Here is a 57671-nt window from a genome sequence, read left to right on the forward strand (position 1 = left end):
TACTAACGGATTACTCGTGCACGTTTTTGGAAAAATAGCCGCCGCTTTTATATACCTTATTTTTTAACCCTTGATTCGCATTAATATTTATCCTTCAATTAATGATACCACAAAGGTGGGCACATGCCCTTTGCGCTTTGTAGCCTAACTGAGGACATTTGTAGTCAAAATGAGAAACGGCTATAGATATAAGCAAACGTGATTTTAAATCAGGTTTGCTTATAATGTATACAACAGAATAGGAGGTATTTTTAAAAAAATTGACGACATAGTAGCTGTACCTTACTGCAAGAATATCCTTCAGGGTTATTTGGCCGGCTTTCCGTATCCTAACAGCAAGCCTTTGTAAAGCTGAAGTTGTCGCAATAAGGCATCTTGCTGATCCTTGGGTAAAATCATTTGTCTGCTATATTTTTTGCCGTTAAATTTGATGACTACTTTTTTTGCCTTAACTATTCTTAACAACATCGAAATCTTATCATCATAAATTACTTCGTCGCTGTATTGTCTTGTTTGATTTTTGAGCGTTTCTGTTGTAAAGCTTGGTGAATAATGTAACCGTTTACCGTCAACAAGAAATGTTACATTTTTTATCTCCAATGGCACATCTGTTGTATATTGAGTTGCAAAATAAAAAGTGTAAACGATATCGTCGTATTGCATATGGATATATAAACCGTTTGCAGTTTTTTTCTCTGGTGAATCTTTGCTATTTAAATAAGTTTCATGGATAGCAAGGTCTGTTGTTGGTGCACTTTCCCGATAAAGTTTTTTGAAAAGTTCACGATCTATGCTAATCACAGATAGTTTTTTCAGGCTGAGTTCTGCTGTTTCCGACAGTTGTTCAGGCTGCCGTTGCATTGATATCGAAGCGGCAGATGTATCTATTACTGTGCTATCTGCGCCGTCGGTGGTTCCTTCGCCTCTATTTGTCTTAATAACACCGAAAAATATTATTAGAAGTAAAATTGCTATCACTACAAAAATAACACAGCCAGTGTTATCGCTTTGTCCATTAGCTTGAACAGGGTCTGGCGATGGCGTGTTATTGGCAGAAACGTTGTCTAAACCTTGCCACCTTTCGTTTTCATTTGTTACGGTTGCTTCATTGCCCGGTTGATCTATATGGTAAACACTGCTACAATAGGCGCATTTAATTACATTACCTACCGCGGCCTCCAATTCGGCGCCACAATTTTTACACTTTTCTAAGCGTTTGTTTTCCAAGGCAATTAGTGATCAAGATTAAACGCTATGTTTTTTCGGCCCGATGCTACAAGATCCTGGTTACGCTGACGAAAATTTTGTAATTTGGAGTAATACCTGTTTATTGCCCCCGGGTAAAAAACGGTAGCCATCAGCGTAGGAAAGATTACTAAAAATACCATACCTCTTAAATACCAGTATAAACTTAGGGGATTACTAAATGCAATGTTGTTCATAGGGTGAGTAGCGTATATATCAAATTTACTGCCGGCTATGGCCGTCAAAGCAGCACGCAATACCAACATACCAAACCAAATTCCCAAACCAACCAGCGCATTTTTTTTGAAGGTGGCGCCGCGTGTTGGCGGGCAAAGCCCCATATCCACAGGCCGGTCTGCCATTAGTTCGCCTGATACATCATCCATATAAATATTATAACTTTTGCCCATATAAATATAGGTTGTGCGCCAAACGGGATAATAAAACATACTGGTATTTTTGGCGTGATATTTTAAATAATGGTTATGCTGATGCCCGGCGTCGGCTTCGTTAAGTGTACGATAAACCTTTGCCGCGGCCTGTAACTTGCCAAAATTTTCCCAGGCTGCGGCTTCAGGCGCGTTATCGGTAAGGTACACATCGTCGGTACCTGTTGAGGTAATTGGGGCAATTAACTTTTTATTGGCAGCAATGGCAAAATCCATTACGTTTTTTCCTTCTGCTTCGTCGTATCCTCCGTAGGCGGTTACAGCGTATTCGCCATTAAGAGGCGTGTTTTGAGCTATTACTTTTCCATGCTTATCCAGCGAATTATAATAACCATCATAAATTCCGGTAAACTGGTAAAACGGTATATAAAGCTGTTCAACCTGTAAAAAACTGGCTTCAAACAATAAGTTGACCGGCGTTTGTTTGCCGCTTGTTAAAAAAAGAATTACGGCGCCTTTAAATCCATCAAAATTGTTTTTAAACCGTATACACCCGGCATCAGGTGCCTGTGAATCTGCATTAGCTGCAGGCTGCTGGTTGATTTTAAAAACACTGCCACAGTACAGGCACTTATTAGCATTTACGGTAAAATCATACTCCAGCGTGCCACCGCAATTACTGCAGGCATTAGTTGCACCTGCAAATTGTGCAGTATTAGATTCCATGTTAGTTTAAGTTAAATTGTTCAAAGGTTTCAATGGCTTTTTGGGCCAAATCAAGGTAGCTTATTTTTTGGTTCATGCCGGTAAGTACATAAGCGTCATCATAATGCTTAAGCGCAGCCAATTCTGTCCTGGCCTGGTTTACCTGGTTTAAACCCAGGTAACAGTTAATGATAGAATAATGTGCTTTGGCGGCTGTGCGGCCAAACTCGTTCGTCCCTTCATCATGGTAAATGGTCGCTTCGGGATATTGCTCTATTATCTCTCTGAAAATGCGTATGGCGGTTTCAAAGGAGTTCATATGAAAGTGGCACAAGCCCGCATTGAACAAGGCATCATCGGCCAGTTCATCATCGGGATAAGTTTGTTTTATATACAAAAATTGCTGAGCGGCATCAAAAAGTAACTGCTCATGAACAAGCCGACTTGCTGCTACAAACAGGTCGTGAGGGTGGCTGTTAATCATGGATATTGATTAGATAAGGCTTAGTAATTGTGTTTTTTTCTGGTCAAATTCTGCCTGCGTAATTATCCCCATATCCAATAAACCTTTCAGATCTTTAAGCTTTTCTACCGGCGATTTCTGATCGGCCGCGGGAGCAACCGCTTGCACAGCCGGTGCCATAGTTTGCTGAATCATTTGCGGCATCATGAAGCCCATGCCCAACCCCACGCCACTGCCAACGGTTTGACTGGCTAATCCGTTCGGGTTGTTAGCAGCATCCTGTATAGACATGGCCATCTTATACTTCATAAACTCGTCCATATTACCCAGCGCCGACATACCCGAACGCTGATCTATCATTTGCTGAACTTCTTCGGGAACAGATATTGAAGCAATGTAAAGATCATGCAGCGAAAGACCAAGATTTTCAAAATCAGACTGCAACGCTATTTTGGTGTTGGCGCTCATGGTATCATAAACAGCAGGCAATTCCGTTACCGATTGTGCCTGCCGCCCAATTACTCCCGTTAACCTGGATACGATAATATTTTTAAGATAATCGGCTATATCGGTGTCCTGGTACAAGCCCATGGTGCCAACTATCTGGTTAATAAACGTCCTGGAGTCTGCTATCTGGATAGTATAATTACCAAAAGCCCGCAATCGCACCATTTTCAGGTCCTTATCTGCAAACAGGATAGGCTCCTGTGTACCCCACTTTAGGTTGGTAAATAGCTTTTTATTGGTAAAGTAAACTTCGGCGCGAAACGGCGAATTTGGCCCATAAGCAAAACTGGTTACCCACTTGGTTATTAGCGGAAAGTTTCGTGTTTCCAGCATATACCGACCGGCCGAAAAAACATCGACAACCTGCCCATCCCTGAAAAATATAGCTTCCTGACTATCCCGAACAGTAAGTTGCGATCCCCATTTAATTTCGGTTGGTCCCATTTCAGGAACCCTTTTTACCATTATACTACCTGTGTTATCTAAAAACTCAAGTACCTGGGTTAATTCTGGCATATTTATAATAATGTGATAATGTTTATTGTTGACGACTAATATAACAACTAATCTGAAAATATAAATTGTTAAAAACAATACTTCTCTGCCAATATCACCGATGATTATTAGGCGATTGAGAGTTGCTTTAACTTTTTTGCAACGGGCAAACAAAATCTGTTTAGTCATTTTTACCCGCCAAGTGCTCGCTTACAGCAGAAAACATTCTGCCTCTTTTGTCATCCCGCCATCATGTTATATAATTCCGGAACGATTGATCCGAAAAGTTTTCCACTTTCGGAACGTTCATTCCGATTAAAACTTGAACGACCTTTTGAAATGAAAAAATTAGAAAATAAAGTAGCAGTAGTAACCGGTGCATCTAAAGGAATTGGCGCAGGTATTGCTAAAAGTTTAGCGGCCGAAGGTGCAGCCGTAATTGTTAATTATGCATCGGCCAAAGCAGGTGCCGACAAAGTTGTTACCGATATTGTTGCCGCCGGTGGTAAAGCTGTAGCTGTACAAGGCGATGTATCAAAATTAGCAGATGTTGAACGCCTGTTTGTCGAAACAGAGGCTGCATTTGGTGCCGTAGATATTTTGGTTAACAATGCCGGCGTTTATGAGTTTGGTGCCATTGAAGCAATTACAGAAGAGCATTATCACCGCCAGTTTAACACCAATGTGTTGGGCTTATTACTGGTAACCCAGGGCGCGGTAAAAAGCATTGGCGACCGTGGCGGCAGCATCATCAACATTAGCTCGACAGTAACGCGTATTACGCCTCCGGGCAGCGCGGTATATACTGCAACTAAAGGTGCCGTTGATGCTATAACACAAGTGTTATCAAAAGAATTAGGCCCTAAAAACATACGTGTTAATGCTATTAACCCCGGCATGGTAGAAACTGAAGGTGCTATTACCGCGGGTTTTATTGGCAGCGATTTTCAAAAACAACTGGAAACACAGGTGCCGTTGGGACGTATCGGGCAACCGGATGATATTTCGCCTATAGCGGTGTTCCTGGCTTCTGCAGATTCGGGCTGGTTAACCGGCGAAATATTGATTGCCAGCGGCGGTCACCGTTAAGCATCAGCAAAAATGATTAAATTTGCCCCGTTAATTACGGGGCTTTTTCTGTTTATGGCAAGAAGTAAAGATTTTGATGAAAATGAAGTGCTGAAAAAGGCAGTCTGTCTTTTTTGGGATAAGGGCTATAACGGAACCTCGATGCAGGATCTGGTTGATGGCCTGGGAATTAGCCGATCAAGCCTTTATGATACCTTTGGCGATAAACATCAATTATATATCAGGGCGCTTGAAACCTACCAGCAAAGTTATGGCAGCCTCCTGTACACCCTCACCAACCAGGCAACATCAACAAAAGATGCCATTCGTAAATTATTAGAGCTGGTGGTTAAAGACCTCCTAAACGATGAACAACGTAAAGGATGTTTCATGGTTAATGCAGGTATTGAGCTTGGGAGTCATGACCAGCAAGTTAACCAGCTTATTTGCGACACCGAAAATCAATTGGAGCAGGCTTTTTTAAAGCTGATACAGCAAGGGCAACAAAAAGGAGAAATTAAAGGCGACAAAGATCCCAAAGCGCTCGCCCGTTTCTTGAACAACACCGTTAAAGGCATGCAGGTATCGGTCAAATCCACCACCGACCGGAGCTTTTTTGAAGATATTATTGCTACGGCTTTAATTGTATTATCAGCCTGAAGGCCGATGAAAGTTATAGTTTTAGGAAGCTCTTATAAAAAGCTTCCCATTTCCGTGAGAGGATTCTGGCCTAAGTAACGGTGCGGAGCTAACCCCTTTTTTTAAAATTTGACTGAATTTGGCGTGTTTCCAAATTCGTGTTCAGTTTTGAATCAGGTCGTTAATTCCATATATTTATTTAAATAATAGAACATGAACATCAGAGAACTCATACCAAAGCACAAAGACGACCAGGAAGTAATTGACGGACTCAAAAAACTTTCATTTGAAGAGTTGAAACCCATTATACCCGAATTGTTAGTGTGGATGCAAGATATGAATTGGCCTATTGGCCGGCCTATTGCCGATATTTTAAAGCCATTTGTGAGTAGAATGACTTCTGAAATAATTAAGATTTTAAGAACAAACGATTCGACGTGGGAATATTGGGTATTGACAAATTTGGTGAGAGATACAACCGATCCTCTTTTGTTAATCGAGATTGAACGAATTGCAAAATTCCCATCAAAAGTTGAAATTGAGGACGAGGTGAATCTGGAAGCGATTGCTATTTTAAATGGGGATTATAAATAATTTATAATATAAAGCAAAAGCTTCACATTTTCACGAGAAACTTTTGGGTAAATAATGCGCCAACACCTCACCTAAGCTACTCTTATGGAAATTTCTTATAGATATCTTTTCTATGCAATACGGTAATAAACCTTAGTGTTAAGGCATCTTCCAATTCAACGCCAATGCGATAATCGCCAATTCTTATCCGATAATAAGTTTTAAACCCTGCATTTTTTTAACATTTGCTATTGCTGCAAGCGATTCGGCAGCTTCAATATCAATGAAGACCTGGGCAATCTTTTCTTTGATGGTATTGTCATTTAGCTTGTCAATACTTTTACTAAACGATTTATCAAATACAAGCTCCATTAGCTAAGAAGCTTCTTCATGATGGCGTCGCGACTAACAGACTTCCCGGTTTTAACCTTATCTATTATTTTCCCTAAGGCAATATCTTCCGACTGCTCATCCGTAAGTGTACTAACTTTATCGCCCAATTTCTTTGCAAGCTTAGCTATCAGGTCAAGATTATCAGAACTGTCGCTTTGAATGATGATAGTTGCCATGAGTTTATCTTTATAATGCAATATAAACAAAAAAGCCTCTCATTTTCATGAAAGGCTTTCGGGTAAATGATGGGGCTCGAACCCACGACCCTCGGTACCACAAACCGATGCTCTAACCAACTGAGCTACATCTACCGTTTGGAGAGTGCAAAAGTAGAAAACTCCCGGTTATTTGCAAACTATTTTTAAAATTACATTCGGCTTACCTCATTTATTTAGAACGATTATCAGTAATCGCTAAATTTGTAACTATGGCCGAGCAATTAATTGAACTGAACGTGACCGGGATGCATTGTAACAATTGCGCCATGTCTGTCCATAAACTCCTCGAAAAAAAGGGTTTAAAAAATATACTCGTTGACTTTGCCGGCGAAGAGGTAAAATTCTCTGCCGCCGATGACAGCAAACTGCCCGAAGTAATTAAAGGCATAGAAAATTTAGGTTTTAAAGTAATTGACGATATCGCGACGCATAATCCTCCGTTTTACGATAAGGTTGAAAACAAATTTATCTTCTGTGCCGCCTTTACCGCCCCGCTTTTACTCCATATGCTGCTGCCCTGGCATTTTTTGCATCAACCCATGGTGCAATTATTTCTGTGCCTGCCGGTATTTATAGTGGGCTGCTTCCATTTTGGCAAAAGCGCCTGGAGCTCGGTTAAAGGCGGTGTGCCCAATATGGATGTGCTGATCTTTATCGGCTCAACATCGGCATTTATATATAGCCTGGTGGGTACCATTCAAAATTTAGGGGAGCAATACCAGTTTTATGAAACCTGTGCCACTATAATAACACTGGTGTTGTTAGGTAATGTTTTTGAAAAACGTTCCGTTACGCAAACTACATCGGCAGTAAAAGACCTTATCAAAATTCAACATGTTAATGCCAACCGGGTTATTAATGGCAGTGTGGAAGTGATCAGTGCAAAAGAGGTACGTCCGGGTGATACTTTGCTGGTTAACCAAGGCGATAAGGTGCCGGTTGATGGCGAGATCCTTTCTGGCAGCGCCTCGGTTGATGAATCGATGCTTACCGGCGAGAGTTTACCTGTTGAAAAGGAAAAATACGATAAAGTAATTGGCGGCACCATATTGGTAAACGGCAATATCCATATGCTGGCCACCAAGGTAGGTTCAAACACCGTCTTGTCGCAAATTATCGACCTCATGAAAAAAGCGCAGGCGGCCAAACCTCCTGTTCAAAAATTGGGTGATAAGGTAGCCTCTATATTTGTGCCCGCGGTATTACTGATAGCGCTCATTACTTTTATACTTACTTATTTTGTTGGTGGCGCGGGCATGCAGCGTTCATTGATGAACGCTATAGCGGTTATGGTAATTTCGTGCCCTTGTGCCATGGGTTTAGCTACACCCACAGCCATTATGGTTGGTTTGGGCAGGGCTGCAAAAAACGGTATCCTGATTAAAGGCGGCGATACCATTGAGGCCGTTGCCAACACCAAATATGTGGTATTTGACAAAACCGGCACTTTAACCACAGGCAAATTCGCCATTAATGAAATTAAAGCCGAAGCGGGTGCGGATATTGAACAGGTCAGGGGAATTATTACCGCTATTGAGGAACGCTCAAATCACCCTATTGCTAAATCGTTGGTTGAGGGTTTAAGCAAACTCGCCAAACAAAAGGTGATTCTTAAAACGGTTAAGGAAGAAAAAGGCCTGGGCATGCGTGCCGAAGATGTAGAAGGCAACCACTACTTTTTGGGGACCGCAAAGCAAAACACCAACAATAATTTTAACATTTCCCTTTATAAAAATCAGGCATTACTGGCCCAAATAGCTATTGACGACCAGGTTAAGCCCGAAACCGCTTCGCTGATCAGTCAGCTTAAAAAAATGGGGATTGTACCCATACTTTTAAGTGGCGACAAAAAAGACCGCTGTTTAAAGGTAGCCAGCATGATAGGCATTACCGAAGTACACTCAGAAAAACTGCCCGACGAAAAGCTTGCCGTAATTGACATTTACAAACAAAAAGGCAAAACCATTATGATAGGCGATGGCATAAACGATGCCCCTGCCCTTACTAAGGCCGATGTTGGCGTATCCATGAACGATGCCAGCCAGGTAGCCATCCAATCGGCCAGTGTGGTGTTGTTAAATACCGATATGCAGTCGGTAATTAAGTTTTTACAGATCAGCAAGCATACGCTCATCACCATAAAACAAAACCTCTTTTGGGCCTTTGCCTATAATATTATAGCCATCCCAATCGCGGCGTTCGGCTTTTTAAACCCCATGGTAGGGGCATTCGCTATGGCTTTTTCTGATGTGGTGGTAATTGGTAATTCGTTGAGGCTGAAGATTAAGAAAGTTCATGGTTAATCGTTCATGGTTCATGGCAGCTTCGCAAGGGCATTATAACCGTAAAGTTTATTATTTTTGGCCTTCATAACGGTTCATGCCATGATCTATGAACCATCAACTATGAACTAATTACATGATCGAAATTTTTACAGACGGTGCATCAAGTGGTAACCCGGGACCGGGCGGTTATGGGGTAATATTGCGTTCGGGCCAACACTATAAAGAGCTTGCCGAAGGCTTTCGCAAAACCACCAATAACCGCATGGAGCTGTTAGCTGTTATCAAAGGACTGGAAGCTTTAAAAACGCCCAATCAGCAGGTAATGGTTTTTTCCGACTCTAAATATGTGATCGATTCTATCGAAAAAAGATGGTTGAACGGCTGGGTACAAAAAGGTTTCGCCGGTAAAAAAAACAAAGATCTGTGGATGCGCTATATTGAGGTAAGTAAACTGCACCAGGTTAGGTTTACCTGGGTACGCGGCCACAACGGTCACCCCGAAAACGAACGCTGCGACCAACTGGCCGTAGCCGCCGGCAAAAAAGCTCCACTCCTGATAGATTCCGTTTTTGAAGTAGAACACGCGAAGGGAATTTAGTCATTATTGGCTACGCCGTCATTAGTCGTTTGGTCATTGCGCTGCGCTGTCATTGGTAAATTACTGTTTTAAGTCTTTTGTCCTAAGGTCCTTGTTCCTTTGTCCAATAGTCTTACAGTCCAAAAGTCTTTGCTCCTTTGTCCTAAAGTCCTTGCTCTTTTGTCCAAAAATCTTTGCTCCAAAAGTCCTACAGTCCAAAAGTCCTATAGTCCAAATGTAAAACCATTGTTATTAAATTGACCGCAGGCAAATAAAGTCAACAAAGGGCTGTCTCCTTTAAACAAAAATTGTAGATTTACCGCAAATTCTTCAAAAAGCATGAATATTCACGAATATCAGGGCAAAGCGATATTAAAAAGCTTTGGCGTAAGAGTACAGGAAGGCATAGTTGCTGATACACCCGAAGAGGCTGTTGCAGCTGCCCAAAAATTGAAAGAAGACCTGGGATCGAGCTGGGTAGTGATCAAAGCGCAGATCCACGCTGGTGGTCGCGGCAAAGGCGGTGGCGTAAAGCTTGCCAAAAACCACGATCAGGTTAAAGAAATTGCAGGCAACATCATCGGCATGCAATTGGTTACTCCACAAACCGGGCCAGAAGGTAAAAAGGTAAAGAAAGTTTTAGTAGCTCAGGATGTTTACTACCCTGGTGAAAGCGAAACCAAAGAATTTTATATGAGCGTTTTGCTTGACAGGGCAAAAGGCCGCAACATTATCATGTACAGCACCGAAGGTGGTATGGACATTGAAGAAGTTGCACACTCAACCCCCGAGTTGATATTTAAAGAAGAAATTGACCCTAAAGTTGGTTTACAAGGTTTCCAAACCCGTAAAATAGCTTTTAACTTAGGCTTATCCGGCGAAGCGTTTAAAGATATGACCAAGTTCATCGCTGCTTTATACAAAGCTTATGATGCAACCGATTCTTCTCAATTTGAAATTAACCCGGTATTAAAAACATCTGATAACAAAATTTTAGCTGTTGACGCTAAAGTTAACATAGATGATAACGCGTTATACCGTCACCCGGATTACGCTGCTATGCGCGATACCGATGAGGAAGACCCAACAGAGGTTGAAGCAAGTAAATCAAACCTTAACTATGTAAAGCTTGACGGTAACGTAGGTTGTATGGTTAACGGTGCCGGTTTAGCTATGGCAACTATGGATATTATTAAAATTGCCGGTGGCGAGCCTGCCAACTTCCTTGACGTTGGTGGTACTGCCAATGCCGAAACTGTTAAAGCTGGTTTTAACATCATCCTGAGCGATCCAAACGTAAAAGCTATCCTAATCAACATTTTTGGTGGTATTGTTCGTTGCGACCGTGTTGCGCAAGGTGTAATTGACGCTTACCAGGAAATTGGCAACATCCCTGTACCAATCATTGTACGTTTACAAGGCACCAACGCTGCCGAAGCAAAAGCACTGATTGATAATTCGGGCCTAAAAGTATTCTCGGCCATCTTGCTTAAAGAAGCTGCAGAAAGAGTAAAAGAAGTATTGGCTTTGTAATTAAAGCTGATTGGCATATTGAAAGGCGATGGGTGTAAAGCTCATCGTCTTTTTTTGTGCTATAGCCTTTGGTTAATCCTATCCCTCATATTATCATTTAAAAAGCCTTGCTCAACTCTTCAAGGTAATCCTCCCGGTTTGATTTTTTAAATACAATATCCAGGCATTTATTAAACTGAACGTAGGCTTTGAGAGTTATTATCAATTTTGCTGTCATCGCTTCATTAAGTTCCACGTCCTCAAAATGCAGGTTATGAACAATCAGCACTTTTTGTTTCCTATCGGCTTTGGCATCCATGCGGGCTATAAAGGTATCGCCCACCAGTACCGGTAAGGAGAAATAGCCATACTTGCGTTTCGGCGCGGGCACAAAACATTCTATCTGGTAATCAAAATCAAAAAAATCTTTTAAACGGTGCCTGAAAGCGTTAACTACATCAAAGGGCGACAGGATAAAGGCATCGCCGGCTAACTCAATATCCACAGGCTGATTGGGCAGCATATAAAGCGGTGCGCTTTTTAATCCCTCTACCTGTACGGTTCGCACTTCGCCGGCAGCTACCATTTTCTCCAGCTCTTTTTTTACCAGGTTGCCTTTTACATAGCGGGCGCGCCAGGCCAAATCTTTAACATAAGCGATGCCCAGAGCACCCAGGGTGCGCCTGATTACAAAGCGGGCGTATTCTTCGGGCGTGGGTGCGGTTAAGTCGGTTTCGGGCGGCACGGAGTTCATGGGCACATCGTACACCTTGTGGAAAGCCGGAGTACGGGTAATGGTTAGTTTGCCATCCAGGTATAAGCGTTCAAGGGCTACTTTGGCCGGTCGCCAGTCCCACCAGCCGGAGCTTGCTTCTACGCGGTCGTTTTCAAAATCGCCAACCATCAGGGGGCCTTCCCGCTCCACACGGTCGAGCACCTGTTTCATCAACCGGGTTTCTGCCGGGGTAACGCCCTTGCGGTTAGCCGCAAAGGCTTCTTTAACAGGCAAAGAAAACCGAAAATCCTTCATCGGGATATAACCGCCATCAGACGTAAAATACTCAAAAATGCGCCCATCCTCAACCAGCTCCCGTAGCCATGGCAATTCATAATCGGGCACACGGGCGACTAAAGCGTGGTGATGCGCCCTCTCTACCACGTAATTGGTATCAAGCTGCACAAAACCAAGGTGATCTATCAGCCGGTACACCGCCTCTATACCGGTGCCAAACTGCGCGTGCCGGGCCAAGCCAGCAGCATTTAGTATAATTTTGCGAGCCTGGTGTTTGGTGAGGGTTAGTGGTTCCATAACTCAAAATAAGGAAATATTTTGAAAATAGGACAGCTTTGCGCAAATTGTTGCAGGGGAAAATATGCCAAAATTGGGTTAACATAACTTAACATATTTCAATTAGTTAACATATTAAGTATTTAGCAATCAAATAGTTAATATAAACACACCCTTAACATCTTTTGGTAAAGAACATTGAGGTATCCGGTCATCTCGCATCAGCGCAAACTCTGTCATCCTGAACGCTTGAAGGATCTATTCTACGCCGTTTGCGTTTCGCTCTGAAAGTCCACGAATAGATGCTTCGTTCCTCAGCATGACAGGGTAGAAAGGGGAGTAATGCAACGTCATTCGCGCCTTCAAAGTCCGCCGGATTTTAAAACTACCCATGACGTGTTGTAAAAAGTTGTCATCCTGAACGCAGTGAAGGATCTTCTTCAATAGAAAAGTAGGTGATTTACAGGGCGAAGAAGATCCTTCGTTCCTCAGGATGACAGGGTGGAAAAGATGGTTTTACGCCATCCCCACATTCAAAGTCCGCCGGATTTTATAACTCGTAATGACGTTGGGGATATAGCAATTTTAGATTTTAACTTTGTGCCATTTGCTGCTGAAAGGTGATCACTATAAATTCTGCCGGGTGTACTACGGCAACTTTGACGGCCACATTCATAAATCCGTTTAACAGATCGTCCCCTGTCATGGTGCTACCCAATCCACAATCTACCGAAAACGCGTCGGCCGCGCTTGCGCCCTGCAAGCCGCCTTCTTTCCAAACCGAAGTTAAAAAACTACCAATCATGGCTTTTACCGCCTCCCAGGTATTTTTATCGTTTGGTTGAAAAACATAGGCCTGGGCGGCCAGTTTACATGATTGCTCCAAAAAGGTCATGGTTCTGCGTACCGATAAATATCTCCAGTCGTTGCTATTACCATCCAGCGTGCGTGCACCCCAAACCAAAATCCCTATCCCGTTAAAAAACCGGATGGCGTTGATGGACTTACCTGTTACGGCATCTACATTTAAATTCCCCTGCTGGCTGTCTGATAGCTTGATAGGCAGCGATATTACCCCCACAATGGCCGTATTGGCCGGGGCTTCCCAAACCCCTACCTGGCTGTCAATTGTCGTCATCACACCCGCCATGCCTCCGCTTGCGGGCAACAGGTTTATCATACCTAAAACCGCCTTACAAATAATGGGGTAATCCCTGCTGGCAATGCGCAAAGCGTTGTCGTTTTGGCTGGGTGTAAAAAGTCCGCTTTTTATCTGGCTAAAAATAGCGCTCAAAATTGGGTCGGCAGCGGCGTTTAGCAGGCCTGCTAACGCGTCAACGTCGCCGCCAAACAGGTTGCGGTAATCCATATCCTGTTGTTGCATCATGGTGGTGCCAACAAAAGGATAATAAGCCGTACCGTAGTTAAGCCCCTGCACGCCGGTGTTATCGCGGAAGGTTGCAATATCATTGGTGTACAAAATAGGGTCGGGCGCATCGCCGCCAATAATATCAAATATGCTGATAGCCGTTTGCATCTCTGTGCATTGTAACAGCATCGCCTGCATCAAGGTGCCATTATCTGCTACGGAAAGTAAAGTTGCTTCGGGGCATATGTACATGGTAGGTTCCTGCTCGTTTCGTAACAGTGCCAATCCGTCAAGCAAATCGTTCAAAATTACATTGGGGTTAATCATCTGCGCTCCCGGAATACCCGGCACGCCAGATGGACTTCCATACGTGCCCACCGAAACGATATAAGCATCCCCGCCCCCATTCTGGTAAAACAAACGGATACTGTTGTACAGGTAATAAATGGTATTACAATCGGGCACAATACTGTAATACGTGCTGTTTATCTCTATATACGCCCCCTTAACCGGATGACTCTTTTGCGGCACCAAATAATATTGCGGACTATACTGCTTAGCTGCTTCGGCCGGCGCGGGCGGATCAGGGTATCCATAAATAGCCATAAAATCGGCAAACGAAGTGATCTTCTGCACCACGTTTGTGTACGATTTTCCCTCATACATAGCCTGCGGTGTATACCCTATAAAAGCAGGCACCGCAGTAGCCACCGGCACTACCGAATTGGGGAACGCGTTAATTTCATTGATATACACCCCGGGCGTTTTGATATTGGAAAGGTTCATGGTTTGGAGGTATAAATTGGATAGGTCGAAGGTAGGCAATAATTTTGAGGAAGGGGTTGTGCGGGCGAATTTTGAAGTTTGCAATTCCATCTTGCTACTTGATATTAACCCGCTGTCCGGATGTCTCCGACTTCGGACCATTATATTGTAGTTTTCAAACTACCCGAAGCAGATAGGAATACTTTCTAATTATACTTTATTACTGTAGTTATAAACTACTGGCATAGTAGTCCGAAGTCGGAGACATTCGGACAGCGGTAGACTATGAACAGCGGGGCTCGCCCCCAAATTATCGAGATTTTCTATTGATAACCTACCTTGGTAAACCTTCACTTAAATCTAGTGCCTCGATGGTCGCCTTAACATAATCGCGTTCTGATTTATCATAAGGAAGCAAATGGCTTACTACCTGCTCAAAAGGCTGATAGGAATTTATATGGTCATTTAAGTCTCTTGTTTTTTCAGCGCGTTTCTGCTTGGCAATTATAAACTTATGATAATGGTCCATTAAAGAAATCAGGCTAAGTTGTTTCCCATCAAATAAGTCAAAAGAACTTATCAAGAATGTTATGTTAATGAGTGTCAGTGGATGAACTGATTTAAATTCCTTATCAAGATTCAACTCTTTTATTTTTCTTCCAAATGAATTCTCAAGATAATGATTAATCCCTGGCATGTTAAAAAACAAATCAGCATAAACAATAACAGGATATATTTGCAAATTTCTAACATGTTTATAACCCTGCGGCTTCTCAATAGATTGATCGATTAAAGAGCCCAGTTGCTTGAGAATTTGACCAGTACCCTTTCCATCATTATTCATCTTCAAATCTATGGCCTCGGTAATCTTATCATACGAAAATGAATTTATTGCAGAAGCAGGGAAGTAAGCATCTTTTATTTCGAACAAGATAACTTTATTACCTTTTCTATAATAGCAATCTGGCAATCCCTGCCTGCTTTTATCATCAAAGAAAATAGTCTGGTATTTGCTTCGAAAAGAAGAGCGTAATAACTTTCGTGATAAATATTCTTCTGTGATTTTTTCGCCGACAAAATTTTTAAAATCAATAAACTGTTTAAACTTCTTTTCTATTTTGATTCCAGATATATTATAAAAGTCAAATAACAGCCCTTCATACATCTTATTTATAAGGAACGGCCAGCTAAGGATCAACCAATTATTATTATCATAGGCATAAAGTGGTTTGGATTTTATACCAGAATAATTACTCTTTCCATTTTTAAATACTTGTTGATATTCCCTCTCTGTGAGGTTAAATTGTTCGAATAAAGTGTCAAAGCCATCAGTTCGAGATATTTTGAATGATGCCCATCCGCTCTCTTGATTTTCCTTCGTTTTGTTATAACCGGAAATTAAAATATTATATATATCTAACAAATAATTGAGCGCTGTTACCTTTTTATGCTTATCAAGATATTCTTTAACATACATGGAGTATTGAGAATGGCATTGTATGTAATTAAAAAACACCGAACCCCGAATCATAATTGTATATGGTTCTAGTTTATAATTTAATTCAAATTGGTCAATTAACGTCGGCCAAGTCATTTTTCCAAAATATTCAGCGTCATACTCTGGTGTCTTCTTTAATGTTGAACGGTAGACTTTATTTACTTCCTCGACGACAAGAAAATAAGCTTTAAATAGCCTTAAATCTTGCTCTGGAGTAATTTCATTCATCGGCAACTCTCGAAAATTAACTAATTCATAATGCAAAAAATTCATATTATAAAGAGTCGAAAAAAAATGAGTTTGCTCATTTGGGTTTCTTCGTACTTTTTCTTGTGCATTATTTATAATCTTATCTTTTATTGAAGCTGGCTGCCTTCCAAGCAACAGATTGAAGATTTTAGTTTGAGTAAATTGCCCTTTATCATTTGCATACAATTCTGCATTAATCATTGAAATTAGCTTCAATATCAATAATGATGGGATATCGATTAGAAGCTGTTCTAAATTATCTTCCTCGCCAGGAAATAGATCATGATATTCAGGAGTAAGGATAATTTCCATCGCAAAAGAATTAATAGAATTTAGTAGATTTATATCGTTGCCTTTAAAGTTTAAGCATATTAGTCCTATCGAAATTTTGTTGAACTACATGAATAAATCTACACTAAGGACAAGCTCCGTTAAATTTTCCTCATAACCGAAACTCTATTTTGAATAAAATTATCAGTGAAATCTTCAATTGAGCTATCGATTAACTCAGCTAACTCTTCTATACTATAATCAAGATCTTGCAAATAAGCATCAATAATCTGTTTCAAAACCGACGGTTGTTCATGTGAAAAAAAGGCAGGTTCTTTAGTTCTATATCCCTCTGATCCCATCTGCATCCAAAGATACTTTGATTGATTATCAGTAAGTAAACCTAATGTTTTCGCCCTTCTTATGAGAGACTGCATAGATGTCTTCCAGTATTTTTTTAGATTAGCCAAGGAAACAAGATTTAAACGAACTAACTGAGGCTTAATATCCGCTTCTGGCATCAATAATTCTGCGGCAAATTCAAAAGCCTCCGCCTCTTTATCTCGATTAGAATCAACAGTGCAAGATAAATGCATAATAACATGTCCTAATTCATGTGCAATTGTCAGTCTTGTTCTATCAGGAGGGATATCTTTATTAATAAAAATTAAAGGAATACCATTAATAGTATACATACTAAAACCATCCATATCATTTAATGACAACGGAATAATAATGGCTCCTTTATTTTCGACTATGGTGACGAGATTTTCAACTCTCCCTCTCGGCATTTTCCAATTCTTTCTAATTTCCTGAGCACATATCGTGGGGCTGCCCTGAAAATCAACATCCCAGGTTGGTATTTCATTTGCACTTATCTCGATACCATCAAGCAATTTTAATAACTGCTTTTCTGCAATAATTATCTTTGCATTATTCTGATTTAATTGCTTAACTGTCGTCGACAATTTCCTTCTGAATTCTCCTTGGATAGGAATAATCATGTCTTGATTTTCAAAAAAAGAAACGGGAATATTTAATGTTAGCGATGCCAACTTAGCCAAGTCATCGTCGAAACCGGAGCCAAATTTTTCAACTTTACTAATGGTGCCTTGCGTAACACCCATAATTCCAGAAAGTTGAATCTGCGTATATCCCCTAAGCTCTCTTGCAAGCTTCAACATTTGAGGATTATATTTCATAAGCTGTATCAGTTATTAGTACCAGTATTTGTGTTCTTTCTTTTTACGTTTTTCTTAACAGTTACGCGTCTAATTACTTGTTCGATTTCCTGTTGTTTTTTCTTTTCATCCACTTCATCAAAGCCGAAAGTAATTTGTTCCATGGAGTCTCCGCCATACTCATCAATCCACATAAGTCGATCACCATCCCAGCATGCGGTGTAAATACCTTGTACTTGAGAACCTGTTTTATCAAGCGAATAACCTGCGTAAAGAATGGTCGGTCTTGCAGGTAGACCCGGAATGCTACTATCTTGATAACGATATTTTATGCTTTGAAATGTATCTGCGCCGCTTATTTTAAAACTTCTCGGGTCCATTTTTTTAAATCTGATAAAGAAAATATCCTTATATAAAAAACCAAAAACACCATTTATCTCTACCGCTTTAACATCTGGATTTTCGTAAAATTCGTTAAAAATGCGGTGTGAAATATGATCATGAACCATGCCGGCCTTAGTACGAGGCTTATATGTAACCGATCCAATACCAAGAGTATTAGAATAATCCTGTATCATATTCCAGTCAATAACAGACAGGTTAATTATCGAAGCGATTTGATCATGAACGCTGCCAATGCTCTCCTTATAATCTGATAGGATTAATAGGTTTCTTTTCATATTCTTTTTTTAACAAAGATAAAAATTCCTCCAAAAATCAAAAAAATATTCCACTTTTTTATTGAAAAATATTCCAATCATTTAAGTGAAGAGTAGAATGGCATGTATTAATGAATTTTCGCAACTTAGGTAGACGATAAAGCAGGAAGAATTTTCGATCGTTTTGATATGAGAGCCGGCGTTTAACATCAGCTCCTTTGGGCGCAGTTTTGTATAACGGGGAGAGCAAGGATTACTTGTGTTTGTTTTGATCGAACCTTACCTCACAGCAACCTTCTTAATCTCCCCCACCGTTTTTTTAGGCCGAAAGATTTCCTGCTTTATCCTGAAGAAGGCGTAAAGCAGCAGGCTTAAACCTAAAATCCAAAACAAGGCGTAAAAATTTCTTAGTTTTTCCATGTAAAACAAATATCGGCTAATAAATTAATACTAACAGCCTGCCGGTGGGTAGATGTTAGTTGGCTACTACTAAATAATTTTATTTCCCTAAACAGATTGGAGCATAGTAGGGAGATTGCTTCGTTCCTACCCATGACAAGTTATGTTTTAAAGTAAGGCGGCCTGTCACCCTGAGCCTGTCGAAGGGTCGCGCGCAGAGGCCTTCGCCCGCGTGCTTCGACAGGCTCAGCATGACCCCATTTTTTTGATGTTGTCATTTCACTTTCAGAGTCCCTGGATTTACAAACTCGCGACGACGGAAGGAAAATTCCGGTCTTGGCTCTTGATTCTTGACTCTTGCTTCTATTCCCCTTTCCCGTCGGCAGTGAAGCTTCGGGCGAAAGCGGGCAGAACGATGGTGGGCGGTGCGGTGGCAGGGCATAGGAAGTTTTTGCGGAGAGGGGCAGCGAGGCTGAGGGCAAAATAATTCCAGCCCAGGTTCTGTCCGATTTGCGGGGCAAAGGCCCGTGCGGCAAAGAAGCATTTCTGCCGACTTGAATTTTTTGGTCCTTTTTGTTTCAAGACAAAAAGGACTTGGCCCACCCGCGGCCAAGAGCGGGCCGATGTTTTCGATTACAACGAAGTAAGGTCGTTACCGTAATAGTTCGCTCAGTAGGGCTACGAGATTGCCGCGCTGCGCTCGCAATGACATAGTTATAAAACCGGTCGCTTTTTAAGTCCCCTCTTGAGAGGGGGCGCGCTGGAATGAGCGATGGCAGGGGTGTGTTTAGCCAGCGTTCTGCCGCATGCACAACACCCCCCTCCGCCCCTCTCAAGAGGGGATTCGCACACACCCTCGCCTTTTCGTTCGCTATAACGCGAAATGTCTTGATACTTGATACTAACTACTTGATACTCCCACTAACTACTTGCTACTGAATACGAACTCACATTACTATAATCCACATTAGTAACCACCGTATAATCCGGTATAAAAGTATTCTCGCTGCTTAGGGCCATATCTAACTCAAACGTTGCCGGGTATGGCGTTTTAAGCAGACTGCCTTTAGGGATGTAGGGGAACAGTTCGCCGTAGGTTTGGATCTGGCTGTGGTTTATGCGGCGGTAAATAAACATGCGGTGCAGATCGCAGGGTTTGGTGAGGCCGGCGGCACCAATCATTTGGATGGCGCTGCCTACCGTTGCTTTATGAAAGTTAGCTACACGTACCTTTTTATCGTCGACCACCAGGCCGCGCATCAGGTCTTTATCCTGCGTGGCTACACCGGTTGGGCAGGTATTGGTATTGCACTCTAAAGCCTGTATACAGCCCAGGGCGAACATCATACCACGGGCGCTGTTGCACATATCGGCACCGAGGGCGAAGTTCTTCACCAGGTCGAACCCCGTGGCTACCTTACCCGAGGCAATGAGCTTGATGTGTTTTTTAATATCAAAACCGGTTAGCGCATCGTACACAAAAGCCAATGCTTCGCGCAGCGGCATGCCCACCGAGTTGGAGAACTCCAGCGGAGCCGCGCCTGTGCCGCCTTCTCCCCCATCAACAGTAATAAAATCAGGATAAATGCCCGTTTTAACCATGGCCTTGCAAATGGCTAAGAACTCGCTCTTATGGCCCACACATAGTTTAAAACCGATAGGTTTACCGCCCGATAGTTCGCGTAGTTTTTTGATGAAAGTGGTTAACCCTATAGGATCACTAAAAGCGGTATGGTATGGCGGCGAAACAACATCCTGCCCCATCTCTACCAAACGGATGCGGGCAATCTCGGGCGTTACCTTGGCGGCTGGTAAAATACCACCATGACCAGGCTTGGCTCCCTGCGAAAGCTTGATCTCGATCATTTTTACCTGCGGCTTTACGGCACGCTCGGCAAAGGCATCATAGTCAATAGTACCATCTTTATGGCGGCAGCTAAAATAGCCGGTACCTATTTGCCAAATGATATCACCGCCGGGTTGCAGGTGATGATCGCTCAAGCCACCTTCGCCGGTATTGTGGGCAAAGTTATCCAGTTTGGCACCGCCATTTAAGGCCAATATGGCGTTCTCGCTTAACGAGCCAAAGCTCATGGCCGAAATATTAAAAACGCTGGCCATATATGGCTGCGTACAATCCGGACCGCCAACTTTTACCCTCGGGTTCATATCCAATTTATGGTGATCGATGGCCGATATGCTGTGATTAAGCCATTCGTAACCATTATCGTAAACATCCAGTTCGGTACCAAAGGGGCGGGTATCATCAACCATTTTGGCGCGCTGGTAAACCACGCTGCGGTTTTGGCGGTTAAAGGGTGTGCCGTTGGTATCGCTCTCTACAAAATACTGGTAAATTTTAGGGCGAAGATCTTCCATTAAAAAACGCAGGTGACCAAACACCGGGAAGTTGCGCACAATACTATGCTTTTTTTGCACCAGGTCATAAAAGCCAAGCGCGTATATAGGTACCATAATAAAAAAGGCCCAGATAGCCGGTGGCCATATAACAACCCATGCTGTAAGTGCCGCGAAGATGATGAAGAAGGAAATAATGAAGAGTTTTCTCATGGCATTGTTAAATTGGTTTAAACCGCCTGTTATATTTTATAAAAGTAACGTATTGGCTAAACATTTGCGCAAGTGTATAGTTAAACTTGTAACTCAATGTCTGCGGATTGTAATTAAAATAAAATAGATGTTTAAACATCTATTTTTGTATTACCTTTGTATCAACAAAAAAAATAAAAAAATCATGTCAACAGAAACAGCAACAAAATGGGTTATTGACCCAATGCACTCAGAAGTACAATTTAAAGTAAAACACCTGGTTATTTCAACCGTGAGCGGCTTTTTCAAAAGCTTTGCCGGTGAGTTGGTAACTGATAACGATGATTTTGAAAATGCAGAGATCGACTTCACTTTAGATATCGATAGCATTGACACCAATCAGTCACAACGCGACGAGCACTTAAAATCTGCAGAGTTTTTTGACGCTGCACAATACCCACAAATCAGCTTTAAATCAAGCTCATTCACCAAAACCGGCGACGAAGAGTATGCATTAAAAGGCGATTTAACTATAAAAGACGTAACTAAACCGGTAACGCTTGACGTTGAGTTTGGTGGTTCGGCTGCCGATTTTTATGGTCAAACTAAAGCAGGTTTCGAAATCAGCGGTAAAATTAACCGTAAAGAGTTTGGTTTAACCTGGGATGGTGTTACCGAAGCAGGTTCTATCGTAGTAGGCGAAGACATTAAACTGTTAATCAACGTTCAGTTTACTAAACAAGCTTAATTGTTTGAATGCTGTTGCTGTGTTTTAATAATTAAAATGCCGCTGTTGTTAAGTATACGTAACAGCACGGCATTATTGAAAACAGCAAAGCGAAAAACACAAAAAAGCCATCCCTTGGGATGGCTTTTTTGTGTTTAGTAAAATTCCCCTCTTGAGAGGGGGCGGGTTGGATTTGAGCGGTAGCAGGGGTGTGTTCTGCAGCGTTCAATTGCCTGGCGATGAACACACCCCTCCGCCCCTCTCAAGAGGGGATTCGCACAAGGCCAAGCTTTTTGTCCTTGCTCCTTTGTCCAAAAATCCTTTGTCCAAAAGTCTCAAAGTCCAATAATCCCACAGTCCACAAAACTACTTCTTTGCCGTAGTATCCCTTTCTACCAACTCCATACCGCATTTTGAGCAGGTGCCGGGCTTGTCGAAACTCAGGTCGGGGTGCATGGTGCACATGTATTTACTTTTCTTTTTTACAACTTCGGTTTTGGTAGTGTTGCTATTGCAGGCAGTAACGGCACTTAAACTTAAAACGGCTAAAACCAATATCACCAGGGATCTTTTCATGTTTATTTATTTTTTATAAAGGATGCAAATCCAAACAAAGATACAACCAGCACGCCTAATGCGGCCAACATACTTACCAAATCGCGGATATCTTTCCCGGCCCAGCTCATGCCGAAGTATTTGTGCAGAAAAATAAAGGATAAACCCTCGGCCCTATCAATATTGGCAATTTTGGCCGATAATTTTGATGTAGCGGTTTCAATGTACCAGTTCTCGCCGTTGGGATAACTCACCCTATCTACCGGCAAACGCTTGTTGTTAAACCCATAATCGTTATCAAACTGGCGGATCTGATCTACCTTAACCCTACCATAAAACTTGCCGGCCTCTAATTTAGGGTGATAATAAGTAGCTAAAAAACGGGCGTAGTCCTCATCGGCGTTGGTTTGCTCCTTACCGGTTTGGGTGTTGATGTAAGCTACCTGTTTTTTATCATCAGTAACCTGGTAAAATGTTTTGTTCCCGAAGTTGACTACCCCTATTCTATGGATCAGGCTATCGACAACAGGCAGCGAAAGGTTGGATATGGTTAAATCCGCGCGTTTGATTACCTGCGCGTAATCGGCCTTAACAGGAGCATCATTATGAAGCTTTACCACCAGGTGAAATAACCCGCTGATCACAAACGTAAACATCACAAAAGATACAATGAGGCCTATCTGCCGGTGAAAGCGGTGTACAAAACGCTTGTCCTGCGTGCCTTTAATTTTGCGGTTTTGTTTGATGGTTTTAAACTTTTGCCACATTAAACCATAAACCGTTAAACCACTGATGAGCGCGAACAGCATCACTGCCATGATGATCACCAGTAACACGTTGCGAAAGGTATCGCCGCCAATATCGGCCAAAAACTGCCAGGTATGGAACTGCGCAAACATCCACAGGAAAGCCTTGCGGGTATTGTTGTTAAAAGTGGCCATGCGGCTTTGACCGGTTTCTACGTAAATGTCCATCCCGTCGGGCCGGTTGAAAGCTACCTTCCATACCGGCAACAGATGGTTGATGGGCTGATATTGCCCATCAAAGCCGGTTTGCAGTGTGATGCTTTTTACTGCCGATGTGCTATCCTGCGTAAAATAGCGGGCCAGGTATTCGGCGTACTCGGTATCGCCATGCGGAAGTAAAACCGCGTCGGTCGCCGAGTAGTATTTGTAAACGCTATCGGTACCTAACACCTGGTAAAAGGTTCCCTTTTTAAAGTTCACCAGGTTAAAATTCCTGATGGCGGTAACCTGGTTTTTATCCAATACCTGCTGAATACTCAATGCAGGTTTCATTTTACTTTGCGCAAGAGGTTTAAACACCTCCTGCGCTATAGATGGCCTGAACCAGTTGGACATAAACGGGTGAAACAAGCCGCTCAGCGTCCAGAATATTACCGGTATCAGGGCTATTAACCCCAATACACGATGCCATTTATAAAAGTTACTTTTTAATGCTGATGATGCCATTGATCAATATTTTGAAAATGAATAACTGATTCCCAATGTGTAGGTACGCGGCGCGGCGGCATTATACGTATCGCCATACTGGTTGCTGGTTACGGTGGTGGCATACAGCTTATTGGTTAAATTTAACACATTAAACCAAATACCCATGCCTTTTAAAGTGCTGCTCAACGCGTTGTAACCTACACGCAGGTTATAAATATTATAACCGCTATAAGTTTTGGTATTGGCCGGGTTGGTGTAGTATTGATTAATGTGCTGCCATTCACCCGCGATCCTGAAGCCTGGCAGGTACAGCGGTTTATAGGTCAACTCGGAGTTAGCTATCCAGGCGGGGGCATTGTTCATGCGCTTGCCATCGTAATTAATAACGGTATTGGTGCCTGTGCTATAATTTGCCACTACTTCGCTATAGTTTACATAAGTATGCCTTGCATTGGTACCACTAAACCTGAAACTTAACTCCTGCACCGGTGCCAATGTTAAAGCGTACTCCACGCCACGGTGGCGTGTTGCACCAGCGTTTTGGTTTTGGGTGGTATTATCGGGTAGTAGCTGGTTAATAATTTCGTTATGGCCCTCCAAATCGTATAAACTCACCTCAAGCCTTAACTTTTTATCAAAAGCGGTAAACCAGCCACCAACTTCGTAATTATCAAACGTGGCTTGTTTTAACGGGGTAAGCTGCCTTGCGCTGTAAAGATCGCCGGTTTCTGGTGGCTGGAAACCTACACTATAATTTGCATAAAAACCTTTGTTGTTTCCAAAATCATAGGTTAAACCTAATTTTGGGGCCACAATATTGAAATTGTTGGTTTCCTGCTGTTTGTATTTGGTTTGGCCGGCCGGTAAACCGTTGGTAAAATCATAATGTACCCTATCGTAGCGTAAACCGCCAACTATGCGCAGGGCTTCGGTTGGTTTAATTTCATACTGAACGTAAGCCGCGGTATTGAATAGTTTGATTTTGTAATCATCAATATACTTACCTGTGTTAGTAAAGCCCGTGTAGTAGTTATTCTGCACATCTTTATCAATATCCAAATATTGGGCATAATATGAACTCGGACTATCATCTACATAAACCCCTCCTATCAACCTGGAGCTCAAGAAATTAAAATTAACCCGGTGCTGGGCCAGCAAGCCATAACTTTGAAAACGCTGATCATTCACCTGCCCGTTGCTGCTCAGGTAATTGCCGGCATTATCCCTTACATCTGATATATAATAGCTTGGCAATTGGGCAGTAGAGTTATGCCTAAAATACAGCGTTACAAAGGTGGCATTGTTATCATCCCATTGATGATCTAAACGGGTGCTTGCCCTGAATGATTCTACCTTACGATAAGTAAATCGCTGGTTAGCGCCATAATTACGACTATAAAAACCGGCACTATCCAAACTGCCCGGCGTTTGCGTGTTTAGGTTATTATAAGCCGCCGATGTAGTTAAACGGGTTTTAGCGTTAAAATCATAAGTGGTTTTAAAATTGGCCGAGTATTTATTAAAGTCCGAATAGTCCTGCCAGCCATCGCGCTGACGGGCTATATAGCCGCCAATATATAAACCGAATTTGCCCTGGGTAAAACCACCATCGGCATCAACACGGCGGTAGTGATAGTTATCGCCCTGTATAGAAACGTTGCCTGCATAGCCCGATGGCGGTCCCTGGGTAATGAAGTTTATGGCTCCGCCGATGGAGTTACTCCCATAAAGTGATGAAGCCGGACCTTTAATTACCTCGATATCCTTTACGCCCGACATATTGATCTCGTACAAGGAATTATGATTAAAGATCCCAGTAGGCCTGATAGGCAATCCATCCTCCATATACAAGTACAAAGCGTTGTATGTAATAGGCTGGCGGATGGCCATGGTATGTTGCTCGTTCCCTAAATCTACCGCGTATACGCCGTTTACCTTGTTCAATAGCTGGTAAATGGCGGTGGCCTTGGTATCCTTAATTTGGGTAGAGTTAATTTTGCTGATGGCGATTGGCGCGTCCTGACGGGCCTGCCCTTCCCTGCTGGCGGTTACCACCACAGGCTGCAAATCCAACGTCGAGGGCGTTAAAGCTACATCGGCCTTTGAGCCATTGATGTTAATGGTTTGCGTGGTATAGCCAACCATGCTCACCTTTACCTGGGCAATGTTTTGCTGAGTGATGGTGTACCTCCCTTTGGCGTTGGTAGTCCCTATTTTACCGCCATCACTGGCATTACCAATCATAGCGCCTGCAATGGCTTCGTGAGTATTGGCATCGGTTACTATTACGTTGGTTTGGCTATAGGCCCGGGATAAAAAGACAATAAATAATATAGATAGACTAAAAAGTTTTTTCATGTAAAATGCTTACGGGATATAAATCCCGGTGGATAATATTTGTGGATTCGGTTTCCCGGGGAGAGATTTGTGGATGTTGTCGGTTTGCAATACGTTTCTCAAGGAACGTCATGCCGAACTTTTTTCGGCACCCCATATGCTGAGTATACCGCACGCAGTTTACCTGTCCTGTGGAATCCTGATCCGTTAACTAACGGACAAGATGACCACACGGTCTGAATCAGAATTTTGTCTGAATCAGAATTTTCAGAATTTAAGAATTAGCAGAATCCTAAATGGCTAATTTGATTTAATCATTTTCAAATCTTCAAATTCTCAAATTTTCAAATCAATCCATCATCTGCACATCTGAAATTTGAAATCTGCACATCTGTTCTTTCCGGGAAAATAAAAAAGGGAATATTATCCTAATTGGGGAGGCTGGAAGATCACAGCGGCCGGGGTTGGTGGCAGGCTGCTATCATAAGGGGTTGAAATTACTTGCAACAGGCTGGTGTGAAATGTAAAATCAGTAGAGCTGATTACAAACACTTCCTGAAAGAGGCTCTTTTGCGACTGCCTTTCGTCGCTGGCCTGCTTGTCATCAGCCTGTTTTACCTTTTTCGCAAAATAACATTTACCATCGCAATGCACGGCCGGCTTGTCCCGGTTTTCGCAAAGTTTGGTCACAATGTAATTCCTGTTCAGTTCAAATCCCGCGTATACAAAAAAGCGCGAAAAATTAACTGATACCAGCGAAAAGATCAATAAATAGGCTGTTACACGTTGCAGCATAATGCGGCAAAGGTAAACGCTGCAGGGTTAAGAAGCAATTGTATTTTTAGATAGTACTCCGCAGGTTATCTTGTAGCTATTGAACGCAGGTACGACTCACCCGGTCTACGCTTCGCTGGACCACCCTCTCTCCGGCTAAAGCCGCAAAGAGGGTTTAAAAAAACAAAAACGTTCTTTCCCCTCTATGCGCGAAGCGGAGAGAGGGGTGACGAGCGCAGCGATGTCGGGGTGAGTCTTCTACGTCAGTCATCTGCACCCCAAAAAAAATCCCGGTTTCCAAAAGAAAACCGGGATTTCAAATATCTTAATCAAAAGTATCCCCTTTAGGGAACGGAGGGGGCCTCTTAGCCCTCAAACTTATAACCAACCCCTTTAACGGTAGCTACAACATCGTCGCCAAGCTTTTCGCGTAGTTTACGAATGTGTACATCAATGGTGCGGTTGGTTACCACTACAGAGTCTTCCCAAATGTTTTTCAGGATCACTTCGCGGGTGTATACCTTGCCTGGTTTTGAAGCCAGCAGGTATAGCAATTCAAATTCCTTTTTGGCCAATACTATTTTAATGCCTTTTTGGTAAACCAGGTAAGCTTCGCGGTCAATAACCAGATCGCCAATTTCCAGTTTGTTATCCGGGGTATCTTCGGCAGGGGCGTTGCGGCGTAAAATGGCATTTATACGGCTTACCAGGGCACGTGGCTTAATTGGTTTAGCTATATAATCGTCGGCACCAACGTTAAAGCCGGCTATCTCTGAGTACTCTTCGCTGCGGGCGGTTAAAAACACCATAAAGGTATTTTTAAACTCGGGCATGGTGCGCATAATACGGCAGGCCTCGATGCCATCCATTTTAGGCATCATAATGTCAAGTACAATAAGATCGGGTAGTGACTTCTTGGCTTCGGCTACGGCTTCCTGGCCGTTACGGGCCAAAAACACCTGGTAGCCTTCTTTTTTAAGGTTGTATTCAATCAACTCTAAAATATCCGGTTCATCATCAACAATAAGAATTTTCTGTTTCGGAGAAGTGCTCATGATGCGTTAATTTTTTTGTATAAAAGTATACACTTTACAAAAGATTAAAGTTACCTCAATATTAACAAATTGTTAAAGGTTACTTTATGTTAACGATAAATTGAACCTATTTGAACGTTTTGGTTAAAAAAGCTTCCAAATCTGCACCGGTAATGTTTTTGGCAATGATATTTCCTGCCGGATCAATGATGAAATTTGATGGGATAGCTTCAATGTTATAAAGCCTTTCTGTGGGTCCCTCAAAGCTGTTCAGGTCAGATCCGTGTTGCCATACCAGTTTATCATCATTGATGGCTTTTTGCCATGCTGCTTTATCTTTATCTAAAGAGATACCTAAAATATTAAATCCTTTTGAGTTGAAGGCTGCGTATTGCTTAACCACATTAGGATTTTCCTGGCGGCAAGGCGCGCACCATGAAGCCCAAAAATCAAGCATCACGTACTTGCCTTTATAATCAGCTAATTTAATCTGCTTACCATCAATGCCGGTAATTGTAAAATCGGGCGCTTTGTGGCCAATAGATACCGGTTTAATTTTTTCCATTTGTTTAACAAATGTTTTTACACCAGGGTTATCGGTGAAGTTGCCTTTAATATCATCGGCATAAGCTACCAACTGAGGTTCAAATTTGTAAACATCTAATGATGTAGCAGCGTAAAAACCAGCCAGTGATGTTTTGTTATCGTTAACAAACTTTAAAACCGCGGCACCATAATCGGCAAGGTTTTTCTGAAACACAGGCATGTATATCTTCAGCAAAGAGTCTGATTGTTTGCCCAGTTTTTGAGATTTTTCCTGGTACTCGGCAACCAGCTTTGAATTTTTTTCGCCGTAAAAATTACTGATCTTGTTAAACTCCTTGATCTTGTCCGAATCGTCAGACCCTTTAATGGTGTAGCTATGGCTTACATCATTGTTATCGGTTTCAAAATCAATATCATCTCCGTTTTTGGCTATCAGGTCGTAAACGTTATTAGCCGCGGCAGATGGATCGCCGCTACCGGTAGTGCCAATACGCAATTTATACAAGTTGGCGTATGGCGCAACATGTTTAAACTGAAACTTGCCATTTTCGCTCAGTGTGGTAGAGTCAACCACTTTTACCTGGTTGCTATCGGCCTCTATTAAATAAACCAGCTTAATACTGCCCGGGTTTTTAATGGCACCGTTAATGGTAAACTGCGAACTATCTTTACATGAATATAAAAACGCGCTTAAAAGCAGTAAACTGTAAACTGCCAGATTCTTTAATTTCATTCTACTTTGATTCTAATTCCTTGATCAATAACTGGTTTGTTTTCTGCGGATCAATTTTCCCTTTTGAGGTTTTCATAATCTCGCCCATAAACAGGCCTAAAACGCCTTTTTTACCTTTCTGGTATTCCTTCACCTTATCCGGGAATTTGGCAATGGCCGCCTTTATAAACTGGCTTACATCATCATTATCCGCGCTGATTAACAGGTTAAGCTCTTTGGCTAAATTCTCGGCATTTTTGCCGGGTTCTTTCACCATAGCCGGGAATAACTTGTGCGAAGCTACAGAATTATTTATCACCCCTGCGTCAATTAGTTTGATGAGGCCGGCAAGGTTGGCCGGGGTAACAGCAAAGTTACCAATGCTTTGGTTATGATCATTAAGGTATGATTTTACAGCCCCCATCAGCCAGTTAGCGGCTGCTTTGTAGTGATCGGTGGCTTTTATCAGTTCTTCAAAATAGTGTGCAACGTCTCTATCGGCAGTAATAACCGATGCATCATAGGCCGATAGCCCCAATTCTGTCACATATTTTTGTTGCAGCTGGGCTGGTAAAACAGGCAATCGCTCGCGAATATCGTTTACGTATTGCTCGGTAAGCATCAGCGGCATCAAATCCGGCTCGGGGAAATAGCGGTAATCGTTAGCCATTTCTTTGGAGCGCAGTACCGATGTTTCGCCGGTATCGGCATTAAAGTTCAGCGTGTTTTGATCTATATGACCACCGGCTTCAATGATCTCTACCTGGCGGGCAAACTCATGCTCAATGGCGCGCTGCACGTTACGGATAGAGTTTAGGTTTTTAACTTCGCAACGGTTACCAAAGGTGGTAGCACCTTTTAACCTGATAGAAATATTAGCGTCGCAGCGCATGCTACCTTCTTCCATGTTGCCATCGCAAATATCAAGGTAACGCAAAATACGGCGGGTTTCGGTCAAAAACTGACCGGCCTCCTCGGCGCTGTGCATTTCGGGCTGGGTAACAATCTCTAATAAGGGCACACCGGCACGGTTCAGGTCGATGAGTGAATCGGCATGGTGCTGGTCGTGCATGCTTTTGCCGGCATCCTCTTCCATGTGAATGTGGTGTATGGCTATATTTTTTGAGGTACCATCAGCCAGTTTTACAGGTACATATCCGCCCAGGCAAATGGGAGCATGATCCTGCGTAATCTGGTAGCCTTTAGGCAAATCGGCGTAGAAATAATTTTTACGGGCAAAACTATTATTAAGATTGATACTGCAATTACAGGCCAGCCCCATTTTTACGGCATATTCAACCGCTTTTTTATTTAAAAAAGGCAAAGTGCCGGGATGCCCCAACGAAATTGCGCTTACGTGCTGGTTAGGTTCGGCACCAAAAGCAGCAGAATCTGCCGAGAATACCTTACTGGAAGTGGATAGCTGGGCATGTACCTCAAGGCCTACAACCAATTGATACTTTTCAACTACCTCGTTTGCGAGAACTGTCATAAAAATAGAATGCGGCTATAATTTACCGATTGTAAGGTCAAATATATAAAAGTTAATACACTATGGCTAAGTTTTGGTTTGCAAACCAGCGGAAAAAATATAATGTACATGTGTTTGGTAGGGATTAGCAGTATCAAGTAGTTAGTATCCATGGCGTTGCCTGCGGCCGGGCTATCCGTTCATACGCCTGCAGGCATTACGCTCGTTGGCCGGTATCCACTTCTATCCCTAACGCGGGTTGTCTGAATCAGAATTTCCAGAATTTTAGAATTGGCAGAATGTTGTCTGAACCGGGATTTATCAGATTAAAGGATTACAGGATTTTAACTACAATTTATCAGAATGCTCTCGCCTTCCCAAAAGTGTCGGCAGAACAGCTTCGGGTGAAAACGGGCAAAACGATGCGGGGCTGTGCGTTGGCAGGGCATAGGGAGTTTTTGCGGTAGGGACAAAGCGCGCGAGGGCAAAATAATCCCAGCCCAGGTTTTGGCCGTTTTGCAGGGCAAAGGCCTGTGCGGCAAAGAAGCATTTCTGGTGACTTGAATTATTCACCAGTAATTTATTTTTATTGGTGTTCATTATCTCGCTATGCTCGGTCTTGGTTCTTTTTTTCAAGAAAAAGAACAAGCCCTTCCCGCGGCGAATGAGCGGGCCGATGTTTTAGTTTCTACAAAGTAACGTTGGGTGTTGTGCCGCGTCACGAGTATTCAGCCAACCTATTGAGATAAGCTTTTCAGTATTAAGTCATGCCGAACTTGTTTCGGCACCCCACAGGATGGGTCGCCAATATGCTGTAGACTTAGCAAGTGGGTTCCTGAAACGAGTTCAGGATGACGTCGTTTTTTTGGGGGCTATCCAAAATACGAAAGACTTACGAAGTTTTGAAAACTTCGTAAGTCTGGTAATTATTTATGCTACAAAACTCTTCGCTTTTACCAGTACATTATCCAAACCGCTTACATCACTACCACCGGCAGTCGCGAAAAATGGCTGACCGCCGCCGCCGCCTTTTACTTCTTTGGCTAATTCTTTAATGATGTTACCGGCATGCAGGCCTTTTTCTTTCACCAGGTTTTCGGCAATCATTACGGTGATGCTGGGTTTGCCGTCAAAATCGGCAACCAATACCAGGAACAGATCACTTACAATATCTTTAAGCTGGTAGGCCAGGTTTTTGATGGCTTCGGCGTTGGGCAGGGCTACTTTTTGGGCAATAAAATTGACGCCGTTAATAGCTTCCACTTTTTGAGCCAGTTCATTTTTTAAGCCTGATGATTTTTCGAGGATCGATTTCTCGATCTCTTTCTTCAGCTTGCTATTTTCATCCAGTAAGCTTTCAACGCTTTTTGAAAGGTCTTTAGGATTTTTTAGCAAGTCTTTTAGTTGGTTAACCAATGCGGTTTGGGCATTGATGTACATTTCGGCAGCGACGCCGGTGATGGCCTCAATACGGCGTACACCCGCGGCTACAGCGCTTTCGGCAATAATTTTGAAGAAACCGATTTGACCGGTTGCCTGCACGTGTGTACCACCGCAAAGCTCCTTGCTAAATTCATCATCAAAAGTGATTACGCGAACGTATTCGCCGTACTTTTCACCAAACAGGGCGGTAACGCCGCTGGTTATGGCCTCGGCATATAGTACGCTGCGCTCTTCTTTCAACGGAATATTCTGACGTACCTTTTGATTTACAATGGCTTCTATCTGTGCCAGTTCCTCGTCGGTCACTTTGGCGAAGTGCGAAAAATCGAACCTCAAATACTGGTCGTTCACCAACGAGCCTTTTTGATTTACGTGACTGCCTAATACCTGCTTCATAGCGGCATGCAACAGGTGCGTGGCCGAGTGATTAGCATTGGTTTGCCCGCGCAAGGCAGGATCAACAATGGCGGTTAAAGCATCCTCAATATCTTCCGGCAGTTTATCAACAAAATGAACGGTTAAGCCATTCTCTTTCTTGGTATCGGTAACTAAAATGATGGTACCATCCGGAAAAACCAATTCACCTTTATCCCCTACCTGGCCACCGCTTTCGGCGTAGAAAGGAGTTTTATCCAATACAATCTGGTATTGCTCTTTACCCTTAGCCGTTACCTTGCGGTATTTTACAACGTGAGCAATAGTTTCGGTTTCATCGTAGCCGGTGAAGATGGAGGTTTCTTCGTCTTTGAGGGTGATCCAATCGCCGGTGTCAATTGCGCCAGCTGCACGGGAACGAGTTTTTTGTTCTTGCAGTGCTTTTTCAAAACCATCTAAGTCAACAGTCAATCCGTTTTCTTTCGCCATCAACTCGGTTAAATCAAAAGGAAATCCGTAGGTATCCGATAATTCAAATGCAAAGCGACCGTTAATTACCGTAACAAAATCATTTGCGTAGTCGAAAGCTTTATCTACAGTAACGGTATTTTTTAATGCCTCCTCAAATGAATTAAGCTCCCCATCACTGTATGGCCTCTGACCATCAATATAATAATCATTCTCAAAAAAGCCCATTGTACTATCTACAAACTGGCCTTTGTCAAAAGCAGCATATCCTTTAAATTGCTCAAATTGTTTTTTAGCCTCTTTTATACGCCATGTCCTAAGTTCAAAAAGCTTAATTCCTTTTTCTAACGTCCTCAAGAAAGAAACCTCTTCCTCCAAAATCACCTTCTGAACAAAATCTTTCTGACTGTAAAGGTTATCAAACACGCCTTTAAACTGCTCGGCCAATAAAGGCACCAACTGGTTAAAGAAAGGCTCTTTAAAGCCTAAAGTCTGGTAGCTGTAACGCACAGCCCGGCGTAAGATTCTGCGGATCACGTAACCTGCTTTATTACTTGCAGGCAGCTGTCCATCGGCAATAGCGAAGCTGATGGCACGGATATGATCTGCCAATACACGCATGGCCACGGCCTCGTTCCAATCGGCATCGCCGGGTTTGGCGGCGCTGTTATATTTTTTACCGCTTTTCTCAGCAATGAACTGGATCATCGGCTGAAAAACGTCGCTGTCATAATTGGATGTTTTGCCTTGCAGCACACGTACCAAACGTTCAAAACCCATGCCCGTATCCACGTGTTTAGCTGGCAACGATTGCAAAGCGCCGCCTTTTAAGCGGTTAAACTGCATAAATACGTTGTTCCAGATCTCTATCACCTGGTCGTGATCGGCGTTTACCAGCGTTGCGCCGCTAACTTCGGCACGCTCATTATCCGGGCGACTATCAAAATGAATCTCCGAACACGGCCCGCAGGGACCGGTTTCACCCATTTCCCAAAAATTGTCTTTTTTATTCCCGGGCAGTATATGAGCTTCGTCTACGTACTGTTTCCACAGTTCGAAAGTTTCGGTATCTTTTTCAAGACCTTCTTTTTCGTCGCCTTCAAAATAGGTAACGTACAGGCGGTCTTTGGGTAACTTATAAACTTCGGTTAACAGCTCCCAGCTCCAGGCAATGGCTTCTTTTTTAAAGTAATCGCCAAAGCTCCAGTTGCCCAGCATTTCAAACATGGTGTGGTGATAGGTGTCGATACCTACTTCTTCCAAATCGTTATGCTTACCGCTTACACGCAGGCAGCGTTGGGTATCGGCCACGCGACTGGCTTTTGCAGGTGCTTCGCCTAAAAATATATCTTTAAACTGGTTCATCCCCGCGTTGGTAAACATCAGGGTTGGATCGTTTTTAACAACAATTGGTGCCGAAGGAACGATGGTATGTCCCTTTGAAACAAAAAAATCAAGAAAAGCCTGGCGTATTTCGGTAGCTGTCATGGGTGCAAATGTAATTATTAGTCGGGAAGTCGGAAAGTTTGTCTGAATCAGAATTTTCAGAATTAAAGAATTAACAGAATCTAATTCAATTAGCCCCTTGTTGGTGTTGTCACCAACAAGCCAAAGATTGTCAAATAGAAAATAGCATTTCGTATCACCAATACTTTTTTCCATATCGAGTTTTGTTGGTGACAACACCAACAAAGCGCTGGGGCTACGACTGTCGAAAGGAAAGTGGTATTTCGTAAACACCCGGACTTTTTTCATATCGAATTTTGTTGGTAACAACACCAACAAAGCGCTGGCCTGTTTGGAGGATTTGCACGCGGGACACCCAATAATGCATCTCTACATTGAAAAAAAATCCCAAATCGAAAATCCCAAATCCGAAATCAAAAAGATATCTTTGCATATGCCTTATAAAGACCGCGAAATAAGCAAGATGTATTATACTATGGGCGAGGTATCGGCCATGTTTGATGTGAATCAATCGCTTATCCGTTTTTATGAAAAGGAGTTTGATGTGCTGCAGCCTAAAAAAAATAAAAAAGGCAACCGCTATTTTACTCCGGAGGATATTGAAAATTTCAAGATCATCTTCCACCTCATTCGTGATAAAGGCTATACGCTTAATGGTGCTAAAGATCACCTGAAAACCAATATGGCCGATACCCGCGAAAACCAGCGCGTGATCGATTCGCTCGAAAACATCAAAAAATTCCTGTTAGAAGTACGGGATCAGTTGTAGGTATCCGCCTAAAACATATCTTTATTGCTTTCTATCAAAATAAATGATCGCGAACCATAAAGGCGAGATCCCTTTTGTTGTATTGCTGCTTCCGTTTTTGCTGGGTATCTTTTTAGGTATCGGGTGCATTAGTGCTGCATCTCTGCCTTTACTGTGGGGAGCTTTTGGCGGCTTAGCAGTGGCATTTATCCTGCTCAATTTTACTTACCAGCGCTTAGGCATTTATAAAATACGCTGGCTGGGCGGCTTGCTCATGACTGTTATATTGTTAACAGCGGGCATCATCAGCGCTATTAGTTACGATGAATTAAATCATCATGACCATTTCTCCCGCTCACAAGCCCAATATTTAACGGTTAAGATCAATAATGAACCACAATTAAAAAACGGGTTGATCAGGTTTACAGCATCGGCACAGCAAAGCATCAATAATAAACAGGCTACACTTGTCAGCGGCAACCTGCTCATCACCATCAAAGATAGCGCGGCTTCGGCATTGCAATATGGCGATTTGCTGATGATCCCGGCTAAGTATAACAGCATCGATGCTCCTTTTAACCCCGCCGAGTTTAACTATAAAAAATACCTGGCTCACCAGAATATTCATTACCAGGCATTTTTGTATCCGGGCATGTACCGGGTTTTAGGGCATAATATGGGTAATGCGCTCATCGCTTTCTCCTTGCGGTTAAGGCAGCAGATGGTGAATAGGTTTAAAAGCCAGATGCACAATGCCGGCGCCATCGCGGTAGCATCAACCCTCATTTTAGGTTACAAGGCCGATTTAAGTAATGATATTTTGCAGGCCTACTCTAAAACGGGTACCATCCATGTGCTATCTGTCTCGGGTGCGCATGTGGCTATTATCTATGTGTTACTGCAATGGATGCTGGGCTTTTTAAACCGGTATAAGTATGGCAGGCTTATTAAAGCGGCAATTATTATTACGCTTATTTGGTATTATGCCATGCTAAGCGGCTTTTCGCCGGCGGTTTGCCGCGCGGCAGTGATGATCAGTATGGTTATCATGGGCAAAACTTATGCCCGGCATATCAATATGCTTAACCTGCTGGCGCTTTCGGCATTTTTACTTTTGCTGTATAACCCGTTTTTTATAACCGATGTAGGTTTTCAACTCTCCTACCTTGCAGTTGCGGGTCTATTGGTTTTGCAGCCGGTGGTTTATCAATGGATCACCGTTAAAAATAAATGGGTTGATAAACTATGGGCTGCCTGCTCGGTATCTATAGCAGCGCAGGTAATTACTTTTCCTTTAAGTGCCTGGTATTTTCACCAGTTCCCGGTTTATTTTTTGCTGAGTAACCTGCTTATTACCATCCCAACGCTAATTATCATGTACAGCGGGATTGCCTATTTGGCTTTTTCATGGGTGCCACTTGTATCAACCGGACTGGCTTGGGTCTTGGAGCAAAGCATCCTGCTCATGAATAAGGCGTTGGCTTTTATTGAACACGTGCCATTTGCAAGTATCAATAAAATATGGCTCAACCTTCCAGAATATTTATTGCTGTATATCATTATCATTGGCCTGTTTTACTTCTTGTACGATAAAAAGAAATGGCTCATTTGGCTATGCATGCTTAGCCTGCTTTTGTTTTGTATCAGCATCAGCTTAAAAAGATACCGGCAGCAAAACACCAATGACATTACCTTTTTAAACCTGCGCAAAAACACAGGCATAGTTTTCAAAAACGGCAATACCGCTGTGGTGCTTACCAACCTTGCCGATACCGATCGAAATTACAGTTACTCCGTACAGCCCTGCCTGGATAGTATGCAGGTGGCACAGGTAAAACACATCAATCCCAACCAAAATTTCGCTCTATCTTTTTTTAAAAAACAAGGCGCTTTGATACAGTTTTTTGATAAAAGGATAATTATATTTGATAAGCAATTACAAAATCAGCCGCTACCCAAAGTTATAAAAACCGACTACTTATACATTACCGATAACCCGCATACCAGTTTGCAGATTATTAACAAAAGCTATGACTATCAAATGCTTGTAATCGCAGGCAGCAACAGCAGGCAAACCATAGCAAAACTTGAAGCCGAGGCCAAAAGCTTGCATACAAATTATAAAATATTAAAACGTAACATTTCCCTTACAACAGTATCTAATTAACACAACATTAAACTAACAGCCAACAAACTTGTCTGTAAATTAAAAAACAAGTAATTTGGTACAACAAATTAAAACTATGAAGATTAAATTATTCAATGTTGCCCTGGGTTTAGCCCTTACTGCAACTACATTAAGTGCAAACGCGCAAAAAAAATACGCTGAAGGTGTTGTAGATTTTACAACAAGCATGATGGGTCAGCAAGTTAACGCGAAAAGCTATTTCAGGGCCGATTCAAACGCTTTCGCTTTCTCAAACGGACCAGCCAACATCAAAATTTTAACCAACGCTGCCGCTACCTCCATGGTAATTTTGGTTGATGTACCTGTTGCCAACATTAAAAAAGCAGCGGTTGCAAGTCCGGATGATATTGAGCAGGCAATGGCGGCATTGCCAACGCTTACTTTTGCCCCTGGCACCGAAACTAAAGTGATCAATGGCTTTAATTGCAAAAAAGTAGTTGCTACCGATTCAAAAACTAAAAAAACTTACGATATCTGGATCACCAATGATATTGAGGTGCCTTTAGCCGGTGTAGCTAAATATTACCAGGGTATTGGCGGTTTCCCGGTTCAGTATACTTCATTTGCACAAGGACAATCAACCGAGGTTACCGTTAAAGCCGTAACCGAGCAAAAAGTACCTGCGGGCACCTTCGGCATCCCATCTGATTTTGAAAAAATCACTATGGATGATTTGAAAGCAATGCGCGGTGGCCGATAAGCCCATTCATTAACAATTTACTAAAGGTTTCTTAACATTGGGGTTAATTATTATTTTTACCGCCCCGTATGCTAAGAAACCTTTTCAGTTTGCTCAAATTCTTCTTGTTCTGGATGTTGTTTTTCGCAATAACCAGGCTAACATTTGAGTTATATTTTCTGCCCAAACTAAAGGTTGCCAGCTTTAGCGAAATCATCCAAACCTTTTATTACGGCCTTCGGCTGGATGCATCTGCAACAGCCTATATCAGCGCCCTGCCACTTTTGGTATTTGTTACAGGCTGGTGGTTCCCTAATTTTCATATTAAACCCATCTGGCTTAAGCTTTACGTTTGGTTTTGCTTGCTACTTATTGCTGTAGATACAGGCCTTAATTTTAACATCTTTCGCGAGTGGGGTACCAAAGTGGTGTACAGGGTATTTAAATCCTTGTACGACGCTCCTTCAGAGGCTATGGCTTCCAGCGGTTCATCGCCGGTTACCCGTTGTGTAATTATTGTGTTGATATTGATAACGCTGGGTGTGGTTTTATCTAATTGGATTATCAATTATGATTTTAAGAAGCCGGCCGTTAATCCGCGCGTTAAAGCGGTAACTATTCTGCTATTGCTGTTTTTTAATTTTGTGCTGATGCGGGGCGGCTTACAGCCCGATCCGGTGAGTCAGAACTCGGCCTATTTTTCGGACCATGAATTTTTGAACCAGTCGGCACTTAATACCGAGTGGAACCTGTTCAATAACGTGGTTGAAAATTTCCGGAGGCCCTATAACCCCTTCCTGTTTATGGAGCCATCCGGCGCATCGCAATTAGTGCAGGAGGCTTACACTACCAAACCCGATAGCAGTTTAAAAATCCTGACTACCGACAGACCCAACGTGGTGCTCATCCAGATAGAAAGCTATACAGCCGACGTGATCCAATCCCTCGGCGGCGATGCGGGTGTGGCACCCAACTTTGAAAAGTTTATCAAAAACGGCGTCCTGTTCAACAATATTTATTCATCTGCCGATAGAACGGACAAGGGTATCATATCCATCATGAGCGGCTTCCCGGCACAGGCGGTGCGTACCATTGTTGCCGATACCGTAAAACAAAAAAGACTCCCTGCCATTGCCGTGGCGCTTAAAAACGCGGGCTATCAAACCAGTTACTTTTATGGTGGCAAAAGCAATTACATGCATTTTGATGTATTTATGAAAAGCCATGACATTGATCATATTACCGATGAGGCCGCTTTTGATAAAAGCCTGGTAAAAACCCAATGGGGCGTGTTTGATGATGTGCTTTTTAGCAGGCAGATTCAATCCATGCAGCAGCAAAAGCAGCCATTTTTCTCGTACATGCAAACATCAACCAATCACGAGCCTTTTGTGCTACCTGTAAAAGGGCATTTCCCAGAGGATGATGCCGCCGGTGATGCCAGCAACAAATTCAGGAGCACAGCCTACTTTACCGATTCCTGCCTTAACGCCTACTTTGAGCAAGCTAAAAAGCAAGCCTGGTATAAAAACACCCTGTTCATTTTAGTTGCCGATCACGGTCACCGCCTGCCACACTTTATTTCAGAAGCTTATAATCCTAAAAAGTATCACATCCCGCTGTTGTTTTTTGGCGATGTAATTAAGCCGGAATATCGTGGTAAAAAGATCAGCAAATTAGGCGGACAAACAGATATCGCCGCCACCTTGCTTTCGCAATTAGGCATCGCGCACCAGCAATTCAAATGGTCGAAAAATTTGCTTGATCCCAACAGTAAAGATTTTGCCTTTTTTAACTGGGATAACGGCTTTTGTTTTATGACCCCGCAGCAAGCAGTAAGCTACGATAACTCGGGCCAGCGCATTATTTATACCTCTAACAAAAACGCGGATGCTAAAACTACGGATAAAACGCTATTGTATGGTAAAGCCTTTTTACAGCAGGTATTTACGGATTATATGAGTTATGACCATTGATATTGTTTGAATCAGAATTTACAGAATTTTAGAATGACCAGAATAAAAAAAGAAATTCTGTAAATTTTAAAATTCTGTAAATTCTGATTCAGGCAACTTAATTCAACGCACTTCCCAACTGCTCTACCCACATATTAAACAGCCTGGTTTCAAACTCAACTGCTTTGTTGGCGTGTTTTTCCCAATCGGGCGAAAATTTGTGGAGCTGGTTTAGCATTTCTTCCAGGTGACCTTCCTCTTCCAGGATGATGGATTTTACGTTTACCTTGCTGCCTGCTTCATCTAAGGCCGATTGATATATCGGGTATAGTTCGTCGGCACGTACTTCGATGGAGTAGGTAACCAATAGGTATGCCGCAAAACGGAGTTCGGCACCGCTTAGGTTTAGTTCCGTTTTAAGGTAGCGGCAAACATCAATATCCAGCTGATTCAAATAATATTTGCTTGAGCCCGGGGCCAGCAGGTATTCGGCCGCGTAAGTTGGCAGCTCCACCCCTGTTTTTTCTAATTGCTTTTTGAGGTAGAAGGCATGGCGATGCTCTTCGGCCGCATGTTTCAATATAATATAGGTTACCGTTTGCGGATCTTCGCAGGCCGAAATTTTACGGGCACCGGTGTTTTCCATTAGCGATAATGTATTTAACCAGCGTGAGTGCAATTGGTTATCGGCAATTATGCGGGGTAAAAGCGTGTTTAATGACATGTTAAATTTCTTGTAGGGCCTGTTCTATTTTGCTGTAAACATAAGCCAGTTCATCATTAGTAATGCAATACGGGGGTAAAATGTAAATTACGTTTCCCAGAGGCCGTAAAATAATACCATGGGCCAAAAAGTATTGGTACAACTTATCGCGTAGCGAACTGAAATAAGAAGTATTATCGCCGGTTTCCCATTCCATTGCCAAAATAGTACCGGTTTGCCTGATGGTTTTTATTTTAGGGTGATGTTTTATTTTTTCGGCAAATTGAGCATGCAAAGTAACAATTCGTTCTATATTGGTCACTGTTTCTGCCCGCTCAAACAAATCCAGACTGGCCAATGCCGATGCGCAGGCTATAGGGTTAGCAGTAAAGGAATGCCCATGGAACAGTGTTTTCAGCTTATCGTCAGATAAAAAAGCATCGTATATATCCTGTGTACAGGTAGTAACGCCCAGGGCCATAGTCCCGCCTGTTAGGCCTTTAGAAAAGCACATGATATCTGGCTGCACCTGCACATGGTTGCAGGCAAACTCCTTACCTGTACGCCCAAAGCCTGTAAATATCTCATCATCTATCATCAGCACACCTTCCTGCTTGCAATGCGCCATTAACTCATCCAGGTATTCGGCTTCATACATCAGCATCCCGGCAGATCCCTGTACCAGCGGCTCAAAAACAAAACAAGCGAGATCAGATTTGAGATTTGAGATTTGAGATTTGAGATTTTGGATATTATCCTTGTTTGGGGTATCAATAAACTCTACCTCAAATAATAAACTATCAAAGGCTTTGGTGAATGCGCTTCTCCCGCTAACCGCCATGGCTCCAAAGGTATCACCATGGTACGCATTATTAAAAGCCAGTATTTTAGTGCGCTGGTTACCTTTGTTTAACCAGTATTGCAGGCACATTTTAATGGCTACCTCAATAGCGGTAGAGCCATTATCAGAGTAAAATACTTTTTGCTGATTATCAGGCAAATGCGTTAACAAACGTTCGGCCAGTTCAACAGCACCTTCATGCGTAAAACCGGCGAAGATCACGTGCTCCAGTTTGGTAAGCTGCTCGGCTACCTTTTGGGCTATATAGGGATGCGCGTGGCCATGTATATTTACCCACCAGCTTGATACCGCATCGATATATTGTTTGCCCGCTTCGTCAAACAGTAACGCTCCCTCGCCCCTTACAATCGGGATAGGCGGCGCGGCGGTTTTCATTTGTGTATAGGGATGCCATATTACTTTTAAATCGCGTTCCTGTAAACTCATAATTCGTTTAATAATAGTTCAACAACACGCTTATCGGTAGGGAACTCAAAATCGGCAATACTTAAAGCCGTTATCGGTACCCATCTAAAAGCCTGAAGTATTTCCCCTTCTCCATCAAAATCAAAAGGGACGGTTTTTATGGTTACGTTAACCGGTGTAATGTTGCGCACCAGGTAATAAACACTAATAATCTGCGAATTGTTAAAGGCCGACTTCACCACAAAATCTGTGGTATAAAAATGGTTTACCACTTCAATTTCAACGTCGCACTCCTCCATAAATTCGCGTTTAAGGCCGTCAATAAGCCCTTCGCCTAATTCAAGGCCACCGCCTGGAAATTTAGTAAACCGCATCCCGTATTCCTGCTCATCGCTTATCAGCAACTCGTCGTTATCATTTAGCAGCAGACCGTAAACACGTACATTAAAATATTCCATTTATTCAAAATGTTTTTTGTTGCGTACAACCATTTCCATGGTCCACTCTATGGTTTCTGTTTGCGCTTCGGAGCGGATAGGGCAATCACGCATACTACAGTAGTGACAGCAATCGGGTAAACAAGGATCGGCGTGTATAAAAAGCTCTGTTTTAACGCCCACGTTGGCGTTAATCAATTTATCAACCAACGAAACCTCAGTGTGCACTTTATTGAGGTCGAAATAGTTTGGCAACGTTAAATGGCAGTCAATATGTAGCTCATGGCCATATTTTTGAGCGCGCAGGTTATGTACATCTATCCAGGCCTCGCGTCGCTTATCGCTTAAAACTTTAATCACCTGGTTAACCACCTCGGTATCGGCCTCATCCATTAAACCGGCAACAGAACGGCGTACCAACTTATAGCTACTATAAATTAAATAGCCTGCTACTAATATTGACAAGGCACTATCTAACCATAATATAGCCGTAAAATGAATTAACAACAAACCGGCAACAAGGCCCGCGCTGGTTACCATATCGGCTATTAAATGGTGCCCGTCGGCGTCTAAAGTCATGGAACGAAGCTCTTTTCCCTTACGAATCATATAATAGCCAAGGGCGCCGTTTATAGCACCGGTACTGCCAATAATTAAGGCACCGGTAAGCAGGTCGTGAATTTGTTCGGGGTAAAAAAGGCTGTGTACAGATTTGGCTATGATGATAATACCGGCAATACCAATAAGCGATCCCTCAATAAAAACGGAGAAAAATTCAACCTTACCATGTCCGTAAGGATGGTTCTCGTCGCGCGGTAGGGATGCAAGGTAAATACTAAAGAAAGCAAAGGAGCTGGCAATTACGTTTACAATGCTTTCGGCGGCGTCGCTAAGTACAAAATTAGATGAAGTGATGAAGTATGCCCCAAACTTCGCCATCATCAACACTATGCCCGTTATCAGCGAAATTAATATGATCCGTTTTTGTTCCTTCAAAGCAATCTGGATTAGGCCGCAAATTTATAAATAACAAGCGTAAGTAGCAGTAAAGTTATTTTCTATATTTGCCGCGATAACACAATTCATATGAGCACATTAAGTAACCGGATAAATAACCTGTCCGAATCAGCAACTATCAAAATGGCCAAATTGGGCCGTGAACTTGCCGCAAAAGGCGTAGATGTGATCAGCTTAAGCTTCGGCGAACCTGATTTTCATACTCCCGAACACATCAAGGAAGCTGCGAAGCAAGCCATGGATAAAAACATGACCTACTACACACCCGTAGCGGGCTATCCGGATCTTCGCAAAGCGGTTGTTGCCAAGCTGAAGAACGAAAACGGACTTGATTATGATTTTAGCGAGATAGTAGTTTCTACAGGTGCCAAGCAGGCAATTGCCAACGCGGTACTATGTTTGGTTAACCCGGGCGAAGAAGTAATTATCCCTACCCCTTACTGGGTGTCCTATAGCGAAGTGGTTAAACTTGCTGAAGGTGTAAGTGTATTTATCAATACCACTGTTGAGCAAAACTTTAAAATCACTCCCGAGCAGTTAGAGGCAGCAATTACGCCAAAAACAAAACTGTTCATGTTTTCATCGCCATGTAACCCTACAGGCAGTGTTTACAGCAAAGATGAATTAGAAGGTCTGGCCAAGGTATTTGAGAAAAACCCGCATGTATATATTTTAAGCGACGAGATTTATGAGCACATTAACTATGTGGATAAACATGAGTCGATAGCGCAATTTGATTATATTAAAGATCGTGTGGTGATTATCAACGGCTGGTCAAAAGCATTTGCCATGACCGGTTGGAGAATTGGTTACACAGCATCAAACAAAGAGATCGCTACCGCCTGTGATAAAATGCAAGGCCAGGTTACCTCTGGTACCTGCTCTATCACCCAACGTGCCGGCGTGGCCGCTTACGAGGGCGGGTTAGAAAGTGTATTGGAAATGAAAGCCGCGTTCAAAAAACGCCGCGATATTGTTTACAAATTACTAAGCGAAATTGACGGCCTTAAAGTAAACCTGCCCGATGGCGCATTTTACTTTTTCCCTGATGTTACCTCGTTTTTTGGTAAAAGCTACAATGGCCAAACCATTAAAGATGCAGATGAGCTTTCGATATTCCTGTTAGAAGAAGCACACGTAGCAACCGTAGGCGGCGATTCATTTGGCGATCCTAAATCTATCCGCCTATCATACGCTGCTGCGGAAGATAAACTGATTGAAGCGGTAAGAAGGATTAAAGAAGCGTTGGGGAAACTGGTGTAAATTCTGAATCAGAATTTACAGAATTTAAGAATTTTCAGAATCTATTATAATGCAAAAAGGATCGTCGTGACGATCCTTTTTGCATTATCCTTTTTTGTTTAAAGGCGAACAGCTAATTCTGTTCATTTTTAAATTCTGATTCAGACATTTTATAAACCGAAACCGTAAGCTATACGTAAACCAATTGTACCGTAGTTACCGCTGTTACCTCCTGAGAAGTTTTCATAACGGGCACCGATATCCCATGATTTGGTAGCATAACCTAAACCTGGTGAAAGGATCAACTTAGTGCTTTTATCTTCACCAGCAACTGGTTCGTGAACTTCAAAACCGGCACCTGCCTCACCCGAGAAATAGAAACCATCGGCAACAAAGGCTTTGATACCTGCTTTAACCGGTACTATACCCAACGACCTGCCTTTTACAGTAACAGTAGTTGTTGATGTTGCATCGCTAACGCTTGAGCTGTACGACTTTCCAAAAAAGTTATAGTAACCAGATGTAAGCGTTAATGCCACATTTTTGTTAACCCCATATTGTAAACGGGCGGTACCACCCAAGCCAACGTTAGAACCATCATGCAAATTACCAACTGGTAATAAACCTTCAACACCTACGCCAAAACGAAGCGCGTTTGCCGGGGTAGTTTGAGCTTTAACATTTGTTCCGATAAATATAGCTGCTGCTGTAAAAGCGCTTGCTATAATTTTTGTCATTGTTTTCATAGTTGTAATTTTTAGTAAATAGTCCGCGGTTTTTATCGCCGCGTTGACACCACTTTTACAAATACTTTGCCATTGTAGCCTTTTTTGATGCTTGTGATATTGGCATGACAGTTTAAAAACGCTCTTTTATAACAGGTATGTTACATGATTTCTTTGCTTAAATATTGATAATCAACGCCCTAATTTGCTCCAAAAGGGAGCAAAAGCATCATTTAAAGAAAGTAATTTAACATGGAATTAATGTACAGAAAACAGGAACACTACTGTTCAGGATAGTGTATTCATTTGACTAAATTCTGTTTGGTTTAAACGAAAAAGCGCCAAAAGCGGGGATTGGCAAACAGGATATTCGGTTGCCAAAAACAAAAAAGGAGAGTTTTAAGGCTCTCCTTTTTTGTTTTTACATATCATCTATAATCATTTGCCGGTGTTTGATCCCCCAATCGGCCAGGTTGTTGATTATGGTTTGCAATGTTTTGCCATACTCGGTTAGGTTATACTGCACTGTTACCGGCTGGGTATCCAAAACGGTCCGTTTTATCAGCTTGTTTACTTCTAACTCTTTTAGTTCCTTACTCAGCATTTTGTTTGATATACCATTTACATCGCTCAAAATATCAGAGAACCGGCGTTTGTTATAATAGCAGATAGATGAGATGATGGAGATTTTCCATTTACCGTTAAGCACATCCATCGCGTCATGAACGGCCATAATTTCCTTTTTGTGCCCTACCGCACATACATAGTCAGCCATAAGTTACCTTGTTACCCAAAAGTTACTGTTACTTTTGGTTACAAAGTAACTAAAATAAATTCGTGTATACTAAGTTTGCATCGTAAACAATAAAAATTTAAACATGAATTTTACAGGTAAAAACGTAGTTATAACAGGCGGCAGCACCGGAATTGGGCTGGCAACCGCCAAAGCATTCATTAACGCAGGGGCAAATGTATGGATCACCGGCAGAAGCGCCGGCAACCTGGAAAAGGCCGCGGCCGAGATCAACAGCCCCAATTTGCAAACTGTAGTGGCCGATACGGCACAGCTACCAGAAATTGCAGTTTTAGAAAAAGCTGTTACCCAAGCTGGCAACAAAGTAGATGTACTTTTCCTTAACGCAGGGATAGCTACATTCACACCGATTGAACAGGCTACAGAAGCTGATTTTGACGCCCAGTTTAATACCAACGTAAAGGGGCACTACTTCACGCTGCAAAAGCTGATCCCTCACCTGGTTAATGGGGCCTCGGTTATCTTCACATCTTCAACGGTGGCTACCGCTACCAACGTGGGTACCAGCATTTACTCGGCTACCAAAGGGGCGTTAAACAAAATAGCGCAGATAGCGGCTAATGAATTGGCCGATAGAAAGATCAGGGTAAACATTGTTAGTCCCGGCCCTGTGCAAACGCCGGGGCTGGAGTCTGTTATACCGCCGGAAGCCAAAGCGTATTTGGCTGCAGCAACTGCTTTGCAAAGATTAGGCGATGCCGATGAAATTGCCAAAACTGTTTTGTTCCTGGCCTCTGATGATGCAAGCTTTATCAACGGTGCAGAATTTCTGGTTGATGGTGGCTATATCAACTATGCTACGAAATAAGCAAGGGAGCTATCTATGACAAATTGTAATTTTTAAAGAAGGCTGTCAGTCTGAGCCTGTCGAAGACTCGTGCGCAGAGGCCTTCGCCCGCCTGCTTCGACAGGCTCAGCATGACCCCATTTTTTGATGTTGTCATTTCACTTTCAGAGTCCCTGGATTTACAAACTCAGCATGACCCCGTTTTTTGTCATTCCCACTTTCAAAGTCCGCCAGAATTTTAAATTAACCATGCGAGGCAACCGCTAAATCGGTTTAATGCTGGTGCTAAACTTCAATCGACCGTTTAGCAAAAATGGCCGGAATTTCTCCGGCCATTTTTCATTTTATCAATATTTCAGATTTTATTAAACCTCGTGACTATGCCCTTCGTCGGGTTTATAATTTTTTTCCATTTCGGCAAGCTTCTCTTTACCATATGAAAATTTAGTAATGGTGTAATATAACACCGGTACTATAAAAATAGCCAATGATGTAGCGGTAAGCATCCCGCCAAACACGGTCCAGCCAATGGTTTTACGGGCCTCGGCACCTGCACCGGATGCGATCATCAATGGCACAACACCCAATATAAAGGCCATTGAAGTCATGATGATAGGGCGCAACCTAAGTCTTACAGCTTCTAATGTTGCTTTCTCCAGGTTCATACCCTTGTCCACACGTTCCTTGGCAAACTCCACAATCAAAATGGCGTTCTTCGCCGCCAAACCTATCAACGTTATCAAACCTATCTGGGCGTATACGTTATTGGTTAAGTTAGGCCAAAAGGTTAAGAACAAAATAGCGCCGAATGCTCCCAAAGGAACCGATAGCAGTACCGAGAACGGCACCGACCAGCTTTCATACAATGCAGCCAGGAACAGGAACACAAACCCAATAGAAAGGGCAAATATGTACACCGTTTTTGAGCCCGATAACAACTCCTCACGACTTAAGCCCGAAAACTCGTACCCAAATCCCTGCGGCAGTGTTTTGGCAGCTACCTCTTTCAAGGCCGTAATCGCGTCGCCCGAGCTAAAACCGGGTTTTGTGCTACCGTTAATCTCGGCCGAGCGGAACAAGTTGTAGTGCGCAATCAACGGCGAGTTTTCAATTACTGTGTAAGAGGTAAGCGTACTTAAAGGCACCATAGTACCAAACTGGTTACGTACAAAATACTGCCCTATATTGGTAATATTACTGCGGTAAGCGGTATCGGCCTGTGCCAATACCCTAAAGTTTCGGCCATAAATGGTAAAGTCGTTGATATAGGTACTACCTAAGTAGGTTTGCAGCGCGCTGTTAACATCAGATATGGCAACACCTAATTTTTTGGCCTTTTCCCTATCAATGGTCAGCTGGTATGCAGGCGTACTGGCGGTGAAGAAGGTAAAGGCCCTTGCAATTTCGGGGCGTTGGTTTACCGCGCCTACAAAGTTTTTAAGCACCTTTTCAAAGTTCTTGATATCGCCACCGGCTGCTTTCTCTTCCAAAATGAACGAGAAACCACCGGTACTACCCAAACCTGGTATAGCAGGCGGTTGAATTACAATTACATTGGCTTCTTTAAAGCGTGCCAGCTTTTTAGTGAGCTTGCCAACAAGGGCAGTAATCTGTTGCGATTTATCTGTACGCTCGTCCCATGGCTTAAGCTGCACAAACATGGTCGCGCTGTTTGATTTACTTGCAAAGCTGATGGCGTTCAAACCACCTAAGGCAGCATAATGCGCAATTTCGGGCACGCTATCCAACGTGGCCATCATCTGGTGCAATACATCAACGGTTCTGCCGGTTGAGGAAGCCTCTGGCAAATCATAAGTAATATACACACGTCCGTCATCTTCCAAGGGAATAAAGCCCGATGGTTTGCTTCTGAATAAAAGTATGGTACCGATGATAATACACACCAATATAATAATGATGAATTTGGAATGCTTGATACCTTTATCAACCGTGTTTCTGTACCGGCCTGTTACCCTGGTAAACCACTCATTAAACACAAAGAAAAACTTGTTAAGCCCTTTTGACTTTTCATCTATTTTATGCGGACGCAACAGCAGTGTACACAACGCAGGTGTTAATGATAGCGCCACAAATGCCGAAATCAATACCGAAATAGCGATGGTGATGGCAAACTGCTGGTAAAGCCGCCCTACTATGCCGGGCACAAACCCTACCGGCACAAACACCGCCGCGAGGATGAGGGCGATAGCGATTACCGGTGCCGAAATATCGGCCATGGCATGCTTGGTTGCTTCAACGGGTGTCATCCCCTCTTCGTCCATGTAATGCTGTACAGCCTCTACTACTACAATGGCATCATCCACCACAATACCTATCGCCAGTACGAATCCGAAAAGCGTTAGGGTGTTAATGGTGAAGTTAAGCGGAATAAAGAATATAAAAGTACCTATGATAGATACCGGGATAGCTAATACCGGGATAAGCGTTGAGCGCCAGTTTTGCAGGAATAAAAATACCACTACAATTACCAGTCCCAAAGCTATTAATAACGTATCAACCACCTCGCTTACAGAAACCTTAACAACAGTTATCGCTTCAAAAGGCACCACATAATCCACATCGGCCGGGAAACTCTTTTTAAGCTCGTTCATAGTAGCATAAACGTTATCGGCAGTTTCAAGGGAGTTACTGTTTGGTGCCTGGTAAACCAACAGGTATGAGGCGCGTTTACCATCAACAAACGAGTTGCCAGAGTAGTTGAATTTACCCAGCTCAATACGGGCCACATCTTTCAAATGCACAATGGCACCGGTGCTTGGTACGGTTTTAACAATTACATTACCAAATTCCTCGGGCTTGCTTAAACGGCCTTTTACCAATACCGAATACTCAAAAGGTTGGGCTTTTTGCTGTGGCGTGGCACCTACGGTACCAGGGGCAACCTGGGCATTCTGCTCGGCCAGGGCCGCGGTAACATCTGCCGCGGTCATGCCCAGCGAGGCAAGTTTACTGGGGTTAAGCCAGATACGCATACTAAAGTCATCGGCACGGGTTACCACGTCGCCCACGCCTTTGGTACGTAATATCGCGTCTTTGATGAATACGTTGGTATAGTTATCGGTAAAAGTTACATCGTGCGTACCCTTTGGCGAAAACATGGCCACCAGCATCAAAATACTTGGGTTACGTTTACGTACCACCATACCTAAACGCTGTACTTCCTGCGGTAAGGTAGGCAAGGCAATACCTACACGGTTTTGCACGTCAAGCGCGGCGATATTAATATCGGTACCTACATCAAAGTTAACGGTCATACTCATCTGGCCGTTGCTGCTACTGTTACTTTGCAGGTAGGTCATGCCGGGAACACCGTTCACCTGTACCTCCACAGGGGTGGCCACGGTTTGCTCAACTGTTAACGCGTCGGCACCGGTATAGGTACCTGTAACAGAAACCGTTGGTGGGGTAATATCCGGGTATTGCCCTATAGGTAAGCTTGTCATCGCCAGTAAACCAACAATTACAATCACTAAGGAGATCACTATCGCGGTTACCGGTCGTTTTATAAAAACATCTGCAATCATTATACTTATGATTAAGTTTTGGGGGCCGCAGCCCCGCTACTTGTTTAAACCTCTTCTATTCAATAAATAAACTTACTTTTTAGGTGCCGCGCCCTGTGCAGGTGCTCCTGTACCCAAAGTAACCTTACCCCCATCGCGCAAGCGCTGGAAGCCGTCGGTAATTACCTTATCGCCTTCTTTAATACCACTCAATACTACTATATTGGTATTAACACGCGGACCAAGCTTTACTTTAATCTGTTTAGCCAGGGTATCCTGCCTGTCTTTTACCGATTTATCTTCGGCAGTATCTTTAACGGTGGTATCGCGGGTAACAAACACAAAAAACTCGCCCATTTGCTCGGTTACCGCTTTGTTTGGGATCTGAACCCTGTTCCCTGATTGACCGTTCAACACCTGCAAAACGCAGCTCATGCCATCTTTCAAAACATCATCTTCATTAGGGAACTGGATACGTACTTTAATACTACCTGTTCCGCTGCTAACGCCACGGTCAATTGCCAGCACCTTACCTGTTTTGTTGTAAGTAGTGCCATCGGGCAGCTGTAATTTAAAGGTGGTATCGGTGCTTGCTTTTTGCAACGCGTAAAAACGGTTAATATCCTGCTCATTAATTACCACATCAACGCCAATAGGATGCTCGGCAGATATTGTATTCATCAGTGTAGTACCCGCGGCAACCTGTGTACCAAGCCTTACCTGCGAAATGCCTATCCTGCCCGTAAAAGGTGCCCTGATAGTTGCGTACGAAAGATCGGTAGCGGCAGATGCAACTCCGGCTTTAGCCACAGCAACGGCGCTTTTATTGGTTTCATAAGTAGCCACAGCCTGATCAACCGTTTGGCGGGCTATAGCGTCATTTTTCAACAACATATTATAACGGTCAACATCTTTTTGCGCTTTTACCAGGTTGGCCTGTGCGCTTAGTACATTGGCCTGGGCCTGTTGATACGCGGCTTCGTATTTACGTTTATCAATTTCATAAAGCACTTTACCTTTCTCAACAACATCGCCCTCTTTAAAAAATATACCGGTTACAAAACCAGGTACCTGGCTGCGTAGTTCAACCGTGTTGATAGATACAACCGTACCCTGGTAGCTATCATAATAGGTGGCTTCGGCTACTTTGGCCTGGGCTACCGATACCGGGGTTGGCGGCTGGGCAGCAGATTTTTGCTGATGTTTACCACATGATGCCCATGTTAACAATGCGGCAGGGGCTAACCAATATATATAGCTGTTTTTCATTATAGTGATTTGTTCGTTTATGTTATTACTTATACAGGCATCCGGCCGATGCCTTTTATATTGTTACTGTACCGGCAGTGTACCCAATGCTTTTTGCAGGTCAATACGGCTGGCCAGCAATTGGAACAAGGCGTTGTAATAGTTTAGTTCGGCAGTGCGCAGGTCTGATTGTGCTACAATAACATCAAGGTAAGTTTTTACCCCCTCGCGGTATTGCAGGCTTACTACCTTATATACATCCTTTGCCAGGTCTACATTTTCGCGCACTAATTTGTAGCTGGTGTAGTTGCTTTTGTAACCAGCCAATGCCTGCACATATTCGGTATTGATGGCATTTGTTGTATTGATGATATCCAGATCGGCACGTTCAACCTGCAATCTCGCCTTAGCTAAGTTTTGCAGGCGCTTTGTCCCCTGAAAAATAGGGATGTTTAATGTTAACCCTACGTAACCCGTTGGGTAAGCATTCTTGTAAAGGTTATCAAAATCGTGCGCGAAATAAGCGTAATTATAACTGCCCACCGCCGATACCGATGGCAAATACCCGTACAGGTAATAATTGATATTTAAGCTTTTAAGCGCTTTATTACTTTGTAAAAGGCGATATTCAATACGGTTATTTACATCTAATGTTTGATTGGTATCAATAGCGGCTTCCTGCTCATAGCGGGTTGAATCATAAGCCAGTGCTATTGGCTTGTTGCCGCCAACGCCCATAATTTGTTTTAAATAAGCAGTTTTACTTTTAATAGATTCTTCTGTTGCTTTGCGGGTAGCTACAGAATTATTAAGGGCGATGGTAGCCTGTTTATAATCTGTTTTATCAGATACGCCGGCCTGGTACCTGTTGGTTGCATCTTTTAAGCTGCGTTGCAACCTGGTAATATCCTCATTAGTGATATCTAATTGTTTTTGCGATAGCAGCACATCAAAAAAAGCCTTGCTTACATCAGATACTACACTTATCTGGCTGCTAATGGTATTCTCTTTATAGTACTCACGCGAATATTTAGATGCTTTAGCGGCCAGCAGCACATCGGCATTATAAATAGCCTGCGATGCAGTTAGTCCTATGGTTGATAAATTACGGATACTGCCCGCGTTCGACGGGATATTTGCGCCCGATGAGCCGGCCTGTGGCTGCCCCTTAAAGTAGTAATTATATAAGCCCGATGAATTCAATTGCGGCAACCATCCTGATAAACCTATCCTGATATCGCGCTCATTAATCTGTTCATCAATTGAGGCCTGCCTTACCGCGGGTTGGTTACGCAGGGCATATTCAACGGCCTGTTTTAGTGTTATCGCGCCGCTAATGGTATCATTTACCATTGCGGTTTGGGCAAATACTGTTGAATGTAAAATTAATGTTAAATTGACTATCGTGAAGATGGTTAAGTACTTTGTTTTTTTCATAAGACAGATAAAGAAGTCGATGCTATCAGCCTAAACTACAAAAGAAAGGCCTTATAGTTTTAGCCCAATTACACGGGAGATGTGCGAATATGTGATTATTATTATCAAATATAATTCAACCACAAGAATTTTACTTAAACTTTATTAAAAAATGGTTAAAAAGTCAGTTTTAGGCCATTTTATAAAAAAATGAAAATTAGAGATAGCAAATAAATAAAAATTTTAATTAATTTGCCATGTGGTTTAATACGGCTTTATTCCAAAATTGTTTTGGAAGGGCTTGTTTAAAAAAAATTACACTCACCATATAAGTTATTTACTTATTCATGGTACTTTTACAAAAAATTAAAGCAGAGTTAATACATGGTTAAAAAACTACATGGGAAAATCGCCGAGTTCCAGGTTGCAAATATGCTCCGGGAAAGGGGATTGTATCCTTATTTCAGGCCTATTGAGTCTGCTCAGGACACTGAAGTATTAATTGATAACAAGAGGGTATTAATGTTTGGCTCTAACTCTTACTTAGGCCTTACCAATCACCCTAAAATTAAAGAAGCTTCAAAAAAAGCGATTGATAAATACGGTACAGGCTGTGCCGGATCGCGCTTTTTAAATGGTACACTGGATATTCATATTGAGTTAGAGAACAGGCTGGCCAGCTTAGTTGGCAAAGAAGCCGCCGTTTTATTCAGCACTGGTTACCAGGTAAACCTGGGCGTACTTTCATGCATCACCGGTCGTAATGACTATATTATTTTAGACGAGTATGACCACGCCTGCATCATTGATGGCAGCCGTTTGTCGTTTTCAAAAGTTTTAAAATACGCGCATAATGATATGAACGACCTGCAGCGCAAACTGGCTTTATTGCCCGAAGAAGCTGTTAAGGTTATTGCCGTTGATGGTATCTTCAGCATGGAAGGTGACATTGTTAAGTTACCGGAAATAGTTCAGCTTGCAGATCAGTACGGAGCAAACATCATGGTTGATGACGCGCACAGCTTGGGTGTTATCGGGCATAAAGGTGCAGGTACCGCCTCGCATTTTGGCCTTACCGAGCATGTTGATCTGATCATGGGTACTTTTAGTAAATCATTGGCTTCATTGGGTGGTTTTATTGCTGCCGATAAAGACACTGTTGATTATATTAAACACCGCGGCCGTTCATTAATGTTTAGCGCCAGCATGACTCCAGGATCTGTAGGTAGTGTTATCGCTGCTTTAGATATCATGGAATCGGAGCCGGAAAGAATGCAAAAGCTTTGGGATAATACCAATTATGCCATGAAACTTTTGTTAGAAGAAGGCTTTGACCTTGGCCCTACCGAAAGCCCGATATTGCCTATTTTTGTACGCGATAACGAGAAAACCTTCCTGGTAACCAAACAGTTGCAGGCTGCCGGTATATTTGTTAACCCGGTTGTTTCGCCGGCTGTACCTTCAGATTCATCATTACTGCGTTTCTCATTAATGGCAACCCATACTTTTGAGCAAATTGAAGAAGCTGTTGAAAAACTATCAAGAGTATTTAAAGAAGTAGGCGTTACTTCTGTTAAAGAAAAAATATAATAAGCTAATAAACTGTCCGTGTGTATATTTGGCTGCTGTTTTAATAAAACAAGCCTATACACACGGACTTTTACGTTCATATAGCCCTCAGGGCATTCAATTAGGATACACTACTCATGATAAAAATAGTAACGGTTAGTTCAAAAAGCGAGTTGGCCTCATTTATTGATTTTCCGCATGATTTGTATGAGGGCGATCCAAACTACGTTCCCGAACTGTTTATTGCCCAGCGCGATCTGTTAACCAAGCACCCCTTTCATAAACACAACAAAGTACAGCCGTTTTTAGCGTACCGCAATGGTAAGGTAGTTGGCCGCATAGCCGCTATTCTTAACAATGCCCACAACGAGTACAATAAAAAAAACGATGGTTTTTTTGGCTTTTTTGATTGTGTAGATGATACCGAAGTATCAAACCTGCTGTTTGATGTGGTTACCGGCTGGCTTAAGGACAGGGGCGTTAGCGGCAAACTATTAGGTCCGGTAAACTTTAGCACCAATGAGCCTTGCGGCCTGCTGATACAGGGTTTTGACAGCGCGCCGTTTTTAATGCAAACCTACAACAAGCCCTATTATGCTAAGCTGATAGAAAGTTATGGCTTGGATAAAGATGTTGACCTGATTGCCTGGCATTGGGACGGTCAAGCTTATGACGATAAATCGGTAAGGTTGCTAAACTCGTTAGAGGAGCGGTTAAAACGCAATAACATCATCATCCGTAAAATCAACCTAAAAAAGTTCAAGGAGGAATCTGCAAAACTACGCGAGGTATATAACTCGGCCTGGGATGCAAATACCGGCTTTGTGCCCTTAACTGATGATGAGTTTGATTACCTGGCCAAAGATTTGAAACTGATCCTCGATCCGGATTTCGCGTTGGTTGCCGAGCAGGATGGCAAAATAGTTGCCTTTGGTTTAGCACTGCCTAACTATAACGAGATATTTCAAAAGATAAAACGCGGCAGGTTATTACCGAGCGGTATATTTAAATTACTGTTGGGTAAAAAGAAAATTCAAAGTATCCGTATTTACGCGTTGGGGGTTATAGATGGCTATCGTAAAATGGGTATTGAAGCCTGTTTGTATGGCACCATCATCCGTGAGTACAAAGCTAAAGGCTTTAAACATGCCGAAGCCGGCTGGACTTTAGAACATAATGATATGGTAAACCGCGCTATTGAGGCGATAAAAGGTGATCCGTACAAAAAATACAGGTTATACCAGAAAGCGATATGAGGGAACGGGTTTTAATAACCGGAGCAAGCGGCTTTGCCGGCTTCCATATAATTGAGGAAGCTTTACAAAACAATTTTGAAGTATACGCGGCGGTGCGTAAAACAAGCAAAACAAATCATCTGCAACACCTTGATGTTCAGTTTGTAAATTTGAGCTACCGCGATGTGCCTGCTTTAACACAGCAGCTTGCCGATATTAAACCCGACTATATCATCCATGCGGCCGGCGTTACCGCGGCCCGTTCACAGGCCGAGTATGATCAGATCAATGCCACCTATACTTTTAATCTTGCCTCGGCAGCGGTGCAGGCCGGCATTAATTTAAAAAAGTTTGTGCTGGTTAGCAGCCTGGCTGCCCTTGGCCCCCTTAAAAGCCTGGTGGGTTCCATTAATGAAGGCAGCAAACCCAAACCCGTAACTGCCTACGGCCGCAGTAAACTGCTTGCCGAAGAACAGTTAAAAACAGTTGAAAATTTAAACTACATTATATTGCGCCCCACGGCCATTTATGGCCCGCGCGATACCGGTATCTTTATATTTTTTAAGCAACTGGTACGCGGTATTGAGCCATACATGGGCAAAGCCGAGCAAAAGCTTACCTTTATATATGTTAAGGATGTAGCCAAAGCGGCTATAAAATCGCTTTATAGTGGCAACATTGCAGCCTATAATTTAAGCGATGGCAATTTTTACAGTAAATATGAGTTAGGTAACTTAGCAAAGGAAGCCATGAGCTTAAAAACCTTTAAATTTCATTTACCTGTAATATTTATAAAAATAATAGCGTCAATATCAGAAAAAGTGAGTTCTTTGAGCAATAAAGCCGCTATACTCAATACCGAAAAGCTAAATGAGCTTATGGCCGTTAACTGGAGTGTTGATATTGAGAAAGCAAAAGCCGAACTTGGCTTTTATCCTGCGTATAATTTAAAAACAGGCCTGATAGAAACTTTAAAATGGTACCGGGCAAACGACTGGCTGTAAAACACAAATAATTAAACATTTTTTGCAATAAAAATTAATAAAATATAAAATCAGCTTAATTTACTTAAACGTTTAAGTAAATTAACAATCAATAACTTAATACAAAACAAACTCTTTTATGGCCCGCCATAAAGGTAAACCGGTAAGCCAGTTAAAGGGCCTTACCCCCAACAACTAAAAAACAACAAATAATTACAATGAAAGGTAAAATTTCTCCCGCCGAAGGCAAATTGGGTATTCTGATCCCAGGTTTAGGTGCAGTGGCTACCACGCTTATTGCCGGCGTTGAAGCTGTAAAAAAAGGCATTTCGCAGCCAATTGGTTCCCTTACACAAATGGGCCATATCCGTTTAGGTAAACGTACCGAAAACCGTAACCCTAAGATCAATGAATTTGTACCATTAGCCCAATTAAACGATATTGTTTTTGGCGGATGGGATGTTTACACAGATA

48 protein-coding genes and 1 tRNA gene (1 of these 49 running past the window's edge) are annotated in these 57671 nt (G+C 42.6%); 17 read left to right on the top strand and 32 right to left on the bottom strand.

Annotation, left to right across the window (positions count from 1 at the left end):
• Positions 1–306: 306 nt before the first annotated feature.
• Genes QWZ17_RS18350 through QWZ17_RS18365 form a run of 4 tightly spaced genes read right to left on the bottom strand, consistent with a single transcriptional unit; the run spans position 307 to position 3825 of the window.
• Positions 307–1227, bottom strand: a complete 921-nt coding sequence (locus QWZ17_RS18350) for a hypothetical protein (protein WP_290306749.1) — start codon at positions 1225–1227, stop codon at positions 307–309.
• Between the two features lie 5 nt (positions 1228–1232).
• Entirely contained in the window at positions 1233–2360 is a 1128-nt protein-coding gene (locus QWZ17_RS18355) for a TFIIB-type zinc ribbon-containing protein (protein ID WP_290306750.1), read from the bottom strand.
• A 1-nt stretch (position 2361) separates the two neighbouring features.
• Complete coding sequence (locus tag QWZ17_RS18360) at positions 2362–2823, bottom strand: tetratricopeptide repeat protein (protein ID WP_290306751.1); 462 nt, start codon at positions 2821–2823, stop codon at positions 2362–2364.
• A gap of 9 nt (positions 2824–2832) precedes the next feature.
• Entirely contained in the window at positions 2833–3825 is a 993-nt protein-coding gene (locus tag QWZ17_RS18365) for an SPFH domain-containing protein (RefSeq protein WP_290306752.1), read from the bottom strand.
• A 318-nt stretch (positions 3826–4143) separates the two neighbouring features.
• On the opposite strand from QWZ17_RS18365, the gene QWZ17_RS18370 reads away from it, so the two are divergent.
• The 3 genes from QWZ17_RS18370 to QWZ17_RS18380 all read left to right on the top strand — a co-directional run bounded on the left by QWZ17_RS18370 (position 4144) and on the right by QWZ17_RS18380 (position 6105).
• On the top strand, positions 4144–4893 hold the full coding sequence (locus QWZ17_RS18370; protein WP_290306753.1) for an SDR family NAD(P)-dependent oxidoreductase: 750 nt from the start codon (positions 4144–4146) through the stop codon (positions 4891–4893).
• Positions 4894–4905: 12 nt separating this feature from the next.
• Complete coding sequence (locus QWZ17_RS18375) at positions 4906–5532, top strand: TetR/AcrR family transcriptional regulator (protein ID WP_290306754.1); 627 nt, start codon at positions 4906–4908, stop codon at positions 5530–5532.
• A 192-nt stretch (positions 5533–5724) separates the two neighbouring features.
• Positions 5725–6105, top strand: coding sequence for a DUF5071 domain-containing protein (locus QWZ17_RS18380; protein ID WP_290306755.1), 381 nt, complete (start codon positions 5725–5727; stop codon positions 6103–6105).
• Between the two features lie 82 nt (positions 6106–6187).
• Here QWZ17_RS18380 and QWZ17_RS29680 read toward each other — a convergent pair whose 3' ends face one another.
• The 4 genes from QWZ17_RS29680 to QWZ17_RS18395 form a co-directional block, all read right to left on the bottom strand.
• Complete coding sequence (locus QWZ17_RS29680) at positions 6188–6259, bottom strand: hypothetical protein (protein WP_353959509.1); 72 nt, start codon at positions 6257–6259, stop codon at positions 6188–6190.
• Positions 6260–6288: 29 nt separating this feature from the next.
• Positions 6289–6456, bottom strand: a complete 168-nt coding sequence (locus QWZ17_RS18385) for a hypothetical protein (RefSeq protein ID WP_290306756.1) — start codon at positions 6454–6456, stop codon at positions 6289–6291.
• On the bottom strand, positions 6456–6653 hold the full coding sequence (locus tag QWZ17_RS18390) for a hypothetical protein (RefSeq protein WP_290306757.1): 198 nt from the start codon (positions 6651–6653) through the stop codon (positions 6456–6458). Before QWZ17_RS18390 ends, QWZ17_RS18385 begins: the two co-directional genes overlap by 1 nt.
• A 61-nt stretch (positions 6654–6714) precedes the next feature.
• Positions 6715–6788: transfer RNA gene (locus QWZ17_RS18395), tRNA-His, on the bottom strand.
• A 116-nt stretch (positions 6789–6904) separates the two neighbouring features.
• Here QWZ17_RS18395 and QWZ17_RS18400 point away from each other — a divergent pair.
• The 3 genes from QWZ17_RS18400 to sucC all read left to right on the top strand — a co-directional run bounded on the left by QWZ17_RS18400 (position 6905) and on the right by sucC (position 11090).
• Positions 6905–8998 (top strand): heavy metal translocating P-type ATPase, encoded by a 2094-nt coding sequence (locus tag QWZ17_RS18400; protein ID WP_290306758.1) that lies wholly within the window; start codon positions 6905–6907, stop codon positions 8996–8998.
• Between the two features lie 115 nt (positions 8999–9113).
• Entirely contained in the window at positions 9114–9578 is a 465-nt protein-coding gene (rnhA, locus tag QWZ17_RS18405) for a ribonuclease HI (RefSeq protein ID WP_290306759.1), read from the top strand.
• Positions 9579–9896: 318 nt separating this feature from the next.
• Positions 9897–11090 carry an ADP-forming succinate--CoA ligase subunit beta gene (sucC, locus tag QWZ17_RS18410; RefSeq protein WP_290306760.1) on the top strand — a complete coding sequence of 398 codons (1194 nt, stop codon included), beginning with the start codon at positions 9897–9899 and terminating at the stop codon, positions 11088–11090.
• A 97-nt stretch (positions 11091–11187) separates the two neighbouring features.
• Here the strand turns inward: sucC and QWZ17_RS18415 are convergent, their stop codons facing one another.
• From QWZ17_RS18415 to QWZ17_RS18440, 6 genes are all read right to left on the bottom strand, one after another.
• Positions 11188–12378, bottom strand: coding sequence for a winged helix-turn-helix domain-containing protein (locus QWZ17_RS18415; RefSeq protein WP_290306761.1), 1191 nt, complete (start codon positions 12376–12378; stop codon positions 11188–11190).
• Positions 12379–12949: 571 nt separating this feature from the next.
• Entirely contained in the window at positions 12950–14602 is a 1653-nt protein-coding gene (locus QWZ17_RS18420) for a phage tail sheath family protein (protein WP_290306762.1), read from the bottom strand.
• A gap of 223 nt (positions 14603–14825) precedes the next feature.
• Complete coding sequence (locus tag QWZ17_RS18425; protein WP_290306763.1) at positions 14826–16550, bottom strand: hypothetical protein; 1725 nt, start codon at positions 16548–16550, stop codon at positions 14826–14828.
• Between the two features lie 119 nt (positions 16551–16669).
• Complete coding sequence (locus QWZ17_RS18430) at positions 16670–17710, bottom strand: XRE family transcriptional regulator (RefSeq protein ID WP_290306764.1); 1041 nt, start codon at positions 17708–17710, stop codon at positions 16670–16672.
• Between the two features lie 8 nt (positions 17711–17718).
• Entirely contained in the window at positions 17719–18369 is a 651-nt protein-coding gene (locus QWZ17_RS18435; protein ID WP_290306765.1) for a hypothetical protein, read from the bottom strand.
• Positions 18370–19668: 1299 nt separating this feature from the next.
• Complete coding sequence (locus QWZ17_RS18440) at positions 19669–21318, bottom strand: FMN-binding glutamate synthase family protein (protein ID WP_290306766.1); 1650 nt, start codon at positions 21316–21318, stop codon at positions 19669–19671.
• Between the two features lie 184 nt (positions 21319–21502).
• Here QWZ17_RS18440 and QWZ17_RS18445 point away from each other — a divergent pair, with 184 nt between their 5' ends.
• A complete protein-coding gene (locus QWZ17_RS18445; protein WP_290306767.1) occupies positions 21503–22045 on the top strand; it encodes a YceI family protein in 543 nt (180 codons plus the stop codon).
• Positions 22046–22390: 345 nt separating this feature from the next.
• Here the strand turns inward: QWZ17_RS18445 and QWZ17_RS18450 are convergent, their stop codons facing one another.
• The 9 genes from QWZ17_RS18450 to alaS form a co-directional block, all read right to left on the bottom strand.
• Entirely contained in the window at positions 22391–22600 is a 210-nt protein-coding gene (locus QWZ17_RS18450; RefSeq protein WP_290306768.1) for a heavy metal-binding domain-containing protein, read from the bottom strand.
• A gap of 2 nt (positions 22601–22602) precedes the next feature.
• Positions 22603–24051 carry a PepSY domain-containing protein gene (locus tag QWZ17_RS18455; RefSeq protein WP_290306769.1) on the bottom strand — a complete coding sequence of 483 codons (1449 nt, stop codon included), beginning with the start codon at positions 24049–24051 and terminating at the stop codon, positions 22603–22605.
• A gap of 3 nt (positions 24052–24054) precedes the next feature.
• The gene (locus QWZ17_RS18460; RefSeq protein ID WP_290306770.1) at positions 24055–26391 is read right to left on the bottom strand and encodes a TonB-dependent receptor; all 2337 of its coding nucleotides are present in this window, start codon (positions 26389–26391) and stop codon (positions 24055–24057) included.
• A gap of 402 nt (positions 26392–26793) precedes the next feature.
• A complete protein-coding gene (locus QWZ17_RS18465) occupies positions 26794–27165 on the bottom strand; it encodes a hypothetical protein (RefSeq protein ID WP_290306771.1) in 372 nt (123 codons plus the stop codon).
• 344 nt (positions 27166–27509) lie between these two features.
• A complete protein-coding gene (locus QWZ17_RS18470; protein ID WP_290306772.1) occupies positions 27510–28199 on the bottom strand; it encodes a response regulator transcription factor in 690 nt (229 codons plus the stop codon).
• Positions 28200–28305: 106 nt separating this feature from the next.
• Positions 28306–29457, bottom strand: a complete 1152-nt coding sequence (locus QWZ17_RS18475; protein ID WP_290306773.1) for a TlpA disulfide reductase family protein — start codon at positions 29455–29457, stop codon at positions 28306–28308.
• 1 nt (position 29458) lies between these two features.
• Positions 29459–30928, bottom strand: a complete 1470-nt coding sequence (gene gatB / locus QWZ17_RS18480) for an Asp-tRNA(Asn)/Glu-tRNA(Gln) amidotransferase subunit GatB (RefSeq protein ID WP_290306774.1) — start codon at positions 30926–30928, stop codon at positions 29459–29461.
• Positions 30929–31255: 327 nt separating this feature from the next.
• A complete protein-coding gene (locus QWZ17_RS18485) occupies positions 31256–31507 on the bottom strand; it encodes a hypothetical protein (RefSeq protein ID WP_290306775.1) in 252 nt (83 codons plus the stop codon).
• Between the two features lie 330 nt (positions 31508–31837).
• Positions 31838–34681 (bottom strand): alanine--tRNA ligase, encoded by a 2844-nt coding sequence (alaS, locus tag QWZ17_RS18490; RefSeq protein WP_290306776.1) that lies wholly within the window; start codon positions 34679–34681, stop codon positions 31838–31840.
• A gap of 412 nt (positions 34682–35093) precedes the next feature.
• On the opposite strand from alaS, the gene QWZ17_RS18495 reads away from it, so the two are divergent.
• The 4 genes from QWZ17_RS18495 to QWZ17_RS18510 all read left to right on the top strand — a co-directional run bounded on the left by QWZ17_RS18495 (position 35094) and on the right by QWZ17_RS18510 (position 40251).
• Positions 35094–35429 (top strand): MerR family transcriptional regulator, encoded by a 336-nt coding sequence (locus QWZ17_RS18495; RefSeq protein WP_259087395.1) that lies wholly within the window; start codon positions 35094–35096, stop codon positions 35427–35429.
• Between the two features lie 43 nt (positions 35430–35472).
• Positions 35473–37575: a ComEC/Rec2 family competence protein gene (locus tag QWZ17_RS18500; RefSeq protein WP_290306777.1), complete on the top strand. Its 2103-nt coding sequence runs from the start codon at positions 35473–35475 to the stop codon at positions 37573–37575.
• Positions 37576–37651: 76 nt separating this feature from the next.
• Entirely contained in the window at positions 37652–38296 is a 645-nt protein-coding gene (locus QWZ17_RS18505; protein WP_290306778.1) for a hypothetical protein, read from the top strand.
• Between the two features lie 68 nt (positions 38297–38364).
• Positions 38365–40251 carry an LTA synthase family protein gene (locus QWZ17_RS18510; protein ID WP_290306779.1) on the top strand — a complete coding sequence of 629 codons (1887 nt, stop codon included), beginning with the start codon at positions 38365–38367 and terminating at the stop codon, positions 40249–40251.
• A gap of 97 nt (positions 40252–40348) precedes the next feature.
• Here the strand turns inward: QWZ17_RS18510 and QWZ17_RS18515 are convergent, their stop codons facing one another.
• The 4 genes from QWZ17_RS18515 to QWZ17_RS18530 are packed head-to-tail and all read right to left on the bottom strand — an operon-like array spanning position 40349 to position 43633.
• Positions 40349–40954: a hypothetical protein gene (locus tag QWZ17_RS18515; RefSeq protein ID WP_290306780.1), complete on the bottom strand. Its 606-nt coding sequence runs from the start codon at positions 40952–40954 to the stop codon at positions 40349–40351.
• Position 40955: 1 nt separating this feature from the next.
• Positions 40956–42221 (bottom strand): adenosylmethionine--8-amino-7-oxononanoate transaminase, encoded by a 1266-nt coding sequence (bioA, locus tag QWZ17_RS18520; RefSeq protein ID WP_290306781.1) that lies wholly within the window; start codon positions 42219–42221, stop codon positions 40956–40958.
• Positions 42218–42658 (bottom strand): NUDIX domain-containing protein, encoded by a 441-nt coding sequence (locus tag QWZ17_RS18525; RefSeq protein WP_290306782.1) that lies wholly within the window; start codon positions 42656–42658, stop codon positions 42218–42220. The genes bioA and QWZ17_RS18525 overlap by 4 nt, the downstream gene beginning before the upstream one ends.
• Positions 42659–43633 (bottom strand): cation diffusion facilitator family transporter, encoded by a 975-nt coding sequence (locus QWZ17_RS18530; RefSeq protein ID WP_290306783.1) that lies wholly within the window; start codon positions 43631–43633, stop codon positions 42659–42661. It lies immediately after the preceding gene.
• Between the two features lie 90 nt (positions 43634–43723).
• Between QWZ17_RS18530 and QWZ17_RS18535 the strand changes: the two genes are divergently transcribed.
• Positions 43724–44917 carry a pyridoxal phosphate-dependent aminotransferase gene (locus QWZ17_RS18535; protein ID WP_290306784.1) on the top strand — a complete coding sequence of 398 codons (1194 nt, stop codon included), beginning with the start codon at positions 43724–43726 and terminating at the stop codon, positions 44915–44917.
• A 149-nt stretch (positions 44918–45066) separates the two neighbouring features.
• Here QWZ17_RS18535 and QWZ17_RS18540 read toward each other — a convergent pair whose 3' ends face one another.
• Positions 45067–45642, bottom strand: a complete 576-nt coding sequence (locus QWZ17_RS18540; RefSeq protein ID WP_290306785.1) for a hypothetical protein — start codon at positions 45640–45642, stop codon at positions 45067–45069.
• A 400-nt stretch (positions 45643–46042) separates the two neighbouring features.
• Complete coding sequence (locus tag QWZ17_RS18545; RefSeq protein WP_290306786.1) at positions 46043–46396, bottom strand: winged helix-turn-helix transcriptional regulator; 354 nt, start codon at positions 46394–46396, stop codon at positions 46043–46045.
• Between the two features lie 103 nt (positions 46397–46499).
• Between QWZ17_RS18545 and QWZ17_RS18550 the strand changes: the two genes are divergently transcribed.
• On the top strand, positions 46500–47243 hold the full coding sequence (locus tag QWZ17_RS18550) for an SDR family oxidoreductase (RefSeq protein ID WP_290306787.1): 744 nt from the start codon (positions 46500–46502) through the stop codon (positions 47241–47243).
• A gap of 344 nt (positions 47244–47587) precedes the next feature.
• Here the strand turns inward: QWZ17_RS18550 and QWZ17_RS18555 are convergent, their stop codons facing one another.
• The 3 genes from QWZ17_RS18555 to QWZ17_RS18565 form a co-directional block, all read right to left on the bottom strand.
• The gene (locus QWZ17_RS18555) at positions 47588–50767 is read right to left on the bottom strand and encodes an efflux RND transporter permease subunit (protein WP_290306788.1); all 3180 of its coding nucleotides are present in this window, start codon (positions 50765–50767) and stop codon (positions 47588–47590) included.
• A 72-nt stretch (positions 50768–50839) separates the two neighbouring features.
• A complete protein-coding gene (locus QWZ17_RS18560) occupies positions 50840–52015 on the bottom strand; it encodes an efflux RND transporter periplasmic adaptor subunit (protein ID WP_290306789.1) in 1176 nt (391 codons plus the stop codon).
• Between the two features lie 63 nt (positions 52016–52078).
• On the bottom strand, positions 52079–53431 hold the full coding sequence (locus tag QWZ17_RS18565; protein WP_290306790.1) for a TolC family protein: 1353 nt from the start codon (positions 53429–53431) through the stop codon (positions 52079–52081).
• 363 nt (positions 53432–53794) lie between these two features.
• Here QWZ17_RS18565 and spt point away from each other — a divergent pair, with 363 nt between their 5' ends.
• The 4 genes from spt to QWZ17_RS18585 form a co-directional block, all read left to right on the top strand.
• Positions 53795–55000, top strand: a complete 1206-nt coding sequence (spt, locus tag QWZ17_RS18570; protein WP_290306791.1) for a serine palmitoyltransferase — start codon at positions 53795–53797, stop codon at positions 54998–55000.
• 116 nt (positions 55001–55116) lie between these two features.
• Positions 55117–56235 (top strand): GNAT family N-acetyltransferase, encoded by a 1119-nt coding sequence (locus QWZ17_RS18575; RefSeq protein ID WP_290306792.1) that lies wholly within the window; start codon positions 55117–55119, stop codon positions 56233–56235.
• A complete protein-coding gene (locus QWZ17_RS18580; protein WP_290306793.1) occupies positions 56232–57218 on the top strand; it encodes an NAD-dependent epimerase/dehydratase family protein in 987 nt (328 codons plus the stop codon). Before QWZ17_RS18575 ends, QWZ17_RS18580 begins: the two co-directional genes overlap by 4 nt.
• Positions 57219–57415: 197 nt before the next feature.
• A protein-coding gene (locus QWZ17_RS18585) for an inositol-3-phosphate synthase (RefSeq protein WP_290306794.1) crosses the window boundary here: on the top strand, positions 57416–57671 show its start. The gene runs 1070 nt beyond the window's last position; the window shows 256 of its 1326 coding nt (coding positions 1–256); the start codon lies at positions 57416–57418; its stop codon lies off the right edge, out of view.

Origin of the sequence: Mucilaginibacter flavus (assembly GCF_030409315.1) — a bacterium.
Taxonomy (GTDB): Bacteria; Bacteroidota; Bacteroidia; order Sphingobacteriales; family Sphingobacteriaceae; genus Mucilaginibacter; species Mucilaginibacter flavus.

Bases quoted from the DNA above. Each gene is read 5' to 3' on its own strand.
- QWZ17_RS18355 (WP_290306750.1), bottom strand. From the start codon at position 2,360: ATGGAATCTAATACTGCACAATTTGCAGGTGCAACTAATGCCTGCAGT.
- QWZ17_RS18360 (WP_290306751.1), bottom strand. From the start codon at position 2,823: ATGATTAACAGCCACCCTCACGACCTGTTTGTAGCAGCAAGTCGGCTT.
- QWZ17_RS18365 (WP_290306752.1), bottom strand. From the start codon at position 3,825: ATGCCAGAATTAACCCAGGTACTTGAGTTTTTAGATAACACAGGTAGT.
- QWZ17_RS18370 (WP_290306753.1), top strand. From the start codon at position 4,144: ATGAAAAAATTAGAAAATAAAGTAGCAGTAGTAACCGGTGCATCTAAA.
- QWZ17_RS18375 (WP_290306754.1), top strand. From the start codon at position 4,906: ATGATTAAATTTGCCCCGTTAATTACGGGGCTTTTTCTGTTTATGGCA.
- QWZ17_RS18380 (WP_290306755.1), top strand. From the start codon at position 5,725: ATGAACATCAGAGAACTCATACCAAAGCACAAAGACGACCAGGAAGTA.
- QWZ17_RS18385 (WP_290306756.1), bottom strand. From the start codon at position 6,456: ATGGAGCTTGTATTTGATAAATCGTTTAGTAAAAGTATTGACAAGCTA.
- QWZ17_RS18390 (WP_290306757.1), bottom strand. From the start codon at position 6,653: ATGGCAACTATCATCATTCAAAGCGACAGTTCTGATAATCTTGACCTG.
- QWZ17_RS18400 (WP_290306758.1), top strand. From the start codon at position 6,905: ATGGCCGAGCAATTAATTGAACTGAACGTGACCGGGATGCATTGTAAC.
- rnhA (WP_290306759.1), top strand. From the start codon at position 9,114: ATGATCGAAATTTTTACAGACGGTGCATCAAGTGGTAACCCGGGACCG.
- sucC (WP_290306760.1), top strand. From the start codon at position 9,897: ATGAATATTCACGAATATCAGGGCAAAGCGATATTAAAAAGCTTTGGC.
- QWZ17_RS18415 (WP_290306761.1), bottom strand. From the start codon at position 12,378: ATGGAACCACTAACCCTCACCAAACACCAGGCTCGCAAAATTATACTA.
- QWZ17_RS18420 (WP_290306762.1), bottom strand. From the start codon at position 14,602: ATGGAATTGCAAACTTCAAAATTCGCCCGCACAACCCCTTCCTCAAAA.
- QWZ17_RS18425 (WP_290306763.1), bottom strand. From the start codon at position 16,550: ATGGAAATTATCCTTACTCCTGAATATCATGATCTATTTCCTGGCGAG.
- QWZ17_RS18430 (WP_290306764.1), bottom strand. From the start codon at position 17,710: ATGAAATATAATCCTCAAATGTTGAAGCTTGCAAGAGAGCTTAGGGGA.
- QWZ17_RS18435 (WP_290306765.1), bottom strand. From the start codon at position 18,369: ATGAAAAGAAACCTATTAATCCTATCAGATTATAAGGAGAGCATTGGC.
- QWZ17_RS18440 (WP_290306766.1), bottom strand. From the start codon at position 21,318: ATGAGAAAACTCTTCATTATTTCCTTCTTCATCATCTTCGCGGCACTT.
- QWZ17_RS18445 (WP_290306767.1), top strand. From the start codon at position 21,503: ATGTCAACAGAAACAGCAACAAAATGGGTTATTGACCCAATGCACTCA.
- QWZ17_RS18450 (WP_290306768.1), bottom strand. From the start codon at position 22,600: ATGAAAAGATCCCTGGTGATATTGGTTTTAGCCGTTTTAAGTTTAAGT.
- QWZ17_RS18455 (WP_290306769.1), bottom strand. From the start codon at position 24,051: ATGGCATCATCAGCATTAAAAAGTAACTTTTATAAATGGCATCGTGTA.
- QWZ17_RS18460 (WP_290306770.1), bottom strand. From the start codon at position 26,391: ATGAAAAAACTTTTTAGTCTATCTATATTATTTATTGTCTTTTTATCC.
- QWZ17_RS18465 (WP_290306771.1), bottom strand. From the start codon at position 27,165: ATGCTGCAACGTGTAACAGCCTATTTATTGATCTTTTCGCTGGTATCA.
- QWZ17_RS18470 (WP_290306772.1), bottom strand. From the start codon at position 28,199: ATGAGCACTTCTCCGAAACAGAAAATTCTTATTGTTGATGATGAACCG.
- QWZ17_RS18475 (WP_290306773.1), bottom strand. From the start codon at position 29,457: ATGAAATTAAAGAATCTGGCAGTTTACAGTTTACTGCTTTTAAGCGCG.
- gatB (WP_290306774.1), bottom strand. From the start codon at position 30,928: ATGACAGTTCTCGCAAACGAGGTAGTTGAAAAGTATCAATTGGTTGTA.
- QWZ17_RS18485 (WP_290306775.1), bottom strand. From the start codon at position 31,507: ATGAACACCAATAAAAATAAATTACTGGTGAATAATTCAAGTCACCAG.
- alaS (WP_290306776.1), bottom strand. From the start codon at position 34,681: ATGACAGCTACCGAAATACGCCAGGCTTTTCTTGATTTTTTTGTTTCA.
- QWZ17_RS18495 (WP_259087395.1), top strand. From the start codon at position 35,094: ATGCCTTATAAAGACCGCGAAATAAGCAAGATGTATTATACTATGGGC.
- QWZ17_RS18500 (WP_290306777.1), top strand. From the start codon at position 35,473: ATGATCGCGAACCATAAAGGCGAGATCCCTTTTGTTGTATTGCTGCTT.
- QWZ17_RS18505 (WP_290306778.1), top strand. From the start codon at position 37,652: ATGAAGATTAAATTATTCAATGTTGCCCTGGGTTTAGCCCTTACTGCA.
- QWZ17_RS18510 (WP_290306779.1), top strand. From the start codon at position 38,365: ATGCTAAGAAACCTTTTCAGTTTGCTCAAATTCTTCTTGTTCTGGATG.
- QWZ17_RS18515 (WP_290306780.1), bottom strand. From the start codon at position 40,954: ATGTCATTAAACACGCTTTTACCCCGCATAATTGCCGATAACCAATTG.
- bioA (WP_290306781.1), bottom strand. From the start codon at position 42,221: ATGAGTTTACAGGAACGCGATTTAAAAGTAATATGGCATCCCTATACA.
- QWZ17_RS18525 (WP_290306782.1), bottom strand. From the start codon at position 42,658: ATGGAATATTTTAATGTACGTGTTTACGGTCTGCTGCTAAATGATAAC.
- QWZ17_RS18535 (WP_290306784.1), top strand. From the start codon at position 43,724: ATGAGCACATTAAGTAACCGGATAAATAACCTGTCCGAATCAGCAACT.
- QWZ17_RS18540 (WP_290306785.1), bottom strand. From the start codon at position 45,642: ATGAAAACAATGACAAAAATTATAGCAAGCGCTTTTACAGCAGCAGCT.
- QWZ17_RS18545 (WP_290306786.1), bottom strand. From the start codon at position 46,396: ATGGCTGACTATGTATGTGCGGTAGGGCACAAAAAGGAAATTATGGCC.
- QWZ17_RS18550 (WP_290306787.1), top strand. From the start codon at position 46,500: ATGAATTTTACAGGTAAAAACGTAGTTATAACAGGCGGCAGCACCGGA.
- QWZ17_RS18555 (WP_290306788.1), bottom strand. From the start codon at position 50,767: ATGATTGCAGATGTTTTTATAAAACGACCGGTAACCGCGATAGTGATC.
- QWZ17_RS18560 (WP_290306789.1), bottom strand. From the start codon at position 52,015: ATGAAAAACAGCTATATATATTGGTTAGCCCCTGCCGCATTGTTAACA.
- QWZ17_RS18565 (WP_290306790.1), bottom strand. From the start codon at position 53,431: ATGAAAAAAACAAAGTACTTAACCATCTTCACGATAGTCAATTTAACA.
- spt (WP_290306791.1), top strand. From the start codon at position 53,795: ATGGTTAAAAAACTACATGGGAAAATCGCCGAGTTCCAGGTTGCAAAT.
- QWZ17_RS18575 (WP_290306792.1), top strand. From the start codon at position 55,117: ATGATAAAAATAGTAACGGTTAGTTCAAAAAGCGAGTTGGCCTCATTT.
- QWZ17_RS18580 (WP_290306793.1), top strand. From the start codon at position 56,232: ATGAGGGAACGGGTTTTAATAACCGGAGCAAGCGGCTTTGCCGGCTTC.